The organism is Streptomyces zingiberis (genome assembly GCF_012034935.1).
In the GTDB taxonomy this organism is placed as follows: Bacteria; Actinomycetota; Actinomycetes; order Streptomycetales; family Streptomycetaceae; genus Streptomyces; species Streptomyces zingiberis.
In genome coordinates, this window is record NZ_JAATEN010000001.1 from 401372 (window position 1) to 458014 (window position 56643).

At 73.3% G+C, this 56643-nt stretch carries 51 protein-coding genes (2 of these 51 only partly in view); 28 read left to right on the forward strand and 23 right to left on the reverse strand.

Going from position 1 to position 56643, the window contains the following annotated elements:
* Positions 1 to 1471, reverse strand: partial view of an acyl-CoA dehydrogenase gene (locus tag HCK00_RS01775; RefSeq protein ID WP_168100021.1) — the 5' portion only. It extends 356 nt beyond the left edge of the window; 1471 of the gene's 1827 nt are visible here — the first part of the coding sequence; the start codon lies at positions 1469 to 1471; its stop codon lies beyond the left edge, outside the window.
* 133 nt (positions 1472 to 1604) lie between these two features.
* Here HCK00_RS01775 and HCK00_RS01780 point away from each other — a divergent pair, with 133 nt between their 5' ends.
* Positions 1605 to 2072, forward strand: coding sequence for an SseB family protein (locus tag HCK00_RS01780; protein WP_168099904.1), 468 nt, complete (start codon positions 1605 to 1607; stop codon positions 2070 to 2072).
* 176 nt (positions 2073 to 2248) lie between these two features.
* Complete coding sequence (locus HCK00_RS01785; protein ID WP_168099905.1) at positions 2249 to 3220, forward strand: pirin family protein; 972 nt, start codon at positions 2249 to 2251, stop codon at positions 3218 to 3220.
* Positions 3221 to 3534: 314 nt separating this feature from the next.
* Here the strand turns inward: HCK00_RS01785 and HCK00_RS01790 are convergent, their stop codons facing one another.
* Entirely contained in the window at positions 3535 to 5727 is a 2193-nt protein-coding gene (locus HCK00_RS01790; protein WP_168099906.1) for an ATP-binding SpoIIE family protein phosphatase, read from the reverse strand.
* Between the two features lie 195 nt (positions 5728 to 5922).
* Between HCK00_RS01790 and aspS the strand changes: the two genes are divergently transcribed.
* On the forward strand, positions 5923 to 7695 hold the full coding sequence (gene aspS, locus HCK00_RS01795) for an aspartate--tRNA ligase (RefSeq protein ID WP_168099907.1): 1773 nt from the start codon (positions 5923 to 5925) through the stop codon (positions 7693 to 7695).
* A gap of 143 nt (positions 7696 to 7838) precedes the next feature.
* Here the strand turns inward: aspS and metG are convergent, their stop codons facing one another.
* Positions 7839 to 9563: a methionine--tRNA ligase gene (gene metG, locus HCK00_RS01800; RefSeq protein WP_168099908.1), complete on the reverse strand. Its 1725-nt coding sequence runs from the start codon at positions 9561 to 9563 to the stop codon at positions 7839 to 7841.
* A 450-nt stretch (positions 9564 to 10013) separates the two neighbouring features.
* On the opposite strand from metG, the gene HCK00_RS01805 reads away from it, so the two are divergent.
* Positions 10014 to 10511, forward strand: coding sequence for an NfeD C-terminal domain-containing protein (locus HCK00_RS01805; protein WP_168099909.1), 498 nt, complete (start codon positions 10014 to 10016; stop codon positions 10509 to 10511).
* A 409-nt stretch (positions 10512 to 10920) separates the two neighbouring features.
* Positions 10921 to 12492, forward strand: a complete 1572-nt coding sequence (locus HCK00_RS01810) for a flotillin family protein (RefSeq protein ID WP_168099910.1) — start codon at positions 10921 to 10923, stop codon at positions 12490 to 12492.
* Positions 12493 to 12708: 216 nt separating this feature from the next.
* Here the strand turns inward: HCK00_RS01810 and HCK00_RS26740 are convergent, their stop codons facing one another.
* Positions 12709 to 14157 (reverse strand): hypothetical protein, encoded by a 1449-nt coding sequence (locus HCK00_RS26740; protein WP_206319757.1) that lies wholly within the window; start codon positions 14155 to 14157, stop codon positions 12709 to 12711.
* A gap of 596 nt (positions 14158 to 14753) precedes the next feature.
* Here HCK00_RS26740 and HCK00_RS01820 point away from each other — a divergent pair.
* Positions 14754 to 16838 carry a PhoX family protein gene (locus HCK00_RS01820; protein WP_168099911.1) on the forward strand — a complete coding sequence of 695 codons (2085 nt, stop codon included), beginning with the start codon at positions 14754 to 14756 and terminating at the stop codon, positions 16836 to 16838.
* A gap of 148 nt (positions 16839 to 16986) precedes the next feature.
* On the opposite strand, the gene ligD is transcribed toward HCK00_RS01820, so the two are convergent.
* Positions 16987 to 17901: a non-homologous end-joining DNA ligase gene (ligD, locus tag HCK00_RS01825; protein ID WP_168099912.1), complete on the reverse strand. Its 915-nt coding sequence runs from the start codon at positions 17899 to 17901 to the stop codon at positions 16987 to 16989.
* A gap of 253 nt (positions 17902 to 18154) precedes the next feature.
* Positions 18155 to 18877, reverse strand: a complete 723-nt coding sequence (locus HCK00_RS01830) for a TetR/AcrR family transcriptional regulator (protein WP_168099913.1) — start codon at positions 18875 to 18877, stop codon at positions 18155 to 18157.
* A gap of 377 nt (positions 18878 to 19254) precedes the next feature.
* Between HCK00_RS01830 and HCK00_RS01835 the strand changes: the two genes are divergently transcribed.
* The 3 genes from HCK00_RS01835 to HCK00_RS01845 all read left to right on the forward strand — a co-directional run bounded on the left by HCK00_RS01835 (position 19255) and on the right by HCK00_RS01845 (position 26076).
* Positions 19255 to 19914: an NADPH-dependent FMN reductase gene (locus tag HCK00_RS01835; protein WP_168099914.1), complete on the forward strand. Its 660-nt coding sequence runs from the start codon at positions 19255 to 19257 to the stop codon at positions 19912 to 19914.
* A gap of 201 nt (positions 19915 to 20115) precedes the next feature.
* Complete coding sequence (locus tag HCK00_RS01840) at positions 20116 to 21090, forward strand: pectate lyase family protein (protein WP_168099915.1); 975 nt, start codon at positions 20116 to 20118, stop codon at positions 21088 to 21090.
* 795 nt (positions 21091 to 21885) lie between these two features.
* Positions 21886 to 26076: a substrate-binding domain-containing protein gene (locus HCK00_RS01845; protein ID WP_168099916.1), complete on the forward strand. Its 4191-nt coding sequence runs from the start codon at positions 21886 to 21888 to the stop codon at positions 26074 to 26076.
* Between the two features lie 53 nt (positions 26077 to 26129).
* Here HCK00_RS01845 and HCK00_RS01850 read toward each other — a convergent pair whose 3' ends face one another.
* Positions 26130 to 27437 carry an MFS transporter gene (locus HCK00_RS01850; protein WP_168100022.1) on the reverse strand — a complete coding sequence of 436 codons (1308 nt, stop codon included), beginning with the start codon at positions 27435 to 27437 and terminating at the stop codon, positions 26130 to 26132.
* A gap of 828 nt (positions 27438 to 28265) precedes the next feature.
* On the opposite strand from HCK00_RS01850, the gene HCK00_RS01855 reads away from it, so the two are divergent.
* From HCK00_RS01855 to HCK00_RS01880, 6 genes are all read left to right on the forward strand, one after another.
* Positions 28266 to 29735 (forward strand): FG-GAP-like repeat-containing protein, encoded by a 1470-nt coding sequence (locus HCK00_RS01855; protein ID WP_168099917.1) that lies wholly within the window; start codon positions 28266 to 28268, stop codon positions 29733 to 29735.
* A 334-nt stretch (positions 29736 to 30069) separates the two neighbouring features.
* Complete coding sequence (locus HCK00_RS01860; protein ID WP_168099918.1) at positions 30070 to 30798, forward strand: peptidoglycan recognition protein family protein; 729 nt, start codon at positions 30070 to 30072, stop codon at positions 30796 to 30798.
* A gap of 501 nt (positions 30799 to 31299) precedes the next feature.
* A complete protein-coding gene (locus tag HCK00_RS01865) occupies positions 31300 to 32034 on the forward strand; it encodes a DUF4397 domain-containing protein (protein ID WP_168099919.1) in 735 nt (244 codons plus the stop codon).
* 217 nt (positions 32035 to 32251) lie between these two features.
* The gene (locus HCK00_RS01870; RefSeq protein WP_168099920.1) at positions 32252 to 33091 is read left to right on the forward strand and encodes a class F sortase; all 840 of its coding nucleotides are present in this window, start codon (positions 32252 to 32254) and stop codon (positions 33089 to 33091) included.
* A 45-nt stretch (positions 33092 to 33136) separates the two neighbouring features.
* Entirely contained in the window at positions 33137 to 33685 is a 549-nt protein-coding gene (locus tag HCK00_RS01875) for a sigma-70 family RNA polymerase sigma factor (RefSeq protein ID WP_311765097.1), read from the forward strand.
* Positions 33682 to 34179, forward strand: a complete 498-nt coding sequence (locus HCK00_RS01880; protein ID WP_168099921.1) for a hypothetical protein — start codon at positions 33682 to 33684, stop codon at positions 34177 to 34179. Before HCK00_RS01875 ends, HCK00_RS01880 begins: the two co-directional genes overlap by 4 nt.
* A gap of 370 nt (positions 34180 to 34549) precedes the next feature.
* On the opposite strand, the gene HCK00_RS01885 is transcribed toward HCK00_RS01880, so the two are convergent.
* The 6 genes from HCK00_RS01885 to HCK00_RS01910 form a co-directional block, all read right to left on the reverse strand.
* Positions 34550 to 35005 (reverse strand): lamin tail domain-containing protein, encoded by a 456-nt coding sequence (locus tag HCK00_RS01885; RefSeq protein WP_168100024.1) that lies wholly within the window; start codon positions 35003 to 35005, stop codon positions 34550 to 34552.
* A gap of 479 nt (positions 35006 to 35484) precedes the next feature.
* Complete coding sequence (locus tag HCK00_RS01890; protein ID WP_168099922.1) at positions 35485 to 36507, reverse strand: D-alanyl-D-alanine carboxypeptidase family protein; 1023 nt, start codon at positions 36505 to 36507, stop codon at positions 35485 to 35487.
* Between the two features lie 514 nt (positions 36508 to 37021).
* On the reverse strand, positions 37022 to 39319 hold the full coding sequence (locus HCK00_RS01895; RefSeq protein ID WP_168099923.1) for a hypothetical protein: 2298 nt from the start codon (positions 39317 to 39319) through the stop codon (positions 37022 to 37024).
* The gene (locus tag HCK00_RS01900; protein WP_168099924.1) at positions 39316 to 40047 is read right to left on the reverse strand and encodes an ABC transporter ATP-binding protein; all 732 of its coding nucleotides are present in this window, start codon (positions 40045 to 40047) and stop codon (positions 39316 to 39318) included. Before HCK00_RS01900 ends, HCK00_RS01895 begins: the two co-directional genes overlap by 4 nt.
* A 404-nt stretch (positions 40048 to 40451) precedes the next feature.
* On the reverse strand, positions 40452 to 40799 hold the full coding sequence (locus HCK00_RS01905) for a hypothetical protein (RefSeq protein ID WP_168099925.1): 348 nt from the start codon (positions 40797 to 40799) through the stop codon (positions 40452 to 40454).
* A 329-nt stretch (positions 40800 to 41128) separates the two neighbouring features.
* Complete coding sequence (locus HCK00_RS01910; RefSeq protein WP_168099926.1) at positions 41129 to 42676, reverse strand: erythromycin esterase family protein; 1548 nt, start codon at positions 42674 to 42676, stop codon at positions 41129 to 41131.
* 264 nt (positions 42677 to 42940) lie between these two features.
* Here HCK00_RS01910 and HCK00_RS01915 point away from each other — a divergent pair, with 264 nt between their 5' ends.
* The 6 genes from HCK00_RS01915 (at position 42941) to HCK00_RS01940 (ending at position 47189) form a co-directional block, all read left to right on the forward strand.
* Complete coding sequence (locus HCK00_RS01915) at positions 42941 to 43396, forward strand: nuclear transport factor 2 family protein (protein WP_168099927.1); 456 nt, start codon at positions 42941 to 42943, stop codon at positions 43394 to 43396.
* 301 nt (positions 43397 to 43697) lie between these two features.
* Complete coding sequence (locus HCK00_RS01920; RefSeq protein ID WP_168099928.1) at positions 43698 to 44102, forward strand: Tat pathway signal sequence domain protein; 405 nt, start codon at positions 43698 to 43700, stop codon at positions 44100 to 44102.
* Positions 44099 to 44767: a class F sortase gene (locus HCK00_RS01925; RefSeq protein WP_168099929.1), complete on the forward strand. Its 669-nt coding sequence runs from the start codon at positions 44099 to 44101 to the stop codon at positions 44765 to 44767. The genes HCK00_RS01920 and HCK00_RS01925 overlap by 4 nt, the downstream gene beginning before the upstream one ends.
* A gap of 192 nt (positions 44768 to 44959) precedes the next feature.
* Entirely contained in the window at positions 44960 to 45451 is a 492-nt protein-coding gene (locus HCK00_RS01930; RefSeq protein ID WP_168099930.1) for an RNA polymerase sigma factor, read from the forward strand.
* Positions 45435 to 46025: a hypothetical protein gene (locus HCK00_RS26745; RefSeq protein ID WP_206319758.1), complete on the forward strand. Its 591-nt coding sequence runs from the start codon at positions 45435 to 45437 to the stop codon at positions 46023 to 46025. The genes HCK00_RS01930 and HCK00_RS26745 overlap by 17 nt, the downstream gene beginning before the upstream one ends.
* Before the next feature lie 336 nt (positions 46026 to 46361).
* On the forward strand, positions 46362 to 47189 hold the full coding sequence (locus tag HCK00_RS01940; protein ID WP_168099931.1) for an alpha/beta fold hydrolase: 828 nt from the start codon (positions 46362 to 46364) through the stop codon (positions 47187 to 47189).
* A 529-nt stretch (positions 47190 to 47718) separates the two neighbouring features.
* Here the strand turns inward: HCK00_RS01940 and HCK00_RS27175 are convergent.
* Together HCK00_RS27175 and HCK00_RS01950 are read right to left on the reverse strand one after the other, a co-directional pair.
* A complete protein-coding gene (locus HCK00_RS27175; RefSeq protein ID WP_240965147.1) occupies positions 47719 to 47862 on the reverse strand; it encodes a hypothetical protein in 144 nt (47 codons plus the stop codon).
* Positions 47859 to 48170 (reverse strand): hypothetical protein, encoded by a 312-nt coding sequence (locus HCK00_RS01950; RefSeq protein ID WP_375781895.1) that lies wholly within the window; start codon positions 48168 to 48170, stop codon positions 47859 to 47861. Before HCK00_RS01950 ends, HCK00_RS27175 begins: the two co-directional genes overlap by 4 nt.
* A gap of 258 nt (positions 48171 to 48428) precedes the next feature.
* On the opposite strand from HCK00_RS01950, the gene HCK00_RS01955 reads away from it, so the two are divergent.
* Together HCK00_RS01955 and HCK00_RS01960 are read left to right on the forward strand one after the other, a co-directional pair.
* Positions 48429 to 49169, forward strand: a complete 741-nt coding sequence (locus tag HCK00_RS01955) for a DUF998 domain-containing protein (protein WP_240965148.1) — start codon at positions 48429 to 48431, stop codon at positions 49167 to 49169.
* Complete coding sequence (locus HCK00_RS01960; protein WP_168099933.1) at positions 49162 to 49374, forward strand: DUF4287 domain-containing protein; 213 nt, start codon at positions 49162 to 49164, stop codon at positions 49372 to 49374. Before HCK00_RS01955 ends, HCK00_RS01960 begins: the two co-directional genes overlap by 8 nt.
* Here HCK00_RS01960 and HCK00_RS28605 read toward each other — a convergent pair whose 3' ends face one another.
* Positions 49375 to 49578: a hypothetical protein gene (locus HCK00_RS28605; RefSeq protein WP_240965149.1), complete on the reverse strand. Its 204-nt coding sequence runs from the start codon at positions 49576 to 49578 to the stop codon at positions 49375 to 49377. It lies immediately after the preceding gene.
* Positions 49579 to 49625: 47 nt separating this feature from the next.
* Positions 49626 to 49838 (reverse strand): hypothetical protein, encoded by a 213-nt coding sequence (locus HCK00_RS28610; RefSeq protein ID WP_240965150.1) that lies wholly within the window; start codon positions 49836 to 49838, stop codon positions 49626 to 49628.
* A 390-nt stretch (positions 49839 to 50228) separates the two neighbouring features.
* On the opposite strand from HCK00_RS28610, the gene HCK00_RS01970 reads away from it, so the two are divergent.
* Positions 50229 to 50597, forward strand: a complete 369-nt coding sequence (locus tag HCK00_RS01970) for a type II toxin-antitoxin system RelE/ParE family toxin (RefSeq protein ID WP_168099934.1) — start codon at positions 50229 to 50231, stop codon at positions 50595 to 50597.
* Positions 50597 to 50920 carry a helix-turn-helix domain-containing protein gene (locus HCK00_RS01975; protein ID WP_168099935.1) on the forward strand — a complete coding sequence of 108 codons (324 nt, stop codon included), beginning with the start codon at positions 50597 to 50599 and terminating at the stop codon, positions 50918 to 50920. Before HCK00_RS01970 ends, HCK00_RS01975 begins: the two co-directional genes overlap by 1 nt.
* 118 nt (positions 50921 to 51038) lie before the next feature.
* Here HCK00_RS01975 and HCK00_RS01980 read toward each other — a convergent pair whose 3' ends face one another.
* The gene (locus HCK00_RS01980) at positions 51039 to 51476 is read right to left on the reverse strand and encodes an SRPBCC family protein (RefSeq protein WP_168099936.1); all 438 of its coding nucleotides are present in this window, start codon (positions 51474 to 51476) and stop codon (positions 51039 to 51041) included.
* Positions 51477 to 51480: 4 nt separating this feature from the next.
* Positions 51481 to 51828, reverse strand: a complete 348-nt coding sequence (locus HCK00_RS01985; RefSeq protein WP_168099937.1) for an ArsR/SmtB family transcription factor — start codon at positions 51826 to 51828, stop codon at positions 51481 to 51483.
* Positions 51829 to 52670: 842 nt separating this feature from the next.
* On the opposite strand from HCK00_RS01985, the gene HCK00_RS01990 reads away from it, so the two are divergent.
* The 3 genes from HCK00_RS01990 (at position 52671) to HCK00_RS02000 (ending at position 54678) form a co-directional block, all read left to right on the forward strand.
* Positions 52671 to 53213, forward strand: a complete 543-nt coding sequence (locus tag HCK00_RS01990; protein ID WP_168099938.1) for a hypothetical protein — start codon at positions 52671 to 52673, stop codon at positions 53211 to 53213.
* 215 nt (positions 53214 to 53428) lie between these two features.
* Complete coding sequence (locus HCK00_RS01995; RefSeq protein WP_168099939.1) at positions 53429 to 54037, forward strand: hypothetical protein; 609 nt, start codon at positions 53429 to 53431, stop codon at positions 54035 to 54037.
* 8 nt (positions 54038 to 54045) lie between these two features.
* Complete coding sequence (locus HCK00_RS02000) at positions 54046 to 54678, forward strand: hypothetical protein (protein WP_168099940.1); 633 nt, start codon at positions 54046 to 54048, stop codon at positions 54676 to 54678.
* 588 nt (positions 54679 to 55266) lie between these two features.
* On the opposite strand, the gene HCK00_RS02005 is transcribed toward HCK00_RS02000, so the two are convergent.
* The 4 genes in view from HCK00_RS02005 to HCK00_RS27190 are tightly spaced (at most 45 nt apart) and all read right to left on the reverse strand, a layout consistent with a single transcriptional unit that may run on beyond the window.
* Positions 55267 to 55650: a hypothetical protein gene (locus HCK00_RS02005; RefSeq protein ID WP_168099941.1), complete on the reverse strand. Its 384-nt coding sequence runs from the start codon at positions 55648 to 55650 to the stop codon at positions 55267 to 55269.
* Entirely contained in the window at positions 55647 to 55775 is a 129-nt protein-coding gene (locus HCK00_RS28095; RefSeq protein WP_277348153.1) for a hypothetical protein, read from the reverse strand. Before HCK00_RS28095 ends, HCK00_RS02005 begins: the two co-directional genes overlap by 4 nt.
* Positions 55769 to 56224, reverse strand: coding sequence for an ATP-binding protein (locus HCK00_RS02010; RefSeq protein ID WP_168099942.1), 456 nt, complete (start codon positions 56222 to 56224; stop codon positions 55769 to 55771). Before HCK00_RS02010 ends, HCK00_RS28095 begins: the two co-directional genes overlap by 7 nt.
* Positions 56225 to 56269: 45 nt before the next feature.
* Positions 56270 to 56643: the 3' portion of an NUDIX hydrolase gene (locus HCK00_RS27190; RefSeq protein ID WP_168100025.1), read on the reverse strand. 34 nt of this gene lie beyond the right edge of the window; the window shows 374 of its 408 coding nt (coding positions 35-408); the start codon falls outside the window, past its right edge — the gene reads right to left on this strand; it ends in the stop codon at positions 56270 to 56272.

Sequence of the window (56643 nt, forward strand, 5' to 3'; positions counted from 1 at the left end):
CCGCGGCCAGCTCCTCGCCGCCCTCGGCGTCGGCCAGGAACTTCTTGATCTCCTCGGAGAGGGCGGTCAGCGCCTGGCCCTGGTCCCGGACGATCTTCCGGAAGAAGAAGTCCTGGCCCTGGATGGCGGTGGTGCCCTCGTAGAGGGTGTCGATCTTGGCGTCCCGGATGTACTGCTCCAGCGGGTACTCCTGGAGGTAGCCGGAGCCGCCGAAGGTCTGGAGGGACTGCGCGAGCTGCTCGTAGGACTTCTCCGAGCCGTAGCCCTTCACGATCGGCAGCAGCAGGTCGTTGAGGCGGTGGATGGCGGAGGCGTCCTCGCCCGCGGCCTCCTTGACCATGATCTCGTCCTGCACGGAGGCGGTGTAGAGGACCAGGGCGCGCATGCCCTCGGCGTACGCCTTCTGCGTCATCAGCGCGCGGCGGACGTCGGGGTGGTGGGCGATGGTGACGCGCGGGGCCGTCTTGTCGGTGAAGGCGGCCAGGTCCGGGCCCTGCACCCGCTCCTTGGCGTACCCCAGGGCGTTGAGGTAGCCGGTGGAGAGCGTGGCGATGGCCTTCGTGCCGACCATCATCCGCGCGAACTCGATGATCTTGAACATCTGGCGGATGCCCTCGTGCTTCTCACCGAGCAGCCACCCCTTGGCGGGCCGCCGGTCGCCGAAGGTCAGCTCGCAGGTGTTGGAGACCTTCAGGCCCATCTTGTGCTCGACGTTGGTGGCGTCGACGCCGTTGCGCTCGCCGAGTTCGCCGGTCTCCCGGTCGAAGTGGTACTTGGGCACGATGAACAGGGAGAGGCCCTTGGTGCCGGGCCCGGCGCCCTCGGGGCGGGCCAGCACGTAGTGGATGATGTTCTCCGAGAGGTCGTGCTCACCCGAGGTGATGAAGCGCTTGACGCCCTCGATGTGCCAGGTGCCGTCCTCCTGGCGGATCGCCTTGGCGCGGCCGGCGCCCACGTCGGAGCCGGCGTCCGGCTCGGTCAGCACCATGGTGGAGCCCCACTGCTTCTCCACCGCGAGCTTGGCGATCTTCTGCTGCTCCTCGGTGCCCTCCTCGAAGAGCACCCCCGCGAAGGCCGGGCCGGAGGAGTACATCCAGACCGCGGGGTTGGCGCCGAGGACCGTCTCCGCGAAGCCCCAGAGCAGGGAGCGCGGGGTGGGCGTGCCGCCCAGCTCCTCCGGGATGCCGAGGCGCCACCACTCGGCATCCATGAACGCCTGGTAGCTCTTCTTGAACGACTCGGGGAGCGGCGCGGTGTGCGTCTCGGGGTCGAAGACCGGAGGGTTGCGGTCCGCGTCGGCGTACGACTCGGCCAGCTCGTTCTCGGCGAGCCGGGCGATCTCGGACAGGACGCTCCTGGCGGTGTCGACGTCCATCTCCGCGAACGGGCCGGTGCCGTACAGCTTGTCGCGCCCGAGCACCTCGAAGAGGTTGAACTCGATGTCGCGGAGATTCGACTTGTAGTGCCCCATGGCGACGGCTCCGTAGCTTCGGTGAGGCGGCATACCTCTACTGCGTACCAGAATCGGTATCGCCATGATGCTACCGGTCAGTAATAAGACGCAAGCCCGAACCGGCCAAGTGTGACTCGTTACCCTGTGTGCCATGTACGGCTACGACCAGAACCCGGGCGCCGGGCAGGGTTACGCGCCTCCCCCGCCGCCCCCGCAGCAGGGCGGCTACGGCGCGCAGCCGGGCTACCCCGCCGAGCCGTCCCCGCCGTCGCTGGCCGGCGCGGTACAGGCGTTCACCACCGGCTCGATGTCGGCCGAGGACTTCCAGCACATCTTCTCGACCTCCAAGGTCTACTGCCCGCGCGGTGACGGCCCCGGCTTCCTGGCGCTGCACTCCACGCAGCAGCCGGTGATCCCGCTCTTCACCACGCTCAAGGAGTTGCGGGGCTACGCGGGCAAGGAGTCCAAGTACTTCACGCTCACCGGCGCCGAGGTGCTCGACCTGCTGCCCACGGGGTACGGCTTCGTGCTGGACATGGAGGGTGAGCACCGGATGGTCTTCGACGCCAAGGCCGTGGAGCAGATGGTCGACTTCGCCATGCGGCGGATGTACGGCTGACCGTGCCCGCCTGCGGTTCCTCGTGGGCCCCTGTGGCTCCCTGCCGGCCCTCCGCGGCTCGTACGGCCCGCCCGCCGCCCCGTCCGGGGTGGCGGGCGGAGTGATGTTCCGGCCCGGGAATGGCGGAGCGCCCGGATGTAGTTTACTGTTCAAGTAATCCATCGAGGAGGCCCGACATGCCCGCCGTGACCGTCGAGAACCCGCTGACCCTGCCGCGCGTGACCGCTCCCGCGGACGCCGTGGCCCGCCCCGTGCTGACCGTGACCACCGCGCCGAGCGGCTTCGAGGGCGAGGGCTTCCCCGTCCGCCGGGCGTTCGCGGGGATCAACTACCGCCACCTGGACCCGTTCATCATGATGGACCAGATGGGTGAGGTGGAGTACGCGCCCGGAGAGCCGAAGGGCACCCCCTGGCACCCCCACCGCGGCTTCGAGACCGTCACCTACATCATCGACGGGATCTTCGACCACCACGACAGCGAGGGCGGTGGTGGCACGATCACCAACGGCGACACCCAGTGGATGACGGCCGGCGCGGGCCTGCTCCACATCGAGGCGCCGCCGGAGCACCTCGTCGTCTCCGGTGGCCTCTTCCACGGGCTCCAGCTCTGGGTGAACCTGCCGGCCAAGGACAAGATGATGGCCCCGCGCTACCAGGACATCCGGGGCGGCACCGTGCAGCTCCTCACCTCCCCGGACGGGGGCGCGCTGCTCCGCGTCATCGCCGGTGAGCTGGACGGCCACACCGGTCCCGGGTCCACGCACACGCCCATCACGATGGTTCACGCCACGCTGGCGCCCGGCGCGGAGGTCACCCTCCCCTGGCGGCCGGACTTCAACGGCCTGGCGTACGTCATGGCGGGCAAGGGCGCGGTCGGCGCCGACCGGCGCCCGATCCACGTGGGCCAGACCGCCGTCTTCGGCGAGGGCGGCTCGCTGACCGTCCGCGCGGACGAGCGGCAGGACTCCCACACCCCGGACCTGGAGATCGTCCTCCTCGGCGGCCGCCCGATCCGCGAGCCGATGGCGCAGTACGGCCCGTTCGTCATGAACAACCGCGCCGAGCTCGCCCAGGCGTTCGAGGACTTCCAGGCGGGCCGGCTCGGCCGGATCCCGGCCGTGCACGGCATGACGGAGGACGGCCGGTAACCCCGCCGGGCACACGGCGCCGACGGGCCCTTCCGTGCTCGCCTCCCCCTGCCGCTGCCGGGCGTCAACCGGCGGCGGTGCGGGGGAGGGGGCGCCGGGGCCCGTCGGCAGCTTTCCGGACGGGCCGCGTGCGGCGCCCGCCCGCCGGGGCCGGGCCGGTGGAGGTCCGGGACCGGCGGTGCCGCGCCACGGTCCCGCCGCCCGTCCGCGCCGGGCACGGGGTCCCGGGGGAGCTCACCGGCGCGGCCGGCCTGCCCCTCCCGGCGGGATCTTCTCCGGGCGGGGCCGGTCCCGCCCCGGGCGCCCGGCACCGTTCAGGCCGCGAGGTCCTCGACCTCCGCGCTGAGGTCCGGCTCCGGGGGGCCGGGGGAGCCCTCGCCCTCGTTCAGTTCGAACCAGGTGGACTTCCCCTCGCCCCGCGGGTCCGCCCCCCAGGCATGGGCGAGCAGCTCCAGCAGGATCAGCCCGCGCCCGGAGGAGGCCAGCTCGCCCGGGCGGCGGCGGTGCGGCAGCTCGTCGCTGGAGTCGGACACCTCGACCCGCAGCCGGCGGTGGCCGGGCTCGGCGGTTCCGCCCTCCCGTGCGGTGATCTCCGCCACCACGACGGCGTCGCCGTCCGTGTGCACCAGCACGTTGGTGGTCATCTCGGAGAGCATCAGCTCCGCCGAGTCCACCTGCTCCGGATCCGTCCAGTCGTGCAGCAGCTCCCGCAGGTGGCGGCGGGCCAGCGAGATGCGTTCGGGCTCCGCCTGCGAGACGGTCATCACGATCCGCCGCACCAGGTGCGGCGGCTGTACGGCGGGGGCCCCGCAGCCCGGGCCGTTGCGGCAGACCATCAGCAGCACGATGTCGTCCTCGCGCCGGTCGGAGAGCGGACCAGCGGTGTAGTGCGAGGTCGGGCCGTGCACCGCGTCCAGCACGCTGTCGGCCAGGGCCTCCAGATCCTCCCCGGTGTGCTCCTCCATCGTCTGCATCAGCCGCTGCCGGCCGGTGTCCAGGTCGTGGCCGCCGGTCTCGATCAGCCCGTCCGTGCAGAGCAACATCAGCTCGCCCGGCTCCAGGACGATCTGCGTCGTCGGGTAGTCGCTGTCCGGGGCGACGCCCAGCGGCAGCCCGCCCGCCGTCTCCCGGGGCATCAGCGTGCCGTCGCTCTTGCGCGTGACGGGCTCGGGGTGGCCGGCCCGGGCGATCTCCAGGCTGCCGGTGCTCGGGTCGGCCTCGATGTAGAGGCAGGTGGCGAAGCGGGGATCGTCCGCCGGGTCGTCCAGGGACCCGGTGTCCCCCGGCTGGGAGCGGTCGGTCAGCCCCGCCAGGAAGCGGGAGGCGCGGGAGAGCACCGCGTCCGGATGGTGCCCCTCGGCGGCGTAGGCGCGCAGGGCGATCCGCAACTGGCCCATCAGGCTCGCGGCGCGCACGTCGTGCCCCTGGACGTCGCCGACGACGAAGGCGACCCGGCGGGAGGGGAGCGGGATCAGGTCGTACCAGTCGCCGCCCATCTGCACCCCGCCGCCCGTCGGGACGTACCGGGCGGTGACCCGCATCCCCGGGGTCTCCGGCACGGCGGGGGACATCATGGACCGCCGCAGCCCCACCGCCAGCTCCCGCTCGGACTCCTGGGCTCCGGCCCGGGTGAGCGCCTGCGCCAGCATCCGGGCCACGGTGGAGAGGATGGACCGCTCGTCCGGGGTGAAGGCGACCCGGTGGTCGAACATGGCCGACCACGCCCCCGTGGTGCGGCCGGCGACGATCAGCGGCACGTAGGCCCAGGAGTGCAGGTCGGAGTCGGCCACCAGCGGCCACATCATCGGGTACCGCTCCCGGAACACCCGCGGGGAGGAGAGGTACACCGCCCGGCCTGTGCGCACCACCTCGGCCGCCGGGAACGGGGCGTCCAGCGGCATCTCGTCGAAGAAGCGCGGCTTGTCGGCGTCCCGGCCCTGGTAGCCCACGTAGGAGAGCCGGCCGCCCTCGACCTTGAAGACGGCCAGCCCGGTCGGGGAGAACCCCGGCATCGAGAGGGAGCCCGCGACCCGCAGCACCTCCTGGGTGGAGCCCGCCTCCGCCAGCGCCCGCCCGGCGTCCAGCAGGAACGCCTCCCGGGCCCGCCGCCAGTCACCGGTGACCTTGGGCGGGGCGCCGGACTCGTCCGCCGCGCGGGGCTCCTCCGGCAGCTCCGCGGCGGTGCCGATGAAGTCGACGGTGCGGTCCTGCCGGTGGGCCTTGCCCCGGACGCGGATGCGCCGCAGCACCTTGCCGTCGTCACCGATCACCCTCAGGACCACCTCCGCGAGGGTGTCCTCCACCAGGGAGAGATCGACGATCTCCGTCATCTCCACCCAGTCCACCGGGTGGAAGCGGGCGCGGCTGTCGGCCGGCGAGAGCGTGGTGGGAAGGGCGGCCAGCCCCAGCAGCCGGGCCGCCTCGGCGTCCAGCTGGAGCTTCTCCGTGGCGTTGTCCCAGCGCCAGAGGCCGGTCGCCGTGGCGGCCAGGACGTCCTCGGAGCGCATGACCTCACTTTATGATGATTCACGGTATTCGTCGTGGTATGGAGCCGTGACAGGGAGCTGTTCGAGCCGGGCCGAGGGCCGGCCGGGGGGTTGGCGGCTACCGGTACCCTTGACGGGGCCCCGACGGGCCGGGCCCCCGGGGTGTCCGGCACCCCCGGGACCGCTTCCCCGACGATCCGACGACTTGGATGAGCGATGCATCGGTACCGGTCCCACACCTGCGGCGAACTCCGCGCCGCCGACGTCGACACCGAGGTGCGACTGAGCGGCTGGCTGCACAACCGTCGCGACCTGGGCGGCATCCTCTTCATCGATCTGCGGGACCACTACGGGCTGGTGCAGCTCGTGGCCCGGCCCGGCACCCCGGCCAACGAGATCCTGGGCTCCCTCTCCAAGGAGACCGTGGTCCGCGTCGACGGCCGGGTCAGCGCCCGCGGCGCCGAGAACGTCAACCCGGAGCTGCCCACCGGCGAGGTCGAGATCGAGGTCGCCGAGGTGGAGGTGCTCGGTGAGGCCGGCGCGCTGCCGTTCACCGTCAACACCGAGGACGGCGTGAACGAGGAGCGGCGGCTGGAGTACCGCTTCCTGGACCTGCGCCGGGAGCGGATGCACCGCAACATCATGCTGCGCTCCCAGGTCATCGCCTATCTGCGGCGGGAGATGACGGCGCTCGGCTTCCACGACATGGCCACCCCGATCCTCTCCGCCACCTCCCCCGAGGGCGCCCGCGACTTCCTGGTGCCCTCCCGGATGCACCCGGGCAAGTTCTACGCCCTCCCGCAGGCGCCGCAGCAGTTCAAGCAGCTGCTGATGATCGCGGGCTTCGACCGCTACTTCCAGATCGCCCCCTGCTTCCGCGACGAGGACGCCCGCGCCGACCGCTCGCCCGGCGAGTTCTACCAGCTCGACGTCGAGATGAGCTTCGTCGAGCAGGAGGACGTCTTCCGGGTGATCGAGAAGGTCATGACCGATCTCTTCACCGAGTTCGGCCAGGGCCGCGAGGTCACCTCACCGTTCCCGCGCATCCCGTTCCGCGAGGCGCTGCTGAAGTACGGCAGCGACAAGCCGGACCTCCGCGCCAAGCTGGAGCTGACCGACGTCAGCCACATCTTCGCCGACTCCGGCTTCAAGGCGTTCGCCGGCAAGCACGTCCGCGCGCTGGCCGTGCCGGACACCGCGGACCGGCCGCGGAAGTTCTTCGACCAGCTCGGCGAGTTCGCCGTCGAGCAGGGGGCCAAGGGCCTGGCCTGGGTCCGCATCGGTGAGGACAACGCCCTCACCGGCCCCGTCGCCAAGTTCCTCACCGAGGACGACGTGGCGCGGCTGGTCGCCGAGGTGGACGGCCGCCCCGGCACCGCGGTCTTCTTCGGGGCCGGCGAGTTCGACGAGGTCTCGAAGATCATGGGCGCGGTCCGGGTCGAGGCCGCCCGGCGCGCCGGGCACTTCGAGGAGAACGTCTTCCGCTTCTGCTGGATCGTCGACTTCCCGATGTTCGAGCGGAACGAGGACACCGGCGCGATCGAGTTCTCGCACAACCCCTTCTCCATGCCCCAGGGCGGCCTGGAGGCGCTCCGCGGCAAGGACCCGCTGGACGTGCTGGCCTGGCAGTACGACATCGTCTGCAACGGTGTCGAACTCTCCTCCGGCGCCATCCGGAACCACGAGCCGGAGGTCATGTACGAGGCCTTCGGCATCGCCGGCTACTCCCCCGAGGAGGTCGAACGCGAGTTCGGCGGCATGCTCCGCGCCTTCAGCTTCGGCGCCCCGCCGCACGGCGGCATCGCCCCGGGCGTGGACCGCATCGTGATGCTCCTCGCCGACGAGCCCAACATCCGCGAGACCATCGCCTTCCCGCTCAACGGCAACGCGCAGGACCTGCTGATGGGCGCCCCGACCGAGGTCGAGGAGGCCCGGCTGCGCGAGCTCCACATCAGCCTGCGGAAGCCGCAGGCCAAGCAGGAGCGGTAAGCCGCCGCACGACCGGGCCCGGGACCGCGTGGTCCCGGGCCCGGCTCATCACATGACGGGCCGCACCGGGAACACCTGCCCGGCGGGTCGCGGAGGGCAGCTCCACCGCGGTCCTCCCGCGGCCCGTCCGCCGACCGCGTGGGTTACTCCGCGCCGCCGAAGCGCTCGCGGTAGCCGGCCAGGTCGTCCTCGGTGATCTTCGCGAAGAGGACCGGGGGGACGGTGAAGGCGGTGCCGGCCGGGACGGAGGCCAGGGCCGCGGCCTCCTCGGCCGTGACCCAGGCGGCGGTGTCGTCCGCCAGGGCGAACGCGGCCCGCATGGCCCTGGCCGAGGCCGGGATGAACGGCTCGGAGACGACCGCGTAGAGGTGGATCAGGTTCATCGCCGTACGGAGGGTGAGCGCCGCCGCCTCCGGGTCGGTCTTGATCTCCAGCCAGGGGGCCTTCTCCTCCAGGTAGGAGTTGCCCGCGCTCCACAGGGCGCGCAGCGCCTGCGCCGCCTTGCGGAACCGGAGGGCGTCCAGGTGCCCCTCGTACTCCGCGAGCAGACCCGCGATCTCCTCGCCCAGCCGCCGCTCGGCCTCGCCGGGCTCCGCACCGGCCGGGACGGTGTCCCCGAAGCGCTTGCGGGAGAAGGAGAGCACCCGGTTGACGAAGTTGCCGAGGGTGTCGGCCAGGTCCTTGTTGACCACCGAGGTGAACAGCTCCCAGGAGAAGGAGGTGTCGTCCGACTCCGGGGCGTTCGCCATCAGGAAGTAGCGCCAGTAGTCGGCGGGCAGGATCTCCAGGGCCGCGTCGGTGAAGACGCCGCGCCGCTGCGAGGTGGAGAACTTGCCGCCGTAGTACGTCAGCCAGCTGAACGCCTTGACGAAGTCGACCTTCTTCCACGGCTCGCGGGTGGCGAGCTGGGTGGCCGGGAACATCACCGTGTGGAACGGGACGTTGTCCTTGGCCATGAACTCGGTGTAGCGGACGTTCTCCGCGCCGGCCCCCTCGTACCACCAGGACTTCCAGTCCCGGATCTCGCCCGCCGGGGCCGCGTCCGCCCACTCCTTCGTGGCGCCGATGTACTCGATCGGGGCGTCGAACCAGACGTAGAAGACCTTGCCCTCGGCGGCCAGCTCCGGCCAGGTGTCGGCCGGTACGGGGACGCCCCAGTCCAGGTCCCGGGTGATCGCGCGGTCGTGCAGCCCTTCGGTGAGCCACTTGCGGGCGATGGAGGAGGCGAGCGTCGGCCACTCGTCACCGGTGGCGTCGATCCACGCCGCCACCTCGCCGGCCAGCTTGGACTGGAGCAGGAAGAGGTGGGTGGTCTCCCGGATCTCCAGCTCGGCGCTGCCGCTGATCGCCGAGCGGGGTTCGAGGAGGTCGGTGGGGTCCAGCACCCGGGTGCAGTTCTCGCACTGGTCGCCGCGCGCCCGGTCGTAGCCGCAGTGCGGGCAGGTGCCGACGATGTAGCGGTCGGGCAGGAAGCGGCCGTCGGCGACGGAGAACACCTGGCGGATCGCGCGCTCCTCGATGAAGCCGTTCTCCTTCAGCCGGCGCGCGAAGTGCTGGGTGATCTCGATGTTCTGCTGCGAGGAGCTGCGGCCGAAGTAGTCGAACTCCAGCCCGAAGCCGTCGTAGATCGCCTTCTGGGCGTCGTGCTGCCCGGCGCAGAAGGTGTCCACCGGCAGGCCGGCCTCCTTCGCCGCCAGCTCGGCCGGGGTGCCGTGCTCGTCGGTGGCGCAGATGTAGAGCACCTCGTGGCCCCGCTGCCGCAGGTAGCGCGCGTAGACGTCGGCCGGGAGCATGGACCCCACCATGTTGCCCAGGTGCTTGATCCCGTTGATGTACGGAAGGGCGCTGGTGATGAGGTGTCGAGCCATTGCGGCTGCTCCCGGGTCGCAGGTGGATGCGCGCAGTGATGACGGTGCTGCGGGCCGCTCAATATCGTATCGGAGCCGCCGGCGCCACCCGCCCGTCATATCGGTGGGCGGACGGCACAACCGACGGCATGCGGACCGGATACCGACCGGACGCCGACCGGACACCGGCGGGGAACGTGTGCGGGCGGCGGGTCGTGGGGAGGACACGGGGACGGCCGCGGGATCCCCGCGGTGAGGTACGGGCGGCCCGGAGGCCGTCCCCGGCCCGGTCACCGGGGGTGGACGGAGCTTCCGGGGTGGACGGTGACGGAAGCCGCCGTTCTCATCCGGCACCCCGGGCGGCCGGAACGTTGCCGGAACCGCGCAATGTGCACCACGGGATCCGCTGCGAGGATGCGGGAACACACGGGAACGACGGGGGGCCCGGGTGGCACGGGAGGTGAGAGCCGGATGGCATGGTTTCTGGGACTCGGCAGCGCCGGGCTGGTGCTGCTGGTCCTCGCGCTGATCTTCGACGGGGTGCTGGACGGCCTGCTGGACGGGGCGTTCGGCGGCGCGGTCTCGCTTCCCGCCCTGGCCGGCTTCGTCTCGATGCTCGGCTTCGGCGGAGCCATCACCCTGGGCATCACCGGTGCCGGCCCCGTGGTGGCGACCCTCGCCGGCACGGTGGCCGGGGTGGTCACGGCCTGGCTCGTGGTGCGGCTGAGCCGGTTCCTGATGCGGGACGGCGCGGCGCCGGCACCGCGCTCCGCGGATCTCGTCGGGCTCGCGGGGCCGGTGGTGACACCGATCCCGGCGGGCGGCTACGGGGAGGTCATGCTCCGCGCCGGCGGGCAGCCCCGGAAGTACGCGGCGCGCAGTGAGGCGCCGCAGCCGCTCGGCGGGGAGGTCTGGGTGACCGCCACCCTGTCCGCCACGGCGGTCGAGGTGCGCGCCGTCGAACGCTGAGCGCCCGCCGGGGGCAGCCGGAGCCTGCCGGAGCCTCCGGTGGGGGAGCCGCCGGGGCCGGACCGGCGGGGGGCCGTACGCGGTGAGCCGCGTCACCGGGGCTCGTGGCGGCCCGGCCGCCGCGGGGCGGCGCCGCTCCGTACGGCCGCCCGGAGGGCGGTCCTCCCGGCGGGGCCTCGTCCCGGGCGTCCGGCCCGGGGCGCGGTACCGCGCCGTTCCCGTGCCGCGCGGAACCAGTTCCCGTGCCACGGGGGTCCCGGTTCCGTGCCACGGGGGGTCCCGGTTCCGTGCCGGGACACCGTCCGGGCGCCGCCGGTTCGTCACTCCGCGGGGGATGGGCGAACGGTCGCGGCGGCCCGGAATGTCATCGAGAAGCTGAGTTCTCACCAGTCCGCAGAGAGGCAGAAACATGAGCCCTGTGCTCTTCGCCGTCATCGGCGTCGCCGTACTCCTCGTCCTCCTGGGCGTCGTCGTCGTCTCGCGCTACAAGGTGGCCGGGCCGAACGAGGCGTTCATCGTCACCGGGCGCCGGGGGAAGAAGTCCGTGGACGCGGTGACCAGCCGCGTCAGCTATGACACCAGTGGCCAGAAGGTGGTCGTGGGCGGCGGCGTCTTCGTCGTGCCCTTCGTCCAGCAGCGGCATGTGATGGACCTGTCGAGCCGGCACATCCCGGTGGCCGTCCGGGGCGCGGTGACGCTGCGCGGCGTCAAGGTGGACCTGGACGGGGTGGCCATCGTCAAGGTCGGTGGTGACGAGGACGCGATCCGCGCCGCCGCCCAGCGCTTCCTCCAGCAGCAGGACGGGGTCGTCGGCTTCACCCAGGAAGTGCTCTCCGGCGCGCTGCGCTCCATCGTCGGCCGGATGTCCGTGGAGGACGTCATCCGGGATCGCGCCGCGTTCGCCGGGCAGGTCGCGGAGGAGGCCGAGGCCAGCCTCTCCGGGCAGGGGCTCGTCCTGGACACCTTCCAGATCCAGGACATCTCCGCCGAGGGCAGCTACCTCCAGGACCTCGGGCGCCCGGAGGCCGCCCGCGCCCGGCAGGAGGCCGACACCGCCGAGGCCGACGCCCGCCGCATCGCCGAGCAGGCGCGGCTGCGCGCCGAGGAGGAGATCGCCGTCGCCCAGCGGGTGCTGGCGCTGCGACAGGCGGAGATCCAGGCGGAGACGGACGCCGCGGCCGCCCGGGCCGCCGCCGCCGGCCCGCTGGCGGAGGCCGCGCGCCAGCAGGAGGTGCTGAGCGAGCAGGAGAAGGTCGCCGAGCGGCAGGCCGCGCTCAAGGACCGGCAGCTCGACACCGAGGTCCGCAAGCCGGCCGACGCCGCCCGCTACGAGGCCGAACAGCGCGCCGAGGCGGACCGCGTGGCCCGGGTGAAGCGCGCCGAGGCCCAGGCCGAGGAGTCCCGCCTGACCGGTGAGGGCGAGAAGCAGCGGCGGGCGGCGCTCGCCGAGGCGCAGGCGACCGAGTCCCGGCTCACGGGTGAGGGCGAGCGCCAGCGGCGTGCCGCGCTCGCCGAGGCCGTGCGGCTGGAGGGCGAGGCGGAGGCCTCGGCGGTCGCGGCGCACGGCGAGGCCGAGGCCGAGGCCATGCGGAAGAAGGCCGACGCCTTCGAGCGGTACGGCGACGCCGCCGTGCTCCAGATGCTCGTCGAGGTGCTGCCGCAGGTCGTGGGGAAGGCGGCGGAGCCGATGGCGGCGATCGACAAGCTGACCGTCATCTCCACCGACGGCGCCGGGAAGCTGCCGCGCACGGTGGCCGACAACGTCGCCCAGGGCATGGAACTGCTCGGTTCCACCACCGGGATCGACCTGCCGTCGCTGCTCTCCCGGCTGGCCGGCGGCTCGATCACGGGCGGCACGGACGGGGCGGGTGGTGCGGGTGGCACCGGTGGCACCGGTGGCACGGACGGCTCCGGCGGTGCGGCGGACGGCCGGCGCAACGGTGCCGGGAGCGGCACCGAGCGGATCGAGGCCGCGGGCTGACCGCACCGCTCCGCGGCGGGACCGCGGCGGGACCGCCGCCGGTCTGCCGACGGGGGACGGTGAACGGGGGACGGTGAACGGGGGACGGTGAACGGGGGACGGTGAACGGGGGACGGTGAACGGGGGACGGTGAACGGGCGCGGCCCGGGCGGCTGGAGAGCCTGCCCGGGCCGCGCCCGTCGTGTGCCCGCGTGTGCGGTGCGCGCCGTCCTCCGCTCAGACGGACTTGTCGCGCGGCGCGCTCCCCTCGGTGCCCGGTGCGTCGCCCGACGGGGAGGAGTCCTCGGCGGGCTTCTCCGGCGTGGCGGCCTTCTTGGCCGCCGTCTTCTTCGCCGTGGTCTTCTTCGTGGCGGTCTTCTTGGCGGTGCTCTTCTTCGCGGCGGTCTTCTTCGCGGCGGTGGTCTTCTTCTCCGCGGGCTCCGCCCCGGTGTCCTCGGCGGCCCCGGTGGTCTCGGTGGCCTCGGGAGCCTGGGTGGCGCCGGCTGCCGGGGCGGTCTCCGTGGGCCCGGCCGCTGCCTTCTTCGCGGTCGCCTTCTTCGTGGCGGCGGTCTTCGTGGCCGCTGCCTTCTTGGCGGCCGTCTTCTTGGCGGTGGCCTTCTTCGCCGTGGTCTTCTTCGCGGCGGTGGTCTTCTTCTCCGTGGCCTCCGCCCCGGTGTCCTCGGCGGCGTCGGCGGCCCCGGTGGCCTCGGTGGCGCCGGCTGCCGGGGCTGTCTCCGTTGGCTCGGCCGCTGCCTTCTTGGCTGCCGTCTTCTTCGTGGCGGCCTTCTTGGCGGTGGTCTTCTTCGCGGCCGTGGTCTTCTTCTCCGCGGTCTTCCTGGCGGCCGTCTTCTTGGCGGCCGTCTTCTTCTCCGGGGTCTTCTCGGCCGCCGTGTCCGCACCGCCGGCGTCCACCCGGTCCGTCTCGGTCGAGCCGGTGGTGCCGGTGGAGGCACCGGTGTCGGTGGCGTCGGCGGTGCCGGTGGGGCCCGAGCCGGAGCTGCGGAGTTCGGCCACCTCGGACCGTACGCCGGCCGTCGCGGCCCCCGTGTCGGCGGCGGCCTCGGCGGCCAGCGCGCCGGAGCCGTCGCCCTTCGCGTCCGTGCCCGCCTGCGCGGTGGCCTCCCTGACCTCGGCCTTGGCGTCCCGCACCGCCTCCGGCGGCGCGTCCCCGGACCACTCGGCGACCTGCTCCTTGAGCGCCTCCACCTCGGCGTGGGACTCGGCGCGCGCCTCGGCGGCGAGGTCGCGCCCGGGGGTGGGCGGCGTCACGGTGGCGTCGACCTCCTCGTGGCCGGCGGCCGGCTCGGGGACCGCCGTGAGGGAGAAGCCGTCCGCCTCCGATTTGGCCTGCTCCGCGGCCCGGTGGGCCTCGGCCGTGGCGTCGTCCTCCCCGGTGGGCCGTTCGCCGGCCGGGGTGGCCGCGGGGGAAGTGTCCCGCGTGGTGTCCTGGTGCGCGCCGTCCCGGGCGTTCTCCGAGGCGGCCGTCCGCTGCTCGGGAGGGCGGGGGGTGTGGTCGGCGGTCCGGCCGGCGGTCTCGTCGCCGGCCGTGCGGCGCTGTCCGGGAAGGGCGGCCTCCGCGGCGGCCTCCCCGGCCGCCTGGGCCTCCGCCGGCGTGCCGGTGCCGCTCTCCCCGCCACCGGCCGGGGGCGCAGGTTCCTCCCGGCCCGACCGGGACCGGCTGAACACATTCCGCAGGAGACTCCGAATGCCCATGGGAAGAAGCCCTTTACAAGTATCGGGTGTGAATGAACTGTCCGGCGTGGGGGATTCGTCCCTGGCCAGGACGGAGACACAAGGCTAGCCAGCCGGTGGCCGGGCCGGGACGGGCGGTCTCCGCGAAGGGCGGGGCGGCCGGCCCGCCGCGCGCCGTACCGGGGACGTACGGGCCAGGGGGACCGCCCGTTCGACCGGGATCGGGAGTTCGTCGGTCACGGTCGCTCCTCGCGCCTTCGCCGCGCTCCACCGCGCGGCGTCCCGGCCGAGCCGGCCCGGCCGGGCGTACGGCTCTGCGACAGCGTCCCAGAAGTCGACCCGGGTGGCGAGAACTTGACCATATCGATCGGTTCCGCGACGGTCCGCGGGCCGCTTCCGGCGCCGCTCCGGCCGGTACCGGTCGTGCGGAAGGTCCCGTTCCGTACTCCACCGTGGTCGGCGCTCCTTCATTCCCCGTTCACCGGGGAGTCGCTCCGGCGCGGGCGCGGGCGCCTACGTTCGACGCGCGGAGACTCCTGATCCGGCTGGTTCCCCGGCCCGGGCCAGGAACACGGACGGAGGAGGAACACGTGCGGAGAATGCTGCCGCTGATCGGCTCGCACCCGGGTGGACGGTCGGCGATGACCTGCCGCTACCGCTGTGGGGACGCCTGTTTCCACGAGGCGCCCAACACCAGCTCGAACGCCTATGCCGGTGATGTCATCGCCGAGGCCCTGTCCCGCCGGTCCGTGCTGCGGGCCGGCACGGTCGTCACCCTCACCTCGGCGGCCGGCGCCGCCGGGCTCACGAACGCCCAGGGCGCCGGGGCGGCGGTTCCGGCCGCGTCCGCGGCAACGCCGGCGGCCGGTTCCGGACACCCCGGCGCGGCGGCGCGCGGGCTCCGCTTCACCCCCGTCGCGCCGAACACCACGGACGCCGTGACCATCCCGCGGGGATACGAGCAGCAGGTGGTGATCCGCTGGGGTGAACCGATCCTGCGCGGCGCCCCGGACTTCGACCCCGCACGGCAGTCCGCCCGCGCCCAGGCCGGGCAGTTCGGGTACAACAACGACTTCCTCACCCTGCTGCCCCTCCCCGGGGAGCGGGGCCACCGGCTCCTGGTCGCCAACCACGAGTACACCGACGAAGAGCTGATGTTCGCCGGTTACGACCCGGAACGGCCGACCCGCGAGCAGGTCGAGATCGCCTGGGCCGCGCACGGCATGTCGGTGGTCGTGGTGGCGGAGGAGCGGCGCGGCGGCGCCCTCACCCCCGTCCGGCGGCACCGGCTCAACCGCCGGATCACCGCGACGACGCCGTTCCGCCTCACCGGCCCGGCCGCGGGCGGGAAGCTGCTGCGCACCAGCGCGGACCCCCGCGGCACGGAGGTGCTCGGGACGCTCAACAACTGCGCGGGCGGCACGACCCCGTGGGGCACCGTGCTCTCCGGCGAGGAGAATGTCAACCAGTACTTCGGCAACGCCGAGCGGGTCACCGACCCCCGCACCGCCGCCGGGCTGAAGCGCTACGGCTTCGCCGGGGGCCCCAGCGAGCGCCGGTGGGAGGAGTTCGACCACCGGTTCGACCTGGCCCGGGAGCCCCAGGAGGCGCACCGCTTCGGCTGGGTGGTGGAGATCGACCCGCACGACCCGGACTCCGTGCCCCGCAAGCGCACCGCGCTGGGCCGGTTCAAGCACGAGGCGGCGCAGCCCCGGCTCACCCGCGACGGCCGTCCCGTGGTCTACATGGGTGACGACGAACGCTTCGACTACTTCTACAAGTTCGTCTCCGGCCGCCGGATGGCGCGCGGCTCGGGCCGGGCCGCCCGCGAGCACAACCTCACCCTGCTCGACCACGGCGCCCTGTACGTCGCCCGGCTCACCGGCGACAGCCCCCGGGACCAGATCGACGGCAGCGGAACCCTGCCCCGGGACGGCGAGTTCGACGGCTCCGGTGAGTGGATCAAGCTCGCCGAGGGGGACACCTCCTACGTCGAGGGCATGACCGCCGAGGAGGTCTACGTCTTCACCCGGCTCGCCGCCGACAAGGTGGGTGCCACCAAGATGGACCGCCCCGAGGACGTCGAGCCCAGCCCGCGCACCGGCCGCGTCTACATGGCGCTGACGAACAACAAGGACCGCGGCGCGGCCGGCAAGGCCGGTCCGGACGAGGCCAACCCGCGCAACGGCAACAAGCACGGCCACGTGCTGGAGCTGGCCGAACACCGCGACGACCCGGCGGCCCGCGCCTTCTCCTGGCGCCTCTTCCTGGTCTGCGGCGATCCGGAGCAGCCGGACACCTACTTCGCCGGCTTCCCCAAGGAGCAGGTCTCCCCCATCTCCTGCCCCGACAACGTCGCCTTCGACCCGCACGGCAACCTGTGGATCTCCACCGACGGCAACGCCCTGGGCAGCCACGACGGGCTGTTCGGGGTGGCCACACAGGGCCGGTACGAGGGCCAGGTGCGGCAGTTCCTGACGGTGCCCACCGGCGCCGAGACCTGCGGCCCCGTGGTGGAGGAGCGCCGGGTGCTGGTCTGTGTGCAGCACCCGGGCGAGGTGGACGGCGCGACCTTCGAGCGGCCCGCGTCCACCTGGCCCGACGGCCCGGGACGGGTGGTCCGCCCGGCGGTGGTCTGCGTCTGGCGCGCGGACGGGGGCGCGATCGGGGTCTGAGGCCCGCGATCGGGGCCTGAGGCCCGGGGGCGGGGGCCTGAGGCCCGGGGGCCCCGTCCCGGTGCCCGGGGCTCCGGGAGCCGCGCCCCGGCCCCTCCCCGCGGCTCCAGGGCCCGGGCACCGGGACGGGGCCGCCCCGCGCGCCGCGTCACAGGTCGGCGAGGCGCCGTTCCGCCGTGCGCAGGGAGCGTCCCCGGCGCGGCATCCCCGCCCAGGGGTCGGCGTCCGCGAGCCGGTCGCCGAGGGTGGCCATCGTCCAGCGGCGGGCGTGGAGCCCGGGGTCGTCCAGCTCCTCGCGGGCGATCGGGGTCGCGACCGGGGCCCCGGGGAGCGCGCGCACCGCGTAGGGGGCCACCGCGGTCTGGCCGTAGGCGTTCCGCTGGACATCCAGGTAGACCCGGCCCTTGCGGTCGGCCTTGCGCTGCTCGGTGGTGAGCCGGTCCGGGTGGCGCAGGGCCAGCACCTCGGCGGCGCGGCGGGCGAAGGCGCGCACGGTGCCGAAGTCCGCCTGCCGGTCCAGCCCCACGACGACGTGGAGCCCGCTGGAACCGGTGGTCATGAGCTGGCTGGGCAGCCCGAGGTCGTCCAGCAGGCCGCAGGTGCGCCGGGCCGCCCACCGCACGTCCTCGAAGTCCGCGCCCTCGGCGGGGTCGAGGTCGACGATCAGCCGGTCGGGGTGGTCCGGCCGGTCGGCGCGGGAGAGCCAGCGGTGCGGGGTGACACAGGCCTGCTCGGCGAGGTAGGCGAGGGTGGCGGTGTCGTCGCAGATCACGTGGGTGACGGTGGTGCCGTCCGCCGTGCGCAGCCCGGCCCGGCGGATCCAGTCCGGGAAATGGCCCGGGATGTTCTTCTGCACCAGCGGCGGCCCGCCGTCGATCCCGTCCGGGTGGCGGACCATCATCAGCGGGCGGTCACGGAGCTGCGGGAGCATCCGGCGGGAGACGGACCGGTAGTGGTCGACCAGGTCCGCCTTGGTGATGCCGTCGTCGGGGAAGAGGAGCTTGTCCGGGCGGCGAACGGTGAGCGTGCGTCTGCCGATCCGGATCTCTCGCGTCTCGGTCACCTCTCCCGCCTTGCCTCGCCGGGGCAGGCCAAACTCCGGCCGGGGGCCGGCACCGGGGCGGCACCGGTTCGGCGCACCGGGCGCCCGGCGGTCACATGCGGGGGAGTGCGGCGCGGCACGGGGGCGCGCGAGGGCTCAGGAGCGGCACGGCGGCGGGACGGGGCGCGCGGCGGTGCACGGCGGTGTACGGCGATGTACGTCGGTGTACGGCGGTGTGGCCCCCGGGTGGCCCCCGGTGGCCCGTCCGGCCTGGTCAGCGGCCCGTTCCGCACCCGTCCAGGACGAGATCCAGCAGCGACCGGCCGAACTCCTCGGTCGGCGGGCGCCGGCGCAGCAGCAACTGCACCCACAACGCTCCGGCCAGCGCGTCCGCCAGCGGCCGGGGGTCGAAGCCGGGCGGGAGCTCGCCCCGGGCGGCGGCCCGCTCCAGGACGGGCAGCCGCCTCACGAGGCGCTCGTCCAGCAGGGCGACCAGCAGCTCGCGGAGGGGCTGGTCGCGGGCCGCCCCGACGAGCGCGGCCTCGACGAGCGCCCGGGTGCGCTCCTCACGGAGCCGGTCGCGCAGGACCGCGGCGAGCGCGATGAGATCGCCGCGGAGGCTGCCGGTGTCGGGGGCGGAGAGCGAGAGGACCCCGGAGTGCAGCAGGCAGTCCCGCAGCAGGTTCTCCCTACAGCCCCACCAGCGGTAGATGGTGGTCTTGTTGACGCGGGCGTGCTCCGCGACGCGTTCGACTGTCAGTGCGTCGTAACCGCCGTCCGCCAGCAGGTCGAGGACGGCGGCGAAGATCTCCTCCCGTCTCCGTGGGCCCCGTTCACCGGCCGCCCCGGTTCCGCCGGACTCCCCGGTGTCGCCGGCCTCCCCGGGCCTCGCCGCCTCCGTGGGGTCCCCCTTCCGCGCGGGGTTCCCGTGGGTTCCCCGAGCCGTGTCCGCGGGCTCCCCGGGCATCTGTCCGCGCGCCGCGTGCAGGTCCGCCATCCGCCGCTCCTCTCCGTTCTCCCGGCCGTCGTCCCGGGCTTTCCGGGCGTTCCGGGGTGTGAAGACGTCCAGGGCAGCACGGAGCAAGGTTGCACTGCAAACGTGGCCCACGGTGCTGAGCGGAGGCCGGAGGCGCGTGAGGCGGCGGCCGGGAGGCGCGGTCCGCTGCGGAGGCTCCATCCGTTTCCGCGGCCCCGTTCCCCTTGCCGCCGGTTGACCTCAAGTGGACTTGAGGTCCGAGGGTGGTGGTGCGACCGCGGAGCGAATCCCGTTTCCGCAGGTCGTCGTGGTGCCGTCCGGTGGTCCGGCCTGTGTGGGCCGTGCGCCCGGACGGGGAGCACCCGGAAACCGTCCCGAGTCCAGCCGAGGAGTCACCGATGTCCGTCGCCACCAGCCCCTCCCCCTCCCCGTCGCCGTCCCCGTCGGCGGTCGCGGCTTCCGCTCCCTCTCCGTCTGCCCCGCTCCGGCTCGCCGTCATCATGGGAAGCGTCCGCGAGGAACGGTTCGGCGCGGGCGTCACCCGGTGGTTCACCGGGGTCGCCGGCCGCCGGGCCGGCCTGGAGACGGAGGTGATCGACCCGGCGGCGCTCCCCCTGGAGCTGACGGGGCCCAGCGAGCGCCCCGGCGAGGCGACCGCGCGCTCCCTGGCCGCCCTCCGCCCCCGGCTCGCGGACGCCGACGCCTTCGTCGTGGTCACGCCCGAGTACAACCACAGCTATCCGGCCGGGCTCAAGAACCTCCTGGACTGGCACTCCGCGGAGTGGCGGGCCAAGGCGGCCGGGTTCGTCTCCTACGGCGGCGTGTCCGGCGGGCTGCGCGCGGTGGAGCACCTGCGGCAGGTCTTCGCCGAACTGCACGCCGTGACCGTGCGGGACACCGTCAGCTTCCACAACGCCTGGGGACGGTTCGACGGGGACGGCCTCGCGGGCCCTGAGGGGGCGGGGGCGGAGGCCGCCGCGGAGAAGCTGCTCGACCAGCTCGCCTGGTGGGGCGAGACGCTGCGGGAGGCCCGCCGGCGGCGGCCCTACACGGGGTGAGGCGGCGGCCCTGGCCCGGCGCGGGGGCACGGACGGGACGCACGGCAGGGGCGGGGCCCGCGCGCAATAGTCCACACAGGGCGCCTGATCGTCCACGGCCGCCGCCCTAGCATCGTCAGCGATGCCGGCCGCGCGGCACCGGTGCGCACGCAAGGAACAGTTCGATCCCCCTCAACTCCCCCACATCGAACGGAGATTCCCATGCGCAGGACGAGCGCGCGATCCAAGCTGGCCGCCGCCGTGGCGGTGCTGGCGGCCACCACCGCCTTCAGCGGGCTGAACGCCGGCACCGGCGGTGCCACCGAGCAGGCGGCCGCCTCCCCCACCGGCGCCACCGCCTCCGCGATGGGCTTCGGCGCGGGCACCACGGGCGGGGCCGGCGGGTCGACCGTGACGGTCGGCAACGCGAGCGCCTTCATCAGCGCGGTGCAGAGCAGTGGCCCGGCCATCGTGCGGGTGAACGGCACGATCTCGCTGAGCTCCATGACGAAGGTGGCCGCGAACAAGACGATCGTCGGCGTCGGCACCTCCGGCCGGATCACCGGCAGCGGCCTGAACGTCAGCAAGGTCTCCAATGTGATCATCCAGAACATCGCCTTCAGCGGCTCGAACGACGACGCCATCAACGTCGAGTACTCGACGAAGGTGTGGATCGACCACAACGAGATCTCCGGCGCCAGCGACGGCGGCATCGACATCAAGCGGGCCTCGGACCAGATCACCGTCTCCTGGAACCGCAGCCGCAACCAGAACAAGAACATGCTGCTCGGGCACGACGACGGCAACGGCGGCGAGGACAAGGGCAAGCTGCGGGTGACCTACCACCACAACTGGTTCGACGGCACCACCCAGCGCAACCCGCGGGTCCGCTTCGGCAACCCGGTGCACGTGCTGAACAACTACTTCTCCAACGTCAGCAGCTACGGCGTCGCCTCCACGAAGGAGGCCGGGGTGCTCGTCGAGGGGAACTACTTCGAGAACACCAAGGACCCCTTCCACCTCGGTGAGGGCTCCTCGCCCGGCGGCTCGCTCCGGGCGGTCAACAACCACTTCGTCAACTCCGGTTCGGGCCAGCAGGGCGGCAACGTCAACGGGATCCCCTACGGCTACTCCGCCGACAGCGCGAGCAGCGTCAAGTCCAAGGTGACCGCGGGCGCCGGCGTCGGGAAGATCTGACCCGGGGCACCACCCGGCCGGGCGCGTACCGCCAGGCACGGCCCCGCGTCCGGCCGGTACGGCGGCGTGCGATCACGGGGGAACCGCGCACGCGGGCGTACGGACGCGGGGACAGGGCGCCGCCACGTGCCATCGGCACCAGCACGCACCAGCACGCAGCAGCACGCACCACCACGCACCACATGACGCGCGATCACGGGTGACCTCCGCGGCCGCCCCGGCCCGCGTCCTCCCCTCCGCGGGGCGGGCCGGGACGGGGCGGCCGCGCCGTTCGCCCGCGCACCCGGCGCCGCCGGGCGGTGCGCCGCCGGACCGTACGGACGGACAGCCCCCGGCGCATGAGCGTCCGGGGCGTGCCGAGGACCGGTGCCGAGAGCACCGGGGCTCTCGCGCCTCGCCGTGAGCGGTTCGCGGGCACCGGGCAGTGTCTCCCCGGCCGCTACCGGTTACCGGCCACCGGCCACCCGCCACCGACTACCGCCCCTGGCGCCTCGTCCGTCCCCCCACGTCTCCGGGCGCTCCGGGCGCGCGTGGCCGGCCGTCCCCGCCGGCCCTTGTGGGGGCGGCCACCCGCCGCTATCGTCCTCGATTCCCCGGCCGGATCGCCGCGGCGCGGTGGCCCGGGGTGTTTCCGACGACCAGCGAGGCACCATGGCGGAGCACGGGCCCGCGCGGGCGCGGCCATCGGACGGCACGGCGGACGGTTCGGCGGACGGCGCGAACCGCGGCCCGGAGGGAGCGGGGGCCGGGGCGTCACCAGAGGCGCACGGAACGGGCGGCGCGCCCCGGCGCGCGGTGCGGTCACCGCGGCGGCACGAGCGGCGGCCGGGACCGCAGGACCCCGCCGGGCGGAAGAGCCCCGGGCGGCAGGAGCGGCACGAGCCGGACGGGCGCCTCCCGCGCCATCCGGACCCGCGCCATCCGGACCTGCGCCGGCCGACCCTCGGGCTGGTCACCGCCAACATCCACCTCGGTGTCGGCGCCACCCTCTGGTCCGGGGTGAGGGCGGCGGCGGAGCGCAACGACGTCAACCTCCTCTGCTTACCCGGGGGGCCGCTCCGCCCGGGTGGCCCCCGGAACGCGCTGTACGAGCTGATCGGCCCGGACCGGCTCGACGGCGTCATCTGCTGGACCTCCGCCCTCGGCCTCCCCGCCGACGGCGACCGGGCCGAACGGCTCGCGCGGCGGCTGCGCGGACTGCCGGTCGTGAGCCTCAACCGCGGTCTCGACGGCCACGAGACGCTCTTCGTGGACAGCCACGCGGGGATGCGGGACGCCGTCGGTCACCTCGTCGGCCACCACGGCCGCCGCAGACTCGCCTGTATCCGGGGGCCACTGGTCCACCCGCTCTCCCTCGACCGCTACCGCGCCTACACCCACGCGCTGGCCCGGCACCGCATCCGGCTGGACCGTTCCCTGGTCTCCGCCGCCGTGGACTTCGGCGGCGGAGCGGGCGCCTCCGCGATGCGGGTGCTCCTCGACGTCCGCGGGCTGCGCCCCGGTGTCGACTTCGACGCCGTCCTCGCCTGTAGCGACATCCTGGCCGCCGACGCCCTGCGCTTCCTCACCGGACGCGGGGTCCGCGTCCCCGAGGACGTGGCGGTGGTCGGCTTCAACGACTCGCCGGAGGCGCGGCTCGCCGATCCGCCGCTGACCTCCGTGGCGCTGCCCTTCGCCGAACTCGGCGCGCTGGCCGTGGACACCCTGCTGGCCCGGTTGCGCGGCGCCCGTCCGCCGGCGCGCAGCGTGGTCGCCGGCCGGCTGATCGTCCGCCGCTCCTGCGGTTGCCCCTCGCCCCTCGTCAGCCAGGGCGCCGGCACGCCGCCGGACCGCCCGGGCGGGGCCGCCGCGCCGCCGGGGACCCGGCCGGAGGCCCGGTCCCCGTTCGATGAACTGCCGTACGGGGGCGCCGAGCTGGCCGCGGCGCTGGAGGCCGATCTGGCGGCCGGCCCGGCGACGGACGCGGCTGCCACGGACGCAGCCCCGGCGGCCGGGGCTCCGGCGGCCGGACCGGCGCCGGCCGCAGCCCCGTCCGCCGCCCCGCTCACCGCGCCGGCGGCCGGGGCGGGGCCGGGCGGTACCCCGGCGGACAGGACCGCGGCCGACGGGGTCACGGCCGAGGGAGTTACGGCCCAGGGAGACCCGGCCGACGGGGACCCGGTCACCGGAATCCCGGACGGGCCGCGTCCGGTGGCCGCCCCGGAGGCGTCATACGGTGGTGCCTTCCTCCCTCTGTTCGAACGGATGGCCGCGGGAGGGGTGCGGACCGCCGAGGACGCCGCGGTCTGGGACGCCGCCCTGCTGCGGGTCCGCGCGCTGCCGTCCGCCACCTGGCCCGGCGCCCTCCGGGCGCGCGTCGAGCGGCTCGTCGCCCAGGCGCGGCTGATGGTCGCCGACAAGGCCCACCGCCTGCTGGAGGCCGAGCGCTGGGCGGAGGAACAGGAGTCCCGCCGGCTCCGTGAGCTCAGCACCGCGCTCACCACGGCCGTGGGCAGGGACGCGCTCACCGGGGCCCTCGACCGTCACCTCCCGGGCCTCGGCGTGGGCGGCTGCCGGCTGGTGCTGCACCAGGACGGGACGGCGGGCTCCCGGACGGCGGACGGGGAAGCCGCCGTGGTGGACGTCCTCCGCCCCGCGGCGGGGCTGCCGGACCACCCGCCGCCGCCCGGCGACCGGCGGCGCACGCTCGTCGCCGAACCCCTCCACATCGGTGCGGAGCAGCTCGGCTTCGCCCTGTTCGACGCCGGGGGCCGCCGCGACTCCGCCCACCGCGACGGCGCGCTGTACCGCGCCCTCGGCGACCAGATCAGCGCCGCGCTGAAGGGCACCCGCCTCTTCGACGAGGTACGGCGCGCCCGCGACGCCGCGGAGCGGGCCAACCGCCTCAAGACCCGGCTCCTGGACAACGCCACCGACGAGCTCCGCACCCCCGTCGAGGCGATCCTCCGGCACACCGCGTCCGCCGGGGACCCCGGGGCCCGGGCCGCCGCCCTGCACACCGCGCACGAGCACGCCGGGCGGCTGCTCCGCCTCATCGACGACCTGCTGGATCTCTCCCGCTCCGAGATCGACGCCCTCGATCTGACGCGCCGGCTGCTGGACCCCCGTCCGCTGCTCGCCGAGGTCTTCGCCGCCGTCGCCCCCGCGCGGCCCGGCGGTGACGGCCCGCGCCTCCGACTGCCCGCCCGTCTCCCGGCGGTCAGCGCCGACGGCCCCAGGCTCCGGCAGATCCTGCTCAACCTGCTGAACGCGACGGCCGACGGCCCCGCGCCCGGCGGTCCCGCCGCCGGGACCCCCCGGGCCCGCCCCGCGGTGGCCGCTCCCGGGCCGGGGGGTCCCCGTCACCGGCTGACACTGACCGCCACCGTGGAACCGCCGCTGCTCGTGGTGCTCGTCACCCGCCCGGAACCCGTCCCGCACGTCCCGCAAGGCCGGACCGGTGGCGGCGGAGCGCCCGGTCCCGGCCCCGGACCCGGCGTACCGGGCAGCGGCACCGGCGCGGGCGCCGGACCACGGACCGGCCGAACCGAGCGGACCGCCCGCACCGAGCGGACCGCCCGCACCGGTGACGGCGGCGAACCCGTCCCGCCGGAATCACCCGGCGAACCCCACCGAGCCCACCGAGCCGACGGAGGCGACGAGCCCGACGGAGGCGACGAGCCCGACGGAGGCGGCGGCGGAACCAGCGAAGCCGGCGGAACCGGCAGCCCCGGCCCGGCCTCCGCCGCCCACGAGGAACTCTTCGAGCCCTTCGCCTCCGGAGCCCCCGGCATGCGGCTCGGCCTGGCGATCGCCCGCCGTCTCGCCGTGCTGCACGGCGGTTCCGTCACCGCCCACACCGGCGGCGGCACGTACGGCTTCCGGCTGGAACTGCCGCTCCCCACCCCGGCGGACGCCCCTGGCGCCGCGTCCGTCCCGGGGCGGGCGGCGCACGGCCGGACCCTGCTGATCGCCACCGCTGCCGCGCCGCCGCGCGAGGTCACCGCGATCGCCCGGCGCACCGGGCTGCGCCCGCGCCGTCTGCACCCGGACGACGACATCGCCTCCCTCGTCACCGGCCGGGAGGACGGCGACGGGTCCCTCGCGGTCCCGGCCGCCGTCGTCTGGGACACCGTCCGGGTCCGACCGCAGGAGTGGTCGCCCGTCCAGCGGCTCCACGACCATCCGGCGCTCCGCCACACCCCGTTCCTGCTCTACGGCCCGGCTCCCGGCCGCGATCTGGCGGAGGCGCTCCGCGCACTGCGCCCGCCCGGGCTGGCCGCCCCGGTGGTCGTCGTGGACGGGGACACGGCGTCCCGGGAACGGCTGCGCCGGCTGCTGACCGGGGCGCTGCCCGGCCACGCCGTCCGCACGGCGGGCGACGGCACGTCGGCGCTCGCCCTCTGCGCGGAGGAGGCGCCCTGCCTGCTCGTCGTCTCCCGCGAACTGGCCGACATGGACGGCTTCGACGTGGTCGAACGGGCGTATGAGGCGGCTCGGCGGGAATGGGGGCGGGAGCAGCCCGCCGTGCCCGTCCTGATGCTCAGCGCCGCCGGTTTCACCCGCGGTGACGTGCGCCGGGCCGAACCGCACCCCGGCCTGATGCTGCTGGGCCGGGACATCCTGACCGAGGAGGAGAGCGCCGGCCTGCTGGACCGGATGGCGCACCGCGGCGAGGGACCGCACCGCGGTTACGGTCCGGTGCGCCACGCCCTGGCCCACATCGAACAGCACTACCGCACCCCGCTCTCGCGCCGCCAGCTGGCCCGCGCGGCCGGCGTCAGCGAGAACCACCTCGGCCGCCTCTTCCACCGCGAACTCGGCCTGACCCTCTGGGACTACCTCACGCGGCTGCGCGTCCGGCGGGCCAAGGAACGGCTGCGGCAGAGCGACGACAGCGTGCAGACCGTCGCCCGTGCGGTCGGCTTCCACGACCGCGCCTACTTCAGCCGGGTGTTCCGCAAGGTCACGGGCGTGGCCCCGCACGTCTACCGGGAGGCGTCCTGACCCCGGCGGTGGGCACCGGCCGTCCGGCTCACCCGTCGGCTCACCCACCGGGCTCAGCCCACCCGGCTCGACTCCGGCAGGGCGGGCCCCGCGGTCTCGGGCGGTGTCACGGGCGCGGCCGGGGACTCCGGGGCCTCCGGGGGCGGGGGCCGGAGGATGCCCGCCGTGAAGACGGCCGTCACACAGAACGCCACGGGCAGGAAGAAGGTCAGGTTCAGCGGCATGAGCCCGGTCATCGGGCCGATCACCGCGGGGCCCGCCAGCATCCCGAAGTATCCGAGCCCCGCCACCCGCGAGACGTTCGCACCGGAGGCCTCGCTGTCCGCGTGCCCGGCGGCGCTGAAGAACTGCGGGACGCAGCCGGAGAGCCCGATGCCGAACACGGTCCAGCCGGCCAGGGCGAGCGGCACCCAGGGCGACAGCGCGGCGGTGGACAACCCGGCCGCCGCCAGCGCCGCCCCGTAGCGCACCACGAACACCGGGCCGAAGCGGGCCGAGACGCGGTCCGCCGTCAGCCGGCCGACGGTCATCGCCGTGGCGAAGGCGCCGTACGCGAACGCGGCCGTCGCCGCCGGGGCGTCCAGCACGGTCTGGACGTGCAGCACGCTCCAGTCGTAGGCCACACCCTCGCTGAGCATCAGGATCATGGCCAGCAGCGCCAGCCCCCACACCCGGCGGGGCGGCCGGCGCCTGCCCGTCCGGGGCGCGGCGGACCGGCCGGACTCCGCGGTGCCGCCGGCCTTCCGGCCGTCCGTGCCGCCCTTGCCGTCCGCCTCGCCGGCTGTCCCGCTGTCCGCCCCGCTGTCCGTCCTGCCCTCGGGGTGCAGCAGGGAAGGCGCCATGAGCAGCGCGGTCAGCACGCCCAGCGCAGCGACCCCGCCCAGGGTGAACGGCAGGCTCCAGCCCCAGCTGATCGTGCGGGCGCCGACCAGCGCCGCGAACACGCCGCCCACCGAGAACACGGCGTGGAAGGCCGACAGCACCGGCCGCCGGTAGCCCCGCTCCACCTGCACGGCATGGGTGTTCATGCTGACGTCCATGCAGCCGTTGCCGAAGCCGAACAACACCATGGCCGCGGTCAGCGTGAGGAGATCCCCGGCGAAGGCCGGCAGCGCCAGGCCGCCGCTGCACAACACGCCCGCCAGGGGAACGGTCCGCCGGCTGCCGAACCGGTCGCTCAGCGGCCCGAAGAGCCGCAGCCCCGCCAGCGCCCCGGCCCCCATCGCCAGCAGCAGCCAGCCGAGCACCGCGTGGGAGATCCCGGCCCGGTCCTCGACGGACGGGATGTGCACCACCCAGAGGCCTATGACGAAGCCGTTGAGCCCGAAGTAGCCGAAGGTGGCCAGCCGGGCCAGGCGCAGCGTACGGCTGGGCCGCGAGGGGGGACCGCCCGGCCCGGCCTGCCCGGTCTCACCCGCGTCACCGGCTCCACCGGCCCCGGCGGCCGGCACGGCCGGTCCCGGGTCCCCGGCCTTCCCGTCCCCGGCCTTCCCGTCCCCGGCCGACGGCAGGCCCGCCACCGGCGCGACCACCCCGGCGGACGGCGCTTCCGCCACGGCCGGCGCGGGTGGCTGACCGGCGGGGGCGTCCCCGCCGGCGGGTTCACCTCTCCCCTGGTGCGATCCATCCGTTCCCCGGGCACCATCCGTACCTTCCGCACCGTCGCTCCGCATGGAAACAGGTTAGCGACCAGGGGCCGGACGTACGACGGTGCGACGGCCCGGCGCGGGAGGCGCCGCCCGGGGCGTGCGGAGGGCGCGCGGCCGCCGCCGGGACGCCCCCGGGCGGCCGCCGCGCGGGGAGGGCCGAGGCCGGCCCGGGGATCGCGAGGGGGCCGCACGGCGGCACGACGGGCGCACTTCCGCGCCGGCCCGGGTTCCGCCTCACGCGCTCCCGCCCGCCACCACCTCGCGCGTGAGGTCCGCGAACCATGTCCTCACCGGCGTGCGCCGGGGCCGGGGGAGGCCGGGCCGGTGGCCCCGGGGCCACCGTGGTGGTGAACCGCGGGCCAACTGCCGCCGCCGCAGGGGTTGCGGCCAGTTGTCGCGTACCGCACAACCATTCGACCGGGGCCGGGGTCTCCTGTTGCGCCGTCCGCACCCGCCCCGGAGACCCCGGGGCGGCGGCGGGGCGGCACGGCCTCATCGGACCGGATGCCCCGGCATCCCGCGCGCACAGGAGACCTCTGCATGCCCCAGCACCTCCGTACCGCCCTGGCCGCCACCGTCGCCGCGGCCCTCACCGGGGGCCTCCTCGCCGCCACCGCGACCACCGCGGCGGCCGAAGGCGCCCGCCCCACGGCCGACTTCAACGGCGACGGCTACCGGGACGTCGCCGTCTCCGCCCCCGGCGCCTCCGTGGACGGGCAGCCCGCCGCCGGCCAGGTCGTCGTCCTCTACGGCGGCCCGTCCGGGATCTCCGGGGCGAGGCGGACGGTGCTCAGCCAGGCCAGCCCGGGTGTGCCCGGCGCCCCCGAGGCCGGTGACCGCTGGGGCGGCGACACGGCGGCGGCCGACTTCGACAACGACGGCTACACCGACCTCGCCGTCGGCGCCGCGCTGGAGAAGGTCGGGAACGACGTGGACGGCGGTACCGTCCAGATCATCTGGGGCTCGAAGAACGGCCTCTCCGGCGGCACCACCCTCCCCGACCCGACGCCCAGCGGGCACGACCGCTTCGGCGCCGCCCTGGAGGCCGCCGACTTCGACGGCGACAACCGCGCCGACCTGGCGATCGGCTCCAGCTCCGCCACCATCCAGGTCTACCGCGGCGGCTTCGGCCGGACGGCGGGCACCACCGGCGGCCGGTACACCGTCCGCCCGGCCATCCTCAGCGGCGCCGACACCGGGCCGCTGAACCTGCACTCCGGCGACGTCAACGGCGACGACGTCGCCGACCTCGTCGCCGACGGCTTCGACACCGTGGCCGACGGCGACAACCACTGGAACACCAACTACTACCTGCCCGGCTCGCCCTCCGGCCTGACGGTGAACGGCGCCGCGAAGCTGCCCGCCGGCATCATCACCGACATCGGCGACACCGACAGCGACGGCTACGGCGACATCGTCATCGGCATGAGCTGGGACGCCTCCACCGGCGTCCCCGGGGCCGTCAAGGGCGGCAAGGTCAACGTGATCCACGGCTCCGCCACCGGCCCGAGCGGCAGGCGCGCCGCCTTCACCCAGGACACCCCCGGCGTCCCCGGCGGCGCCGAGGCGAACGACGCCTTCGGCGCCGAGCTCCACCTCGGTGACGTCAACGGTGACGGCAACCTCGACCTCGCCGTCGGCGCCCCCGGCGAGGCGCTGGACGGCTTCGCGGCCACCGGCGCGGTGACGGTCCTCTACGGCGCGGCCGACGGCTCCGGGCTCACCGGCGCCGGCTCCCAGATGCTCCACCAGAACTCGCCCGGCGTGCCGAACGAGAACGAGGAGGGCGACTACTTCGGCTCCGACGTCCACCTCGCCGACCTCGACGGCGACGGCAAGGCCGACCTCACCGTCGGCGCCATGGGCGAGAACGGCGGCAACGGCGCGGTCTACGCGCTGAAGTCCGACGGGAACGTCATCGGCGCGACGGGCGCCGTCTCGGTCTACGTCTCCACGGTGGGCGTGTCCTCCGCCGGCGCCCCGATGTTCGGCTCCAACCTCGCGGGCTGAGCGGGCTGAGCGGGCTGAGCGGGCTGAGGGCTGAGCGGGCCGAGCGGGCTGAGGGCTGAGCGGGCTGAGCGGGCTGAGGGGGTCTGAGGGCTGAGCGGGCCGAGCGGGCCGAGCAGTGGGCCGGCCCGGCCGACGCGGCCGGGCCGCAGGCTCCGCCCGTACCCGGCCGGCCCCCCAGCCCGCTCCACCCCTCCGCCCAGGGGCCCAGGCGCCCCCGGGGCCCGCCCGTGCCTGCCGGGCCCCGGGCCGGTGGGAGGCGCCTCGCCCGGCCCCGTCTCACCCGGACGGCCCACCCTCGCGGGAAGCCGGGCGCCGCCACCCGCACGCTGGTTCCATGTGGTCACGCCGACTGGCCGTGGGGGCCGGGGTGGTGGTCCTGCCGCTGGCTCTGCTGGTGGTGCGGGACACCGTCCACTCCGACCCCCCTGGCCGGCCCGATCCCGCCGTCGTACGCCCGGCGGCGCCCAGACCCGCGATCGTCTCCCGGAAGAGCTGGGACGCGGACGAGGAACTGGTGCGCGAACAGCCGCGGTACACCGGCGTGGTGAGCGCCGTCTTCATACACCACACCGGGCACCCCAACGGCTACGACTGCGCGGACGTCCCCGGGCTGCTGCGCTCGCTTCAGTGGGTGCACGTCAAGAACGAGGGCTGGGACGACATCGGCTACAACTTCGTCGTCGACCGGTGCGGCACCGTCTACGAGGGACGGGCCGGCAGCGTCACCCGCCCGGTGCGGGGCGCGCACACCCAGGGGTTCAACGCGCACAGCGTGGGCATAGCGGCGCTGGGCACCTTCGACGCCGGCAACCCGGTGCCCCCGGCGCTGATCCGGGGCATCGCCGAGGTCGCGGCCTGGCAGCTGCGGCCCGGCGCCGACCCGCGCGGCACCGTACGGCTCACGTCCAGCAACGACGAGAGCCGCTTCCACAAGGGGGACAAGGCGGTCCTCCACGTCATCTCCGGGCACCGCGACAGCTTCCAGACGGACTGCCCGGGGGAGGCCCTGTACGCGAAGCTCCCGGCGATACGGGACGCGACGGCGAAGCTGCGGAAGCGCTGAGCGTGGAGCGGCGTCCCGCGCGTCCCGCGGCTGTTTCCCGGGACACGGCCCGCCGCGTCCCGGTCCCCCTCCCGCCGGGCGCGGCCCGTCTTGCGCCCGGTCCTGGTCCCACCGGATGCGGCCGCCCTCCCCGGGGGTGCAGGAGGGCGGCCGCCGTACGGGGGCCGGCCGCCGGGTGGGCCGATGACCGGCCGGGCCGTGCGGGACGCGCCAGGCCGCCGCCCCGTCTCGCGCCCGGCGAGGAGCCCGGAGGCCGGTGGCCGCACCCGGAATGAGGGGTCGGCCGGGCCGCGGCCGGCCGGCCCCGCCGGGACGCGTGGGTGTCCTGTGAGATGCGCGGAAGCTTCGCATGGTTGTGCGGTTTCGACGGGACGAACGGACCTGGCTTCCCCCTCGCGCCGGAAGATAACCGGCCCCCGGCACATCCGGACGGCTCCTTCCGGAGGAATGAAGGATAAAAGCCCCGTAACGGGCGGGGCGCCGTTCCGAAGGGAACCGCACATGAGGAACTTCCGCAGCGTCACGGCCCTCACGGCGGCGCTGGTACTGGGCGGCGGGGCCCTCGGTCTCTCCGCCCCGTCCGCCGGTTCCGCCCCCGCCGCCCCGGAACGGGCGCAGCGCACCGCCCAGGGCACCGGGCAGCGCACCGCCCAGGGCACCGCCGAGGTCTCCGCCTTCCACGCGATACCGGGAGTCACCGTCGACGTGTACGTGAACGGCAGGGAACTCCTGTCCGACGTGGCGCCCGGCACCCTGACCTCACCGCGGTCCCTCCCCTCGGGCAGCTACGACGTCGAACTCTTCCGGGCCGGCGCGGATCCCGCGGGCACGCCGCTGGTGGAGAAGGGTGTCCGGGTGCGCGCCGGGTCGAACACCACCCTTGTCGCCCACCTCACGGCGGCCGGCGACCCCACGCTGGACTCCTACACCAACGACGTGTCGCGGGTGCCCGCCGGGCAGACCCGCACCACCGTGCGCCACGTCGCCGCCGCGCCGGCGGTGGACGTGAAGGCGGACCGGAAGACGCTGGTCTCAGGGCTGACCAACCCGGGCGAGGCGACCGGCACGCTGCCGGCCGGCACCGCCGAACTGCGGGTCCTGCTCGCCGGCACCGGCCGTACCGTGCTCGGCCCCACCCCGGTCGCCCTGCGGGCCGGCACCAGCACCGTCGTCTACGTCTGGGGCAGTGCCGCCGAGGGGAACCTGGCGCTGAAGACCCAGGTCCTCGGCGGCTGAGCCGGTCCCGGGCGCGCGCGGGCGCGCACCGCGCCCACGCGGGCGCCCCGCGGCGCCGACGGGGACGGTGCCCCTCCCCGGACGGTCACCGTCCCCCACCCGCCGGCCCACCTCACCCGCAGGCACCCAGGTACCCACCCCCCTCCGGGAACCGGAAGGCGCCGAGGCGCACCGGAGACGACCGGGGACCCCGAGCAGAAGAGAGTGAGGCACAGTCATGGCTTCTCGCCGGCCCCGCCTCTGGCGACCGCTCTGCGCGGTGGCGGGCACGACCGCGGTGACGGCCGTCGCCGCCCTGCTCGCCGTCCCGGACGGGCCCGCCCCGGCCGGTACCCCGCCCCCCGATTTCGGTAACCGGCGGTCCGCCGCGCGGACGGTGCCCCAGGAGGGGCCGGGCCCGCGCGACGAGGCCGGCGGCCCGCAGGAGGGGGAGCGGGACGGGCCGCGGGAGGGGCGGAAGACGGCCCCCGGCCCGCGCCCGACCGCTTCGGGCCGCGATTCCGCCGCGGATCCCGGCGCCGCTCCGGACGGAGCCGTACCGCCCGGCGGTGAGCGCTCCGCGTCCCCGGGCCCCGGCTCCACCCCTCCCTCGGAGGACCCCGTGCCCGACGCCCCGCCCGTCCGGGTGCGGATCGGGCGGCTGGGCGTGGACGCGGAGATCCGGCCCGTCGGCGTCGCCCGGGACGGCACCGTCGCCGTCCCGGGCGACGCCCGCGCGGCCGGGTGGTACCGCGACGGCGCGGCCCCGGGCGCCACGGCCGGTTCCGCGCTGCTCATCGGGCATGTGGACGAGCGGTCCGGCCGGCTCGGGCCGCTGGCGGCGCTCCACTCCGTCCGTCCCGGCGACCGCGTCACCGTCCACCGGGACGGCGGCCCGCCGGTCCACTACGCCGTGGCCGCCCGCGAGGTAGTGGAGCGTGGCCGTCTGCCCGGTGAGCTGTTCCGCCGCACGGGGAGCCCGGTGCTGACGATGATCACCTGCACCCTCCCCTACGACCGAGGCGACGGCGGCTACCGGAACAACCTCGTGGTGACCGCCACCCGGGTGAGCGACTGACGTGGCACGGACCATCACGACGGGCCCCTCCCTATCGTCACGTCCGTGACCGGAACCCGCGCGGACGCCGAACTCGCCGAGGGCTTCGCCCGCGGGGACGAGGGGTGCCTCGCGGAGGCGTACCGCCGGTGGGCCGGGCTGGTCCACACCGTCGCCTACCGGACCCTCGGCGACAGCGGCGAGGCGGAGGACGTCACCCAGGAGGTGTTCGTCAGCGCCTGGCGCGGCCGCGTCGGCTACTCACCCGCCAAGGGCTCGCTGCCCGGCTGGCTGCTCGGCATCACCCGGCACCGCGTGGCCGACGCCCTGGACGCCCGTGGCCGGCGGCAGGACAAGATCCGGCGGGCCGCGGCCGGCGCGGCCGTCCGCCCCACCGGGGACGACCCGGGCGACGAGGTCGTGGACAGCGTGCTGGTGCTGGACGAACTCGGCGCCCTTCCCCAGCCCCAGCAGCAGATCCTCCGGCTGGCCTTCTACGACGACCTGACACAGGCGCAGATCGCCGAGCGCCTCGACCTGCCGCTGGGCACCGTGAAGACCCATGTCCGCCGGAGTCTCGGGCGGCTCAGACACCGAATGGAGACGGACGGTTGACGGACCACGCCGATCTGGCCCTGCTGGCCGAACTGGCCCTCCGCGAGGACGGGGACGCCGGGTCCACGGGGTCCACGGGACCCGCTATGGGGTCCGGCCCGCTCGACGGCTGCCCCGACCCCACCGGAGGGGCCCTCGCCGGAACCGGCCTCACCGGAACAACACCCGCCGGGGAGGCGGGGGCGGGCACCACGCCCGGAGGGCCGGAACTCCGCCGCCATCTGGACGACTGCCCGCAGTGCAGCGACACCCTGGTGACCCTGCACCGCATCGTCCGCGCCGCCCGGAGCCTCGATCCGGACGAGACGCCGGCCGCGCCGCCCGAGGCGCTCTGGGAGACCATCGCGGCCGAATTGGCCCTGGAGGGCGCGGAGCGGGGCGAGGCCGCCGTGCTCCGCCGCCTGCTGCGGACGGAACCGCTCGAGCCGGCCCCGCCGCGCTCCGCGTCCGCACCGGCGAACGCCGCCTCCCTGCCCGGCGAGGGAGCTCGCTGAGGGCGCGCACCCGGGCGCCCGGGCACCAGAGCGGTACGGCCGCGGCGCTCGCGCGCTGCCGTCCCGTCCCGGCCCGTCGCGGTGCCCGGACGCGGCACCGGCCCGCCCTCGGCGGAGGACGGGCCGGAGGCCGTGCCGCGGTGTGGCCGTGTTGCTGTGTGGCCGTGAAACCGTACGGAGGCGCGACCAGGTGGACGGGCCACGGTGCGGGCCGTGCCCTCGCCGGTCGGGCCGTCCGGTCATTCCGCCGCCGGGCCCCGTGGGCGGCGCCACCCACGGGGCCCGGCGGTCGCGCTGCCGAACGGTACGGCTCAGGTCCGGCCGGTACCCCCCAAGGTCCGGCCGGCCCCGCGCCGCGCCCCGGCCGGGATCAGCACATCTTGTAGGCCGACTTGCCGGAGCTGTACGAACAGGTGTCCACCTGTGAACCGCCGGCGTTGTAGAGCCGCGCCTTGTCCCCCGTGTTGTTCCAGACGTACCAGCCGCGGCCCCAGTAGACGTGGCCCGCGCTCTTGGTGCCCTTGCCGGTGTGCACCTTGACGGTCTTCCCCGCGCTGATCTTGTACGAGGGGAAGGTGTAGGTGTACCCGGCGTTGTCGCGGATCGTGAAGCCCTTGAGCTGGACGGCGCTGCGTGAGGTGTTGCGGAGCTGGACGTACTCGGCGTTGAGGCTGGTGTTGCCGCCGCGGTCGCTGCCCGGGCTGTCGTAGTAGATCTTGTAGAGCTGGATGGCTCCGGCGGCCTGCGCCTGACCGGGTATCAGCAGTGCGACGGCACAGCCGGCGACGGCGGCCACGGCGGAGAGCCTGGCGGCTCGGGATCGCATCACGAAGGTCCCCCCTTCACATGCCGCGCTTCCTGTCCCGCGCGGCGATGGGAACCACGGTACGGATTGTTCATCCGTAAACCGGCGACGTTACGCAATCGCGACAAAGGATGTGGAAGTAGCACTTTGCCCCGGTGTCGGACATCGCCACCGGAGAGCCGGAGAGCCGGAGAGCCGGGGACCGCTGCGCGGTCGCGGCCGGGGTCGTCGCCGGTCCTGCCGAAGACGATGGAGCCGCCGTGCCGACGGGGAGGTCACGTCGGAGGCGGAGGCGGAGGCGGAGGCGGAGGCGGAAGCGGAGGCGGAAGCGGAGGCGGGACGAGGTGGGCGCGGGAACCGCCTGCCCCGGGGCCGGTCCGGCACCTCGCGGATCCGGCCCGGCCCCCGCCCGGTCACCGGACCGGGCGCGGGCCGTCCTGACCGGGGCCTCCGGACCGGGACCCGTGGCTGATGGCCGGGTCCCGGTCCGGATCGCCGGATCAGTCGCGCTGCGCCTCCGCGGGCAGCTTCCGCAGCTTCATCGTGTCGGCCGTGCTGCTCCCGAACCCGTAGTCCAGCATCTTGGCGGCGTCGTTGTAGCGGTCGGTGCCGTTGAGCACGACGCCGACCAGCGTCTTGTCGCCGCGGGTCGCCGCGAAGACGAGGCACGGCCCGGCGGCGGTGCCCGTGCCGGTCTTGATGCCGACGGCGCCGTTGTACGAGCCCAGCAGCTGGTTGGTGTTGTACCAGGTGTACGTGCGGGTGTTGCCGTTGCTCGCCGTCGCCTTGGCCACCGTCTCCTTGGCCTTCACCACGGTGCGGAACGTCGAGTACTGCATCGAGCTGCGGGCGAGCTTCGCGAGGTCGCGCGGGGTGGAGTAGTGGTCCCCGGCGGTCGAGATGCCGTCGAAGGAGTCGAACTTGGTGTTCGTCATCCCCAGGTCGGTGGCGAGCTTGTTCATCTTGCCGATGAACGACTTCACCCGCGCCGCCCGGGTGGAGCCCGTGCCGAAGGTGTCGGCCAGGGCGTAGGCGGCGTCGCAACCGGAGGGCAGCATCGTCGCGTAGAGCAGCTGCCGGACGGTGACCTGGTCGCCCGTCCGCAGGTCCGCCGTGCTGGCGCCCTCACGGGCCACGTAGTCCCGGTACTCCTGCTGGATGGTGACCTTGCGGTCCAGATCCAGCCCGCTGGTGCCGAGCACCACGCGGACGGTCGCGATCTTCGTGGTGGACGCCATCTGGCGCTTGGTGTCCGCGGTCTTGCTCATCGTGGTCGCGCCGGTGCCACTGTCCATCAGGAACGCGCCCTTGGCGCTCACCGTGGGCGCGGCGGCCTGGTTCACCGGCCGGGACTGGCCGCCGCCCGGGGGGAGGTCGGGCGCCGCGTAGGCGGGCGCGGCGGCGGCCGGCACCGCCAGCGCGGCGGCGGTCGCGACCACCACCGCGGCCCGGCGCCTCCGCGAGGTGCCGGTGGTGCGAGCGCGCCGGACCTTGGCGGGTCTGTCGAGGAAAGTCACCGTCATACGCTCCGAATCAGCCGAGAACGGCGGAGGTGTGGGGAGTGGGAACGGCGGCCGTGGGGGAGTACGGTGCCGTCCTCTCCCAAGACGTTCGGGAGAGCCCAAAGTATGTACGGATCACGGGATGATTTTCGTGGGGGTGTGCCGGAGATCCCGGCACACCGCCTCCATGGCTCCGGCACACCCACCGCGCCGGAGCGGCTCCCGGCGCGACGACCTCCTGGTCCGAACTCCCGCATGAGGCACGGCCGGAGCTCTTCGGCCCCGTCCCGGTCCTCCTCCGCCCCGGTGCGACCGTGCGGTTCCGGTACGGCGCCCGCCCGGCCCCCGCGCGGTGTTCGCCCGCCCGCCGCGCGGTGCCCGCCCGGCCTACGGACCCCCTCCCGGCCCGGGGGGCCACGGCCGCCGACGGGACACACCCCGGTCCGGTCCGGCCTCCGCCCGCGCGTTTCCGTCGGCCCGTCAATCCCCGTCAGCCGCCGTCACCCCGGAGGCACGCCCCCGGATCCCGCCGTGATCAGGCCGCCACCGGCCGCCAGGAGCGGGCCGCGCGGACCGCCGACACCGCGCCCCAGGCGGTGAGCAGCGCCGCCGCGCCCAGAGCGGCCAGGGAGGCCGGGGCCAGGGAGGCGAGGGAGACCACGTCCGGGCGGCCCGCCTGGATCGGGGCCGCGAGCCAGACCGAGGCCAGGGTGCCCACCGCCACCGCGAGCACCCCGGGCAGCAGCAGGGACCACAGGGCGGTCGAGCCGAACACGGTCGCCCGCCCCGCCATCACCCCGACCGGCGCCAGCTCCCGTCCGTGGCGGAGGAACTCGGCGAGCGCGCCCAGGCCGGCCGCGAGGGTGACCGCGAGCATCCCGGTGGCCGCCAGCAGCCGGATCCAGCGGGTGGCCGCCTCCAGCCCGCCGACCCCCGTCAGGTACAGCCCGCCGATGGAGTTCACCTCGGCCTCCGGCCCCAGGTGGCGGTAGGCCAGCCGCTTCACCGTCCCCACCGGCAACGCGTCCGAGGGCCCGGCCGGACCGCCCGGCCCGGCGCCCTCCGTACCCGCCGGGCCGCCCGTACCCGCCGGGCCGCCCGTACCCGCCGGGCCGTCCCCCGCCCCGCGTCCGCCCGCGCTCACCAGCAGCAGGGTCAACGAGGTGGTGTCCGACCCCCGATGGCCCGCCACCGGGCCCTCCCGCACCCGCAGGGAGGCCGCCCCCTCGGTGGCCCCCCAGCTCACGAGCTCCCGCAGCCGGGGGTCGGAGCCGCCTCCGGGCAGCGCCACCGGGTCCGTCCCGCAGGGCGCCCGGAGCGCCGTGAGGGCGGCACAGGAGCCGATCAGCTCCGCGGCCGGATCGCCGTCGCCCGTGGTGCGCACCCGCAGCACCGCGCTCTCCACCCCGTCGGGCAGCGCCCGTTCGAAGGCCGCCAGCCGCTCCTCGCGGGCCGGATAGTCCACGGTGACGGCGCTGCTGCCGATCCGGTCCAGGGTGGCCAGGGCCCGGGCCGGCAGGTCGCCGAAGACCCCGCCCCAGAGCTGGGTCTGCGCCGCCAGGCCCAGCGCCACCGCGAGGGAGGCCACCAGCCGGACCGTCGCCCGGGGGTGGGCCGTCAGCCGCCGCCCCGCGATCAGCGTCCCGCTCGACCCCGCGCGCCTCCCGAGGGCGGTCAGCCACCTGCCCAGCCCGGAGCAGAGGACGCCCACCGCCGCGGGCAGGCAGGCGAAGACGGTGGCGCAGCCGAGCACGTAGAACGGCAGCCGCAGCTCCTGCGGCAGCAGTTCGGTGCCGCGCACGGTCACCAGCAGGGCCGGGGCGAACAGGACCGCGCCGAGGGCGTGCAGGCGCGCCCGCCGCACCGCGGGCCGCGAGCCGCCCCGCTGGGCGCCACCGGCCCGGGGCTGGAGGAGCACGGCAGCGCCGAGCAGCAGGACGGGCGCGGCCGCCAGCGCCGCGGCCAGCCGGGGCAGCGCGCCGAGCGCGTCCGGCCGGTACAGGACGAAGTCCACCCCGGGCAGCGGGAGATCGGTGAGCATCGCCGGGACGAAGGCGAGCGCGCCCAGCGCGGTACCGGCCAGCACGGGGCCGGCGGCCTCCCCCACGGTGAACCAGGCGCGGGCCCGCGCGCCCGCGCCGAGCACGGCGAGCAGCCGGGCCCGCCTGTCCCGCGCCGCCGCGCCGGCACGCACCGCCACCACGGCGAGCAGCGCCGCCGGCAGCAGCACCAGGCCCGCCAGCGCGCCGTGGAACCGGCCGGGCGGCGGCAGGTTGCCGCTCTCGCCGAAGGTCAGCGACCGCGGGCCGCCGAAGCCGGTGGCCCGGAACCACTCCTCGTCCGCCGGATCGGTGACCTCCACCGGCGGGCGCGCGTAGGCCAGCAGCTCCGTCGGGGCCTCCAGCCCCTCCGGGCCGATGGCCCCGGCGAGCCGCCCGTAGCGCGTCGACACCCCCTCGCCGGCGCCGGCCGCCGCGAGCGCGGGGGAGAGGAACGCCTCCCCGGGCCGGGGCCAGCGGTCCAGCCCGGGCGGCGGTGGTGCGTCCGCCCGCAGCGGGACCAGCGAGACCACGGTGTAGGAGGTGGTGCCCACCAGATCGGTCCGCAACGCGGCGAGCAGCGCGGCCGGTTCCCGGCCCTCCACCGGCGCGATGCCCCGGTTCTCGCCGCGTTGCGCGCGCCCCTCGAAGGACGACTGCGCCACGGCCAGGGCGCCCAGCCCCACGGCGAGCAGCAGCGCCGCGCAGGTCAGCAACGTGGCCCGGACCCGTCCCGCCTCGGCCGCCGCGCCCGCCGCCCGGCCGACGCGCAGCAGCGGCCGCACCGCGCTCACGCGGGCACCTCGGCCACCAGGCGGCCGCCGGACAGCCGCACCGTCCGGTCGGCGCGCGCCGCGACGGCCGGATCGTGGGTGACGACGAGCAGCCCGCAGCCCGTCCGGGCGGGGAGACCGAAGAGCAGCTCGCAGACGGCGTCCCGGTTGGTCTCGTCGAGCGCCCCGGTCGGCTCGTCGGCCAGCAACAGCGACGGCCGGTTGACCAGCGCGCGGGCCACGGCCGTCCGCTGCCGCTCGCCGCCGGACAGCTCGGCCGTCGGGACCCGCGCCGCCACGCCCAGCCGGGAGAGCAACTCCCCGGCGCGGGCGAACGCCTCCGCCCGGCCCACACCCGCCAGCAGCGCGGCCACGGCGACGTTCTCCACGGGCGTCAGCTCCGGCAGCAACTCCCCGAACTGGAACACCGCGCCGACATGGGCCCGCCGGTGGCGCGCCAGCCGGCGCGGGCGCAGGCGCGTCACGTCCACGCCCGCGACCCGTACCGTTCCCGCGGCGGGGCGGACCAGGCCGAGGACGCACATCAGGAGGGTGCTCTTGCCGCTGCCGCTGGCACCGGTCACCGCGACGGACTCCCCGGCGCGCACGGTGAGTTCCGCCTCGTCGAGCAGGACACGGCCGGGCACCTCGGCACGCAGGCCCCGGAGGTCGAGGATCGGCGCGCCGGGACCGGACTCGCCGGACGGCGCGGGGGAGGGGCCGGGCAGCGGCCGCTGAAGCTCGGTCATGGTTCCTCGTCGGTGGGCCGGCGGTGGGGAACGGACGGTGGAGCGGTGCGGTGGTGGGTGGCGGCCTGGTGGCGGCGTGGGGCCGGGGTGGCGTGGTGGCGGGCGGTCGGTGGTGCGGGGTTCGTGGTGGCGCGCCGCGAGTCGTGGGAGCCGGGGCCGGCCTCGCGGAGAGCCGGAGACGGAAGGCACGGAGCACCGGGGGGAACCCGGGAACCCGGCCGTCCGGCGGACCCGGCTGCCGTCCGGCGGACCGGGCTGCCGTCCGGTGGACCCCGGCGGCGAACCGGTGACGGGACGGGGCGGCCGGTGCGGGGGCTCGGTCACCGGGGAATCCGGGAACCCGGCAGGGGGCCGGGCCGTCCGGAGCGGGGACCGGGCGGGCAGGCGCCGGTCCGCCGCGGGCCTCAGTTCTTCCAGCCGCTGCAGTCGTCGGGCCAGTTGTTCTTGTGGTGGCAGACCTGAAGGGTGAAGATCCGGGAGCCGGAGCCGCTGGTGATGTGGCTCGCGTGATCCCGCTTGATCCACAGGTTGCGCACGGAGCTCGGGGTGGACTTGCGTTTGTACTGGGCCTTGCCGATGGCGCCGTTGTTGTGCGCCTTGTGCAGCCGGACCCGCTTGTGGTGGTCGATGGTCCTGGCCGAGAACTCGTCGACGGACGCCGAGATGGCGAGCGCCGGGGAGGCCGCGGTCAGGAACAGCACGGTCACGGCCGCCGCGGCGAGCCGCCTGCCGCGCCGTTCGCGGGAAGCCATGGGCAACGCAACTCCTCTCTGGTGGTCAGCTGATCTGCTGATCTGTGCTCCCCCGGTGATCCGCCGGGGACGGAAACGGCCGGGAGCCCGGCGGTCCCAACCATCCTCACCAGACCGAAGGCAAGACCCCCATCCCCCGTTCAGGGGGTTTCTCCCGCAGGCCCGTTGACCCGTGTGACCAGCGGAACGCCCCACCCGCACCACCGGCCCCGCCGTTCCCGGTGGCCTCGACCGGGACGGCGGACACCCACGGCCGGGACCGCCCGGTGTGGGCGGCCCCGGCCGTGGGTGTCCGGTCCGGTGACCCGGGCCCGGCGGCGCGGGTGGGCTCAGGGGGCGGTGCGCGGCGTGGCCGCCCCGACCTCGTGCAGGTGGATGAGGATGTCGTGGGCCCCGCCGAGGGCGATGTCCTGCTCCGGAACCGGCCAGCCGGCGCCGATGTTGCGGGTCGGGCGCGGCTCGTTCAGCCAGGAGCGGCCCGCGGCGGAGAGGGCGCGGACGTCGAGGAAGTAGTCGCGGGGACCGGCCTTCCCGGACCCGTCGGCCTGCTCGCCGGGCTTCCCGGGCCTGCCCACCTGGCCGGCCCGGCCCACCTGGTCCAGCAGGTGCTCGTTGCTGCCGGGCGCCGCGGCGCCGATCGTGACGGTCCGCTCCCCGCTCCCGGGCCCCTCCTCGGCGGAGAAGGCGCGGAACGAGCCCTGGTTGAAGGTGAAGCCCAGGCTGACGTAGCGCTTGCCCAGCGTGTCCCGGAGGAAGGCGCCCTGGGTCTTCGGGTAGCTGGTGTCGAAACTGTCGTAGGCGACGTGGGTGTTGTGCGCGGAGAGGAGGATCCTGTCGCCGGTGGTCCGCTGCCACCAGGCCACGTTCTCGGCCATGACCCGGTCCCGGTTCTTCATCATCGCCGCGATCCCGGCGGGGTCCGTGAGGTCGAAGGCGTAGCCCCGGTACGTCTGGTCGATGGCGCGGGCCTGCTGCACGGCCCACCGGTGCGCGCCGCGGTCGGCGCCGGGGCGTACGGACTGCCGGCTCAGCAGTTCCAGGGCGCGCCCGGTGCGCTCCGCGTGTTCCTTCCGTTCGGCCAGGGGCGTGTCCGGGAACCGCGCCAGGGTGTCCCCCACCGGGCCCGTGGGCCGCAGACCGCGGTAGAGCTCGGTGAAGCGCGGCAGCAACCGCGGGTGGGCGCGCTCCACGTACGCGATGACCTCGTCGAACAGTGCGGGGCCGGCGTAGGCCATGTCGTCGCCGACGACGCGTACCGGGTCCTTCGGGTGGCTGCGGTTGTACGCCCGCATCCAGGTGAAGAGGTCGTGGTACTCCTTCTTGTTCCAGATGGAGTACGTCTCCTGGAACTCCTCGTCCATGATCTTCCCCAGTTCGCCCTCGCCGCGTGTCACGTACGCGTCGAGCCGGAGCCCCGTCGACCAGGACGCCTCCAGCGCGAAGGCGCGGAACCCCTGCTCCGCGACGAGGTACCGGAAGACCCGGTGCTTCATCGTGAAGAAGTCCCGCGAACCGTGGGTGGCCTCGCCGAGCCCGACGACCGTGCTGCCCTGGACCATGCGGCCCAGCGGGCGGAGGTCGGCGGTGCTCCCCCGCGGCTCGGTGGTGCGCAACGGATGCGCGCCGTTCCGGAAGGAGCGCAGGGCCCGTTCGTCCCCGTCCGTGGCGGACCGGGCGGACCCGCCCTGGGCGACGGGGACCGCGGTGCCTCCGGGGGCTCCGGCGTTCCCGGTGGCCCCGGTGCCGGAGACGGCCGTCGAGACCGCCGCCCGGGCCGTGGCGAGGGTCGCCGAGTGTTCGAGGGGGAGGGCCGCGGTGAGGGCGCCGGCCGAGACGAGAAGGGCGGCGGAGAGGGCGGCGATGCGTCGTGAGGTCATGCCCTCAGATTCCTGCGCGCCACCGGGGCCCCACCAACCGCCGGACACCCGTTGCGGGGGTGTACCTGGCACCACCCCGGCGGGGTGGCGGGCACCCCGGACCCGTGGGACACCGGGCCGCGCGGCACCGCGGCCGGTGGCCGTGGCGGCACGGCCCAGGGGGCGTGCGGGAGGCGTGACGGGGCGCGGGAAACGGCAGTGCGCCGCCACCCCGGCGACCGTAGGGTGATCGTCCCGCAGCCACCCGGACCGGAGGAACCGCCCATGTCCACACCCCCGTTCATGAGCACGCGTGAGGTGGTGGGGGAACTGCTCCGCCGCATCGGCGAGGGCGACCCCGAGCGCGTCGCCGAGTTGTACGCCGACCCCTGCGACTGGCGGCTGGACTGGCCGGAGGCCGAACACGGCCGCGCCGCGACCCCGTGGATACGGCACCGTTCCACCCGCGCGGATGTGGCGGACCACTTCCGCGAACTCGCCGGACACCACGTCCCCGAGGCGGCGGGCACGGAGATCGAGCGAATCTTCGTGGACGGGAGCGACGCGATCGTGCTCGGTGAGATCCGCCAGACGGCCCGCCCCACCGGCCGCGCCTACCGGGCCCGTTTCGCCCTGCGGCTGACGGTCGAGGGGGGTCTCGTCACCCGGCACCACGTCTACGAGGACAGCCTCGCCGTCGCCCAGGCGTTCGAGCCGGAGGGGCCGGCCGGGGGCTCCTGAACCGGTCCCGCCGGAGGTTGCCACCCGGCTCGCCGGCGGGTGGGTCGGCCGGCCGGGGGCGGGCGTCCGTCCTGCGGTCCGGGGCCGGCCCGCCCCGGCCGGCCCGGAGCCCCCGTCCCGGCCCCACGGTGCCGACAGCGGCCCGCCCCCGGCGGCACCCGTGGCGGGCTCCGCGCGGCTTTGCCATCTCTTTACAACGCGTTCCGGCGGCGCCTCGTCTCTCCGTTCGATCCGTCACCCGGCCCGGCCGTTCGGCGGCCGTACGGCGGACCCGAAGCAGCAGACGAAAGAGAGCGATCCGATGCGCCGAACCATCCTCAGTGCCCTGGCCCTCGCGTGCACCGCCGTCCTGGCGGCCGGCGCGCCCGCGTCCGCCGACACACCCGCCCCCTCCCGGCCCGAGACCGCGAGGACCGCCCCCGCCGATCCGGCGACCCGGCCGGCCCCGGCCGAGTCGGAGCCCGCGAAGGAGGACACCCGCCGGCCCGCCGAGGAGTCGGCCCCGGCCCCGCGCCCCGAACCGACCCGGGCGCCCGAGCGCGACCAGGTCGGGGTGGTCCCGGACGGCGCGCCGAACACCGGTGTGCCGGCGGCGTCCGGAACCACCGGCAGTGAGTCCGCGCTGGTCGGCGGGGGTGCGGCGGCGCTCCTCGCGGGCGGCGCGGCAGCCTTCGTCGTGCGGCGCCGACGGGCGACCGGGGCGTGACACCGCTCTCCAGGCGCGCGTTCACCCGGCGCGCGTTCGCCACCACGGCGGGGGTCGCACTGCTCGCGGGCTGCTCGGGCCAGGAAGCGCTCCGCATCTCGGGGGCGGACGGCGACGGCGGCAGCGCCGGCCCGGCCGCCGGCGGCACGGGACGCCCGAACGGCGCGGGCGCCTCCGCGAGCACCGGGAAGCCGCGGCGGAACGGGCGACCGGCCCCGGTCCGGCTGCGGATCCCCGCCATCGGCGTCGACACCCCGGTCGTGCCGCTGGGGCTCGCCCCGGACGGCACCGTGGAGGTGCCCCCGATCACGGCGGACGATCCGGCGGGCTGGTACCGGCACTCGCCGGCGCCGGGGGAGACCGGACCGTCGGTCATCCTCGGCCATGTCACGGTCGGGTCCCACGGTGACGGGGTCTTCCGTCACCTCGCGCGGCTGCGCGGGGGCGACCGCATCGTGGCGCGCCTGGAGGGGGGAGGAGAGGCGGAGTTCGCCGTCGGCGCCGTACGGACCGTCGCGAAGGACGACTTTCCCACCGAGGAGGTCTACGGGAACGTGGACCGCCCGGAGTTGCGCCTGATCACCTGCGGTGGTCCACGCGCGGGGGGCGAGTACCGCGACAACGTGATCGTCTTCGCGGGGCCGGTCTCCCCGGCCCGCCGCTGAGCCACGACCCCGCTGAGCCACCGTCCCGCAGAGCCACCACCCCGCAGAACTCCGCACCGTCCCGCCGGGGCACGCGCCACCCGCGTGCCCCGGCGGGCACGACGCCGGGCCCCGGAACGCGACCCGGCGTCCCGGCGTCCTCCCCCGCGGGCGCCCACCGGCCGCCACCGGCCCCACCCACCCTGGAGTGCGTTGAAACGGTCCCGTGAGAGGGCGGCCTCCGAGCTGTTCGCCGCCCTCTACCCGCGTCTGGCCGGCTGGTGCCGCCGTCTCGTGGACGACGACGAGACGGCGCACGAGGTGGCCTCCGAGGCGTTCACCCGGCTCTGGGCCCGCTGGACATCCGTCGACGAGCCCCGTGGCTTCCTCTATGTGACCGCGGCCAACCTCGTCCGCGACCACTGGCGCAAAATGGAGCGCGAACGCCGAGCCATGCACCGTGTCACCTCGGAGGCCGCCGTCCGTCCCCACGCCGAGCAGGCCGACCCGTCGGTGCGGCTGCTCGTGCAGTCGCTCCCGGAACGGCTCCGGGTCCCGATCCTGCTCCACTACTACGCCGACATGCCGATCCGGGAGGTGTCCGAACTGACCGGACGGAAGGAAGGGACCGTCAAGGCCGATCTCCACGCGGCCCGCGAACTGCTCCGCGTCCATCTGAGGAGAAGCCTTGACCACTCGGTTTGACGACGAACGGGAGTTCGGCGCCGACGACCCCCTGGCGGTGCTCCTGCGGCCCCCCGCCGACCCGCTCACCCCGCCCCCGGGCCACTTCGAGACCGTCCGCCGCTCCGCCTCCCGCCGCCGGCTGCTGCGCACCGCCGCCGTGACCGCGGTGACCTGTGCCGTCGGCCTGCTCGCCGTGGTGCCCGTGCGGCTGATGACGCCGGAGGCGCCCACCGTTCCCGCACCGCCGATGGCGCCGCCGCCCGCGAGTTCGCGGCCGGCACCCCCCTCCCCGGAGGAGTCCGGCCCGGAGAGGCCCGAGCCGGAGAGGCCCGAGCCGGAGAAGTCCGGGAGCCCGGACACGCAGCCGAGCGCGCCCCGCTCCGGCGACCGGACCGACGAACGCCCTGGGCCTTCCACGCCGGATGACCGCCTCCCGCCGCGCGGCCCGTTGCCGTCGGCCACCTCCCCCTCGGAGCCGGACGCGAGGGCGTCCGACCCGAGGACGGACCTGGAGGCGGACCCGCGGAGGGATCCGCGCGCGTCCGATGCGCCGGGGACCACGGCCTCACCGGCCGCGTTCCACGAGGAGTAGGCGCGCGGCCCGGGCCCCGGGGATTCCCCGGATTCTCCGGCCCGCGCCCCGGATTCCCCCGGCTCCGCCCACCCGGGAAAAGGCAGGAAACCGGCCTGGGGCGGAATTCCCGCCCGCCTACCAGGAAAGAACCGGTACCGCATCTTCTGCGGGACCTTCCGGGGCCGCCTAGCATCGACGGAGAGGGCGGAATTCCTGCCGCCGGGGCCGGGCAGCGGCCGTCGCCGCCCGAATTCGCCGGGGCGCGCGTCGGCGGACGGCGGTGTCACCCGTGGTACGCCGGCCGTTCCCGCCCGCCCGGTCCTCCCGTCTCTGCCAAGTGCTGAGGAGCGATTCATGGGTTTCGTGACGACTCGCGACGGAGCGGAAATCTTCTTCAAGGACTGGGGGGACGGCCCGCCGGTGGTCTTCAGCCACGGCTGGCCGCTCAACGCGGATGTGTGGGACGACCAGCTCAACGTGGTGGCCGGACACGGTTACCGCGGCATCGCCCACGACCGCCGGGGTCACGGCCGGTCCACCCAGACCTGGCGCGGGAACGACTACGACACCTGGGCCGACGACCTGGCGCAGCTCATCGACACCCTCGGCCTCGACGACGTGACCCTCGTCGCCCACTCCATGGGTGGCGGCGAAATCGCCCGCTACATCGGCCGCCACGGCACCGCCCGCATTCGCAAGGCCGTCCTGCTGTCCGCCGTGCCACCGCTGATGATCAAGACGGACGGCAATCCGGAAGGCACCCCGATGGAGGTCTTCGACTCCATCCGCGAGGGCCTGCTGAAGGAACGCTCACAATTCTGGCTGGATCTCGCGGACTCCTTCTTCGGCGGCAACCGGCCCGGGAACAAGGTCACACAGGGAAACAAGGACGCCTTCTGGCTGATGGCGATGGAGCAGAGCCTCAAGGCCGGTTTCGACTGCGTGAAGCAGTTCTCGGAGACGGACTTCACCGAGGATCTCCGCCGCTTCGACATCCCCACGCTGATCGTCCACGGTGACGACGACCAGATCGTGCCCATCGACGCCGCGGCGAAGAAGTCCGCGCAGATCATTCCGGACGCCACCCTGAAGATCTACCCGGGTGCCGCGCACGGACTGGCGAGCGTCCCCGGCACCAAGGAGCAGTTCAACCAGGACCTGCTCGACTTCCTCAAGAGCTGACACCCAGGTCCGTCCACGCGACCGCGCACCGCCCTGCCCGCGACCCCGTCGCCGGGCACGGCCCGCCGCCGTGAACGCCTCCGTGAGCCGGCGCGGCGCCGGTGGACCGGTCGGGTGGGGACCGGGTTCGTGGCGGAGCGGGACGGCGGCCGGCAGGCGGGCTCCAGGACCGGCGCGGCCGGGACGGGTCCGGGGCCCGAGGTCGGGCTGAGGTCAGGCCGAGGTCGGGCCGGGAGCTTGCTCAACTCACCAGATGCGGCGGTCGGCGCGCATCCCGACCTCGACCGGCAACGGGAGGTGGCCGCCGGGTTGCACGTTCGTGGAGTCGATCGGCGAGCCCGGCCCGTCGCGTTCCGCGAGTGAGGCCCGCATCACGGTCAGGCCCGAAGGAGGCGCGGGATGTGGCCGATCAGCCGAGCCATGTGACGCGGGTGATCACAACAAGTTCGAGCCGCTCCAGGGCCATGAACATGAAGAAGCCCCGTCCGCCGAAGATGTCCTGTGTCCGCAGGCCTCCGCCGTGCGGGTTTCAGCGCCCGATGCCGACCGCGTCGCGGCCCAGGACCGTCAGTTGCTCGGCCAAGCGCTCCACCTCAGCCATGACTTCGTGTGGCAGGCCGCCTACGACGTGCTCGGCATCGAGGTCGTGGTCCCAGGTCCAGTTGTCGCTCACGCGGAGATCTCGCGCTGCGCCACGTCTGTGATCTGTCGCATCTCGGCGAGTGCGGAATGCAGGGCCTCGCGGTCCGTTGCTTCTTCCGCTACGGCTTCCAGTTCACGCAGTCGGGCCGCTCGCGCGGGGTGGCGCTCGTTGGCGACGAATTCTCCCCACCACAGCAGGAAGGTACGCAGTGGAGCGATGGTGCTCTGGGTGACGGCTTGTTCAACCGCGCGGTCGAGGTGCTCGACGAAGGAAGGCAACTGGGTGGGGGCGACCTGGGTGACCGCTGCGCGGAGCGCTGCCGCTGTGAGAGCAGGCATGGGGATCAGGGGCCCGCCGGGGGCAGAGGGCTGCCCGGTCATCGGATCGTCTCCTGGGCGCCGGTCTGCGTGATCATCGTGAGCCTGACCGTGGTTGCGGACGCCGGGCTGAGCCTACGACCGCGCCTCGGTGAACTCGTGACTCCTGGGGGTCGACACGCGCTCCCGCATGTGTCCCAGGACACGTGCGGGAGTGCGATCACTTTGCTCCTTGGCGTCGGTCATATGGGTGACACGTCGCAACGAGGAAGGCGCGCCATGACCGACACGTTCACCCCACCTGTCCCCATCCACCCCGTAGCCACCACTCAGCGATCCGCGGCGCGGTGGCTCACGGCCGGTGGTGTGGTGGCAGGCCCGCTGTTCCTCGCGGCCGGACTCGCCCAAGGCCTCACGCGCGACGGATTTCGCTTCACCCGGAACGCGATCAGCCAACTCGCTCTGGGCGGGGCCGGCTGGGTGCAGACGCTGAGCTTCGTGTTCACCGGAGCGCTGCTGGTCGCCGGCGCGGCCGGGTTGCGGCGAACTCTGCGCAGTGGTCCTGCCGGGATGTGGGCGCCGGCTCTGGTCGGCGTGTTCGGCCTCTCCTTCTGGGCCGCAGCTGCCTTCCCGGCCGACGCCGGTGCGGGCTTCCCCGCAGGTTCCCCGGACGCGACGGTGATGAGCGGGCACGGTGCGGTCCATATGGCCGCAGGAATGATCGGCTACCTGGCTCTGTGTGCGGCGTTCGTCGTTCTGGCTCGCCCGCTTGCCGCCCGGGGTCTTCAGGGCTGGGCCGTGGCGTCGCGGGTCGTACCTGTGGCTGTCCTCGCCGGGTTCATGGGCTCGGCCGCGTCGGTTCTTGCGTTCACCACCGGTGCCGGCCTCGGTCTGCTGTGGCTGAGCGCGGTGACGGCCCGTCTCGCCGACCAGGCCGGCCACTGGTCCGCCACCGTTCTCCCAGGCACCACCCACACCACCAAGATCATGACGATACGAAACGGGAGCATCCATGACTGACGCCGTGAAGGGGCCTGCCAGCTACTTCCCGTCCATCGAGAAGAAGTACGGCCGACCGATCGCCGAGTGGAAGGACCTCATCCGCTCGTCTCCGCTGGCCAAGCACATGGAGTTGGTCAACTGGCTCAAGTCCGAGTATGAACTCGGCCACGGCCATGCAAATGCCCTCGTCGCCCACACTCTCACCGAGGACAGCGCCAAGTGATCAGGTCGGGACGCCGAGACATGCTTCACCGCTCGGGTATCCCGGCAGGCCGAACAGAGGAAAGAGGAGCGCGGTGTCACCGCATGCCGTGATGCTCGCGATGCGGTCGCCGGAGACCTCGACGACCTGGAGCGCCCAGGGCTCGTAGCCGGCCCCGTCCGTACGGGGGCGGTACTGGCCGAACGCGGGAGAACCCTTCGCCACGGTCGGGATGAGCCGCGCTCCGCGGCAGCCGACGGCGGCCGGTCCGGTCAGCCACGCTCGATATCGGCCATCCCGCGCATCCACTTCGTGTAGGGCGGCAGGGCCAGGGTGGCGTCGACGTGGAGCAGCAAACCCAGCTCCTCCATGTCGTACAGGGAGAACACCGAGGCGTACCGCTCGGCCAGGACTTGCTCGGCGCCGCCGAGTGCCGGGAGGACCCGTTCCGGGCGTGCCCCCGAAATAGGGCAAGCGCAGGGCACGTCGTCCGGCAAGAGGTCTAGACAACAAAGAAGCCCCCGGTCACTGCCCTGGGGCCTTTTCATGGAGCGGGTGACGGGAATCGAACCCGCGCTCCGAGCTTGGGAATCGCCGGGCACTGAAGCAGCAGAACGGCCGCCTACCTGCTGAAACGATCCGATTTAGCGGCCGCGACACCACTCGTGGCTGACCGCGGTTCGCTCCCCCATCAGGCACGTATCGGGCATGCATCGGGCACGCGGGGCACCTTCGGTCCGCAACCTCCTGGTCGGGCGCGGCCATGCCGCAGGTCGCGGGCGCGGCGCGGTGCGGCGCGGCAGGAGGGAGGCACGGACGGTCGCGGACCGGCGGCGGCTTGCTCTATGTAATCGGAGGTATATATCGTTGATTGCATGACGGAGCGGTGGGAGATTGAAATCGAACCCGAGGTACGGGATTGGCTGGATCTGCTTCCGTTCCGCCTCTACCGACGAGTGGAGGACAAGACGGAACGTCTTCTGGACGAGCCGACAACGCTAGGTGAACCGTATTCGCGCCACCTGGGCGGCAAACTGCGTGAGCTGCGCTTCGAGCTGGACGGTGACGCCGTGCGCATCCCGTACTGGCTCGCCCCTGGGCAGCGCGTCGTTCTGCTGACCGTGTTCCGCAAAACGAAGATGCGTGAGGCAGCGGAAGTCGATCGTGCGCATCAGGCCCAGAAGGTCTGCGAGGCCGAGCACGGCCGGGCCGAGCACACCTACGATCGGCGCAAGGAGAGCTGATGAACCACAGCACATGGAGGACGCGCCGGGCCCGGCAGCTTGCGGGTGAGGTCGTGGAGTACGACCAGGAGTACGTCGACGCGCGGCTGGCCGGTGATCTCGGACAGGCGGTCTACGACCGCCGGATCGAGCTTGGACTGTCCCAGGCCGAACTGGCCGACCGGGCCGGAATGACGCAGCCGCAGGTATCCCGGATGGAGGGCGGCGACACCGTACCCACCCTCCCGCTGCTGCGACGCCTGGCCAAGGCCCTTGACGGCACCCTTAACGTGACCATCGAAGAGGGTGACTCCTGCGTCACCTTCACTCCGCACGCCGCCTGATCTCGAGCCCAGCCCGGCGCGCTGAGGACGGCGTCGTGAGGTTCCCCCTGTCCGGCCGACAGGGGGAACCTCACTTCGCCAATGAACACCCGGGCTGCGGCTCCGCTGTTTCGGGCGGTCATTCAGCTGTGTCGAGCTGCGTCGCGAGCTGATCCAGGGACGACTGCCAGCCTCCGGAGGCACCGTCAGCGATCGCGGGATCGGCCATGACGTGGGTGAACACCAGGAGGCAGCCGCCCCCTTCGTCGCGCAGCTCGAACCTGAGATGATCGTCGAACTCCCTCTCCTCACCGCCCGGGTCGTGCTCGTCGAAGGCGAACAGCCGCGGCGGGTCGAAGTCGGTGATGGTGGCCGAGTAGATCGTGCCCTCGCCGTCGTCGAAGGTCATGCGACCGTCGGTCCTGGGCTCCAGCCCCGTCACCCGAAACGGATACCACTGGCTCAGCTGCTGGGGATCGGTGACCGCAAGCCAGACCTTGTCGCGGCTGTGCTTCAGATGACGTTCGAACTGCAGGGCAGGCCGGCCGTCGAAGGTGCTGACATTGGTCGCGCTCATGACTTCACGGCTCCTCGGTTGACCGACGCGGCCGTTCCTCGGGGGCGTCGGGCATCGTTTCCAGGTGTCGTTCCAATGCGTCCAGGCGTTCGGTCCACAGTCGGCGATATGGCGCGAGCCAGGCGTCGAGATCGGCCAACGGCTCCGGGCGGAGCTCGTACCAGCGACGCTGCGCTTCCGGTCGGACCGTTACCAGCCCGGCCTCACGCAGCACCCGGAAATGCTTGGACACCCGCGGCTGACTCATCCCCAGTTCGTGGGCGACCTCCCCCACCAGTCGGGGGCGGCCGAGCAGCAGCCCGAGTATCCGTCGCCGTGTGGGGTCGGCCAGCACATCGAACGGCAGGGGCATACCTTGACCATGCTCCGTCAGTTATATAACGGCAACAGCATAAAACGGATTCGTCTCAGCTGGCCGCCGTGCGGGCTCCACCCCCCGCCCCCGAACACGATCGGGCGGACAGGCCCTAGTGGCATACGACTGGCACGCGAGTGGCACGCGGTCCTGAATTGGTCTGGACCACAGAAAAAGCCCAGGTCGTTGACCTGGGCCTTTGTCGTGGAGCGGGTGACGAGAATCGAACTCGCGCTCTGAGCTTGGGAATCACCGTCTCAACGGTGCGGCAAAGCCTCTGACCTGCGGTTATGTGCTTGTATGCTCGGTGCGGCGCGGTCTGGTATCGCCGTCGTTGACCGTGGCTGACCACCCTATCTGGTGCGCTTCTGGTGCGGCCAAGACTGACGGCGCGCCGCCCCGACTACGTGTCTGGCCGGTGTATGTACAGCGCCGTTCACCTGCGTTCATGGGCGGCTGGTCCGCCAACGGCTCCGAATTCAGTCCATTCTGATCTTCCGTGAACGGCATTGAATGAGAAGGAAAATGAGACGGCCTGCTCTAGAATCGTTAGCATCATCGCGTTCAGGAGCACCTGAATATTTGCCTTTCGGAGGTCGCTACAGATCGTCGCCGATGCGCGATCTCTAGGTAGATGCCGAGTGCAGGTCGACGCAATACCAGGGCGGTAGACGAGCAGGAGAAGACCGAAAGTGAGAAATTCTCAACGGCGAGACCGCGTTCGTATGGCCCGGCAACAACCACGCCCCTATTCCGTAAAGAGTCCGAGAAAAAGACAGTCTGAGGTGAGACGGTGGCGTCGTATTGCATGGGCGCACATCGGCGCCGTGGTGGGTGCCGTGGCGGCTATCGGTGGTCTTATCTTCACTGGTATCGCGACGTACTACAGCGCCTGGGTGGCTCAAGATCAGCTGGAGCAGTCCCGGGATGAGAGTGTGCAGAAGGCTCGCGACCAGGCATCTCGGGTCACATTCTGGGAGGAGAACTCTTTATACGGGAAGACCAGGGAGATTCATCTCGTGAACCGCTCACCGGACCCCGTCTCTCTCATTCAGGTGGTTATTCGTGTAAGCGGTCCGGTCGAGGATAATCGACTGCTTCTGGCTGACAGGAATCTCCCTCCGTGTACGGAAATTGCGTTCAATGCGGCCGATTTGATCATCTCGCCCACCGCCAAAGATAATTCATTCCTGGGCGACGCAACCTGGAGGATTGAGAGTCTCACCTTTACCGACCGCAATGGGCGTGTTTGGGTTCGTTCCCCAATCTTTCTTTCCCGCAAGGATCAAGTGCAGGGTTTTAATGATCGAGTCACTGGATCTGCTCTACCCAGCAAACCGGCTGAGGTGAAAAAGGTTTCCCTCTGCGGGCAGGGCGTGTAGAACTGCTGGGCGTTTCTGCCACCTTTGTCGACAAAGCGCCTCAGCAGAGTCGTGCGCGTCTCTGAGTTGCCTTAATTTGTCAAGTGGGAGGCATGCTAGGCGCTGCACACGGATTTTTTACGTCTGACGTAGACGAGTAAGTTCACGCCTGGACTGTGAACCTGTGTAGGCTACAATCCGTTGTCGACCGTAATGCGGTCGGCGGGGAGTGGCGAATGGGAGGGATCGTGACGTCATCTGCGTATTTGGGATGGTCAGGCGCGAGAAAAAGAAGAATAGATGAATTATTTTCAGTTCACGCAAGCGTTGGGGGCACTGGGCCGGGTAGAAGATGGCAGACAAGTCAGCTTAACTGGTCGATAACGCTGCGTCTGGCTGGAGAATTTCAGGGATTTGCGAGAGATTTGCACGATGAAGCTTCCGACGCGCTATGTGATCCCATCTCCAAAACCGATCCTGGCTTGTCTGTAGTACTCAGGAGTGGTTTGTCGCGGGCGCGTAAATTGGATAAGGGGAACGCTCAACCCGCGGCGCTTGGCAACGATTTCTCCTACCTAGGGTTGTCGCTGTGGCCGGCGCTCAAGAGAGCTAACATTAAGGCCGCTAAGTGGAATGATGATCTTGAGTCGCTAAACATAGCCCGTAACGCAATCGCTCACGATGATCAAGATGAATTTCTGAAGCTTCAGCAGCGCAATATTTACCCGATTACTTTGACTGTAATTAAGCGGTGGTCTCGCGCTTTGGATGGCCTGGCTGTGGCGATGGACGCTGTGGTGGGAGACTATCTGGCCGGGTTTCTTGGTGGTCAGCGACCGTGGTGAGGAGAATCATGGATGTTCCGGAGCCTGGCGCCGAAGTGCAGGTGCCATGGGGGCTTGACATGTTGCTAGGGACTGTTCAGCGAACCTATGACACTGGGCGAGGGCCGCAAGCGGTCGTTCGTGTTCACGTTCCCGGTGTGAGTGGTTCCAGCGTTGACGATGTAACTGTGACACTACCCGTTAGTGCTCTGGAGCCGGTTCCGGAATCTGGTGGACCAGAAGAGGCTGCTGGATCATGGGTGAGTGGTCTTGCTTACGAGCGTCAAGTATTTCCGCAGCTAGAGGCCGTTCTGTTGGATATTGATCCCACGGGGGAAACGCGTGTAGCCATTGAGGGGTTGGAGCCAGGTCATGATTTCTACGTATATCGGATGCTACCTAATTCTCCGACGTTCAACATCCTTTGCCTTGGGGTAATTAAGTACACGCAAAAAAAATCCTTCCCGATTAGTCGCGTGCAGGAAGAACTGCGAAAATTTCGCGGAATGGTCGAGCCCGTGCTTCTTGTCGCTAACGCGGATGTGGCGCCGCAAGGCAAGAAAATCATGGAATCTAGCGACCTCAAGGTAGTTTGGCAGAAATGGCGCAACGAAAGCGACAACTTGGAGCTTAAGGAAACGCTGGCCAGTCTCCTTCGTTGATATTCTGTTCTTCGTGGCTCAAGTTATCCGCTCTGCGGCCCAAATGGTGCATTCTGCGCCTAGGGGTCACGGAAGGATCAATCGGAGTCGCCTTATTCTTTTGATTATCGCGTCATGCGCGCGTCGCTCACGCTTTTCAGAATTAGAGGGGGGATCTATTGCTGTGGACTCCCGCCGCCTCGGCCCACCACTCATCCCCTGCTCCCATCCCGTCTGCCGTCGACCCACACACCGTGGAGCGGGCGCGGCCCCGGGCGTCCAGGTGGAGCGCGCCACTGTACGAAGGACCTGGACGCCCGGGGCCGCGTCTGCTCGGCTCTGCCTGGGTCGACGGCAGACGGGATGGGAGCCCTCCACGCACGCCACCAACTCCCCGGCACTCGCGTACGGCGCCCCGTCTATCCCGGAGCCTGAGCGCCCCCGCCGGAGGCATCCGTCTCTGAGGTCTGGCGGCTGATCGCTGCGAGCGCGGGCCGGGCGCCGGCCGGGGTGGAGCGGGGCGGAGACAGGAGCGCAGGCCCGGCCGGGGGTCGGGCCGCGTGCGGTGAGCGGAGCGAGCCGCCTTGAACCCGTAGAGAAGGTTGTAACTCACCCGTGCAGGGTGGGCCGGAACTGCTCCGCGCAGGTAGGGATGTTGGTGTCTTGGCGGTGTGCGAGCGGGAGCATGAGTACGGGGCGGGCTGTCCAGGTGATCTGTATGCCGTTGCAGTGGACGGACAGGGCGCAGGGTTCGGCGTCGAGCAGGGCTCTGGTGGTGGTCGTGCGGCCCTCGGTGAGCCAGTTCCAGGCGGCTGCGGACTCGAGTGGTTCCAGGGCTGACGCGACGGTCCGCAAGGCCACCGCTATCCAGCGGACGGCCTGCGGGGCTGAGGTGGCGTCGAAGGCGGCCAGGAGTAGGGGCTGACCGCTGGGGTGTTCGGCGCTGGTCGTCCAGCATTCGCACCAGTAGGCGGCACGGGTGGTCGCCTTCACCGGAGGACCCCGGACGGGTAGGCCGCCAGGACGTAACGGGTGTCCTCGTCGGTGAGGTTGAGTCGGTGGTCCGGGAACTCTCGGGTGGTCGGGGGTAAGGCGCCCGTCAGAGTCGTGGTCAGCACAGGGCTTCTCCTCGGCGGTCTTCTCCGTGGCGGCCTGGGTGGCGTGGGCTGGTGAAGAGTTCCGCCGTGACGGTGCGGCCCTCGTGGGTGTCGTGGATGACGAGGCGGTGGGCGAGTGCGGTGACCATGGCCAGTCCGCGGCCGTGTACGGCGTCGTCTCCGGGGTGGCCGGCCTTCGGGGTGGAGGTGGTGGAACCGGCGTCGGTGACGGAGAGCGCGAGGACCTGCGGCGAGAGGGCAAGGGCCAGGTGGAAGCTGCCGCAGGGGTGGCCGCTGGCGGTGTGGAGGACGGCGTTCGAGCTGAGTTCGCTGACGATCAGCTCGGCGTCGTCGGCGCACGGGTTGCCCCGGAGGATGTCGCGTGTCCAGCGGCGGGCCCGGCTGACCTCTTCGGGAAATCCTGGGCAAGTCAGTCCCCAGACTCTCGGACTGCTCGTATACTCGTGCATACAAGTTCCTTCGTGCTGGTAGGCCGCCGGTGGGGCGGGCTTCGGCTAGACGAGTTCCACGCCGTCGTGGGCGCGTACGGCCGGCGGGGCTGTCGCGTCCATCGCGTCCAGGACGCGAATCGCGTATGCCTCGTCGGACAGGTCGGAGACTTCCTCACGGGTTGCCCAGCGCAGTGCGCGGGTTTCGTCACCGGTGGTGGGCACGCCGTCGGCGGCCCGGCAGCGGAACACGAGGGAGACGATCAGGCCCGTCATGTTCTTGTAGACGCCGGTCAGGGTCGCGGGAAGCTCGATCTTGATGCCGGTCTCTTCGAGGACTTCGCGCTGGAGGGCCTCGGGGACGGTCTCCTCCGGTTCGAGGATGCCGCCCGGCGGTTCCCAGTGGCCGTTGTCGCGCCGCTTGATCATCAGGGCCCGGC

Bases quoted from the DNA above. Each gene is read 5' to 3' on its own strand.
- HCK00_RS01780 (WP_168099904.1), top strand. From the start codon at position 1,605: ATGTACGGCTACGACCAGAACCCGGGCGCCGGGCAGGGTTACGCGCCT.
- HCK00_RS01785 (WP_168099905.1), top strand. From the start codon at position 2,249: ATGCCCGCCGTGACCGTCGAGAACCCGCTGACCCTGCCGCGCGTGACC.
- HCK00_RS01790 (WP_168099906.1), bottom strand. From the start codon at position 5,727: ATGCGCTCCGAGGACGTCCTGGCCGCCACGGCGACCGGCCTCTGGCGC.
- aspS (WP_168099907.1), top strand. From the start codon at position 5,923: ATGCATCGGTACCGGTCCCACACCTGCGGCGAACTCCGCGCCGCCGAC.
- metG (WP_168099908.1), bottom strand. From the start codon at position 9,563: ATGGCTCGACACCTCATCACCAGCGCCCTTCCGTACATCAACGGGATC.
- HCK00_RS01805 (WP_168099909.1), top strand. From the start codon at position 10,014: ATGGCATGGTTTCTGGGACTCGGCAGCGCCGGGCTGGTGCTGCTGGTC.
- HCK00_RS01810 (WP_168099910.1), top strand. From the start codon at position 10,921: ATGAGCCCTGTGCTCTTCGCCGTCATCGGCGTCGCCGTACTCCTCGTC.
- HCK00_RS01830 (WP_168099913.1), bottom strand. From the start codon at position 18,877: ATGGCGGACCTGCACGCGGCGCGCGGACAGATGCCCGGGGAGCCCGCG.
- HCK00_RS01835 (WP_168099914.1), top strand. From the start codon at position 19,255: ATGTCCGTCGCCACCAGCCCCTCCCCCTCCCCGTCGCCGTCCCCGTCG.
- HCK00_RS01840 (WP_168099915.1), top strand. From the start codon at position 20,116: ATGCGCAGGACGAGCGCGCGATCCAAGCTGGCCGCCGCCGTGGCGGTG.
- HCK00_RS01855 (WP_168099917.1), top strand. From the start codon at position 28,266: ATGCCCCAGCACCTCCGTACCGCCCTGGCCGCCACCGTCGCCGCGGCC.
- HCK00_RS01860 (WP_168099918.1), top strand. From the start codon at position 30,070: ATGTGGTCACGCCGACTGGCCGTGGGGGCCGGGGTGGTGGTCCTGCCG.
- HCK00_RS01865 (WP_168099919.1), top strand. From the start codon at position 31,300: ATGAGGAACTTCCGCAGCGTCACGGCCCTCACGGCGGCGCTGGTACTG.
- HCK00_RS01870 (WP_168099920.1), top strand. From the start codon at position 32,252: ATGGCTTCTCGCCGGCCCCGCCTCTGGCGACCGCTCTGCGCGGTGGCG.
- HCK00_RS01885 (WP_168100024.1), bottom strand. From the start codon at position 35,005: ATGCGATCCCGAGCCGCCAGGCTCTCCGCCGTGGCCGCCGTCGCCGGC.
- HCK00_RS01890 (WP_168099922.1), bottom strand. From the start codon at position 36,507: ATGACGGTGACTTTCCTCGACAGACCCGCCAAGGTCCGGCGCGCTCGC.
- HCK00_RS01900 (WP_168099924.1), bottom strand. From the start codon at position 40,047: ATGACCGAGCTTCAGCGGCCGCTGCCCGGCCCCTCCCCCGCGCCGTCC.
- HCK00_RS01905 (WP_168099925.1), bottom strand. From the start codon at position 40,799: ATGGCTTCCCGCGAACGGCGCGGCAGGCGGCTCGCCGCGGCGGCCGTG.
- HCK00_RS01910 (WP_168099926.1), bottom strand. From the start codon at position 42,676: ATGACCTCACGACGCATCGCCGCCCTCTCCGCCGCCCTTCTCGTCTCG.
- HCK00_RS01915 (WP_168099927.1), top strand. From the start codon at position 42,941: ATGTCCACACCCCCGTTCATGAGCACGCGTGAGGTGGTGGGGGAACTG.
- HCK00_RS01920 (WP_168099928.1), top strand. From the start codon at position 43,698: ATGCGCCGAACCATCCTCAGTGCCCTGGCCCTCGCGTGCACCGCCGTC.
- HCK00_RS01940 (WP_168099931.1), top strand. From the start codon at position 46,362: ATGGGTTTCGTGACGACTCGCGACGGAGCGGAAATCTTCTTCAAGGAC.
- HCK00_RS01950 (WP_375781895.1), bottom strand. From the start codon at position 48,170: ATGCCTGCTCTCACAGCGGCAGCGCTCCGCGCAGCGGTCACCCAGGTC.
- HCK00_RS01955 (WP_240965148.1), top strand. From the start codon at position 48,429: ATGACCGACACGTTCACCCCACCTGTCCCCATCCACCCCGTAGCCACC.
- HCK00_RS01960 (WP_168099933.1), top strand. From the start codon at position 49,162: ATGACTGACGCCGTGAAGGGGCCTGCCAGCTACTTCCCGTCCATCGAG.
- HCK00_RS01970 (WP_168099934.1), top strand. From the start codon at position 50,229: ATGACGGAGCGGTGGGAGATTGAAATCGAACCCGAGGTACGGGATTGG.
- HCK00_RS01975 (WP_168099935.1), top strand. From the start codon at position 50,597: ATGAACCACAGCACATGGAGGACGCGCCGGGCCCGGCAGCTTGCGGGT.
- HCK00_RS01980 (WP_168099936.1), bottom strand. From the start codon at position 51,476: ATGAGCGCGACCAATGTCAGCACCTTCGACGGCCGGCCTGCCCTGCAG.
- HCK00_RS01985 (WP_168099937.1), bottom strand. From the start codon at position 51,828: ATGCCCCTGCCGTTCGATGTGCTGGCCGACCCCACACGGCGACGGATA.
- HCK00_RS01995 (WP_168099939.1), top strand. From the start codon at position 53,429: ATGGGAGGGATCGTGACGTCATCTGCGTATTTGGGATGGTCAGGCGCG.
- HCK00_RS02000 (WP_168099940.1), top strand. From the start codon at position 54,046: ATGGATGTTCCGGAGCCTGGCGCCGAAGTGCAGGTGCCATGGGGGCTT.
- HCK00_RS02010 (WP_168099942.1), bottom strand. From the start codon at position 56,224: ATGCACGAGTATACGAGCAGTCCGAGAGTCTGGGGACTGACTTGCCCA.